Annotated in this window: 55 protein-coding genes (2 of these 55 cut by a window edge); 31 read left to right on the forward strand and 24 right to left on the reverse strand. The window is 47.4% G+C overall.

Features of this window, described 5'->3' with window-relative positions:
• The 7 genes from VLX91_14085 to VLX91_14115 form a co-directional block, all read left to right on the forward strand.
• Positions 1 to 955, forward strand: the 3' portion of a protein-coding gene (locus VLX91_14085) for a hypothetical protein (protein HUI31335.1). The gene continues 2,585 nt to the left of window position 1, outside the view; 955 of the gene's 3,540 nt are visible here — the last part of the coding sequence; the start codon falls outside the window, past its left edge; its stop codon occupies positions 953 to 955.
• 147 nt (positions 956 to 1,102) lie between these two features.
• Positions 1,103 to 1,390: a metalloregulator ArsR/SmtB family transcription factor gene (locus VLX91_14090; GenBank protein ID HUI31336.1), complete on the forward strand. Its 288-nt coding sequence runs from the start codon at positions 1,103 to 1,105 to the stop codon at positions 1,388 to 1,390.
• A gap of 14 nt (positions 1,391 to 1,404) precedes the next feature.
• Positions 1,405 to 1,779 carry a DoxX family protein gene (locus VLX91_14095; protein ID HUI31337.1) on the forward strand — a complete coding sequence of 125 codons (375 nt, stop codon included), beginning with the start codon at positions 1,405 to 1,407 and terminating at the stop codon, positions 1,777 to 1,779.
• The gene (locus tag VLX91_14100) at positions 1,766 to 2,392 is read left to right on the forward strand and encodes an MBL fold metallo-hydrolase (protein HUI31338.1); all 627 of its coding nucleotides are present in this window, start codon (positions 1,766 to 1,768) and stop codon (positions 2,390 to 2,392) included. Before VLX91_14095 ends, VLX91_14100 begins: the two co-directional genes overlap by 14 nt.
• A complete protein-coding gene (locus VLX91_14105; protein ID HUI31339.1) occupies positions 2,385 to 3,245 on the forward strand; it encodes a hypothetical protein in 861 nt (286 codons plus the stop codon). The genes VLX91_14100 and VLX91_14105 overlap by 8 nt, the downstream gene beginning before the upstream one ends.
• A gap of 406 nt (positions 3,246 to 3,651) precedes the next feature.
• Positions 3,652 to 4,788, forward strand: a complete 1,137-nt coding sequence (locus VLX91_14110) for a hypothetical protein (protein HUI31340.1) — start codon at positions 3,652 to 3,654, stop codon at positions 4,786 to 4,788.
• A gap of 352 nt (positions 4,789 to 5,140) precedes the next feature.
• Positions 5,141 to 7,246 (forward strand): TonB-dependent receptor, encoded by a 2,106-nt coding sequence (locus VLX91_14115; GenBank protein ID HUI31341.1) that lies wholly within the window; start codon positions 5,141 to 5,143, stop codon positions 7,244 to 7,246.
• Between the two features lie 39 nt (positions 7,247 to 7,285).
• Here the strand turns inward: VLX91_14115 and VLX91_14120 are convergent, their stop codons facing one another.
• Positions 7,286 to 7,876 (reverse strand): isochorismatase family cysteine hydrolase, encoded by a 591-nt coding sequence (locus VLX91_14120; GenBank protein ID HUI31342.1) that lies wholly within the window; start codon positions 7,874 to 7,876, stop codon positions 7,286 to 7,288.
• Positions 7,877 to 8,055: 179 nt separating this feature from the next.
• Here VLX91_14120 and VLX91_14125 point away from each other — a divergent pair, with 179 nt between their 5' ends.
• The 11 genes from VLX91_14125 to VLX91_14175 all read left to right on the forward strand — a co-directional run bounded on the left by VLX91_14125 (position 8,056) and on the right by VLX91_14175 (position 21,376).
• Positions 8,056 to 8,709 carry a fumarylacetoacetate hydrolase family protein gene (locus VLX91_14125; GenBank protein HUI31343.1) on the forward strand — a complete coding sequence of 218 codons (654 nt, stop codon included), beginning with the start codon at positions 8,056 to 8,058 and terminating at the stop codon, positions 8,707 to 8,709.
• 2 nt (positions 8,710 to 8,711) lie between these two features.
• A complete protein-coding gene (locus VLX91_14130) occupies positions 8,712 to 9,608 on the forward strand; it encodes a ParA family protein (GenBank protein ID HUI31344.1) in 897 nt (298 codons plus the stop codon).
• Positions 9,605 to 11,308, forward strand: a complete 1,704-nt coding sequence (locus tag VLX91_14135) for a M23 family metallopeptidase (protein HUI31345.1) — start codon at positions 9,605 to 9,607, stop codon at positions 11,306 to 11,308. Before VLX91_14130 ends, VLX91_14135 begins: the two co-directional genes overlap by 4 nt.
• The gene (locus VLX91_14140; GenBank protein HUI31346.1) at positions 11,308 to 12,489 is read left to right on the forward strand and encodes an ion channel; all 1,182 of its coding nucleotides are present in this window, start codon (positions 11,308 to 11,310) and stop codon (positions 12,487 to 12,489) included. Before VLX91_14135 ends, VLX91_14140 begins: the two co-directional genes overlap by 1 nt.
• Positions 12,486 to 13,001, forward strand: coding sequence for a cyclic nucleotide-binding domain-containing protein (locus VLX91_14145; GenBank protein HUI31347.1), 516 nt, complete (start codon positions 12,486 to 12,488; stop codon positions 12,999 to 13,001). Before VLX91_14140 ends, VLX91_14145 begins: the two co-directional genes overlap by 4 nt.
• A 65-nt stretch (positions 13,002 to 13,066) precedes the next feature.
• Positions 13,067 to 15,721: a valine--tRNA ligase gene (locus tag VLX91_14150; GenBank protein ID HUI31348.1), complete on the forward strand. Its 2,655-nt coding sequence runs from the start codon at positions 13,067 to 13,069 to the stop codon at positions 15,719 to 15,721.
• Between the two features lie 32 nt (positions 15,722 to 15,753).
• Entirely contained in the window at positions 15,754 to 16,245 is a 492-nt protein-coding gene (locus VLX91_14155; protein HUI31349.1) for a YajQ family cyclic di-GMP-binding protein, read from the forward strand.
• A gap of 134 nt (positions 16,246 to 16,379) precedes the next feature.
• Positions 16,380 to 16,934 (forward strand): dTDP-4-dehydrorhamnose 3,5-epimerase, encoded by a 555-nt coding sequence (rfbC, locus tag VLX91_14160; GenBank protein HUI31350.1) that lies wholly within the window; start codon positions 16,380 to 16,382, stop codon positions 16,932 to 16,934.
• Between the two features lie 3 nt (positions 16,935 to 16,937).
• Complete coding sequence (locus VLX91_14165) at positions 16,938 to 17,354, forward strand: secondary thiamine-phosphate synthase enzyme YjbQ (protein ID HUI31351.1); 417 nt, start codon at positions 16,938 to 16,940, stop codon at positions 17,352 to 17,354.
• Between the two features lie 180 nt (positions 17,355 to 17,534).
• Positions 17,535 to 19,400, forward strand: coding sequence for a transglutaminase domain-containing protein (locus VLX91_14170; GenBank protein ID HUI31352.1), 1,866 nt, complete (start codon positions 17,535 to 17,537; stop codon positions 19,398 to 19,400).
• Positions 19,401 to 19,402: 2 nt separating this feature from the next.
• Positions 19,403 to 21,376 carry a DUF3857 domain-containing protein gene (locus VLX91_14175; protein ID HUI31353.1) on the forward strand — a complete coding sequence of 658 codons (1,974 nt, stop codon included), beginning with the start codon at positions 19,403 to 19,405 and terminating at the stop codon, positions 21,374 to 21,376.
• 11 nt (positions 21,377 to 21,387) lie between these two features.
• On the opposite strand, the gene VLX91_14180 is transcribed toward VLX91_14175, so the two are convergent.
• The 5 genes from VLX91_14180 to VLX91_14200 form a co-directional block, all read right to left on the reverse strand.
• Positions 21,388 to 22,095, reverse strand: a complete 708-nt coding sequence (locus tag VLX91_14180; protein ID HUI31354.1) for a thioredoxin family protein — start codon at positions 22,093 to 22,095, stop codon at positions 21,388 to 21,390.
• Positions 22,096 to 22,155: 60 nt separating this feature from the next.
• Entirely contained in the window at positions 22,156 to 22,356 is a 201-nt protein-coding gene (locus tag VLX91_14185) for a DUF2892 domain-containing protein (GenBank protein HUI31355.1), read from the reverse strand.
• A 362-nt stretch (positions 22,357 to 22,718) separates the two neighbouring features.
• Complete coding sequence (locus VLX91_14190) at positions 22,719 to 23,288, reverse strand: sigma-70 family RNA polymerase sigma factor (GenBank protein ID HUI31356.1); 570 nt, start codon at positions 23,286 to 23,288, stop codon at positions 22,719 to 22,721.
• A 77-nt stretch (positions 23,289 to 23,365) separates the two neighbouring features.
• A complete protein-coding gene (gene folD / locus VLX91_14195) occupies positions 23,366 to 24,244 on the reverse strand; it encodes a bifunctional methylenetetrahydrofolate dehydrogenase/methenyltetrahydrofolate cyclohydrolase FolD (protein HUI31357.1) in 879 nt (292 codons plus the stop codon).
• The gene (locus VLX91_14200) at positions 24,241 to 25,113 is read right to left on the reverse strand and encodes a TIGR00282 family metallophosphoesterase (GenBank protein ID HUI31358.1); all 873 of its coding nucleotides are present in this window, start codon (positions 25,111 to 25,113) and stop codon (positions 24,241 to 24,243) included. The genes folD and VLX91_14200 overlap by 4 nt, the downstream gene beginning before the upstream one ends.
• A gap of 60 nt (positions 25,114 to 25,173) precedes the next feature.
• Here VLX91_14200 and VLX91_14205 point away from each other — a divergent pair, with 60 nt between their 5' ends.
• Both VLX91_14205 and VLX91_14210 read left to right on the forward strand, forming a co-directional pair.
• Positions 25,174 to 26,004 carry a methylated-DNA--[protein]-cysteine S-methyltransferase gene (locus VLX91_14205; protein HUI31359.1) on the forward strand — a complete coding sequence of 277 codons (831 nt, stop codon included), beginning with the start codon at positions 25,174 to 25,176 and terminating at the stop codon, positions 26,002 to 26,004.
• A 79-nt stretch (positions 26,005 to 26,083) separates the two neighbouring features.
• On the forward strand, positions 26,084 to 26,332 hold the full coding sequence (locus tag VLX91_14210; GenBank protein HUI31360.1) for a SemiSWEET transporter: 249 nt from the start codon (positions 26,084 to 26,086) through the stop codon (positions 26,330 to 26,332).
• 9 nt (positions 26,333 to 26,341) lie between these two features.
• Here VLX91_14210 and VLX91_14215 read toward each other — a convergent pair whose 3' ends face one another.
• Complete coding sequence (locus VLX91_14215) at positions 26,342 to 28,786, reverse strand: glycoside hydrolase family 3 N-terminal domain-containing protein (GenBank protein HUI31361.1); 2,445 nt, start codon at positions 28,784 to 28,786, stop codon at positions 26,342 to 26,344.
• 28 nt (positions 28,787 to 28,814) lie between these two features.
• Positions 28,815 to 28,976: a hypothetical protein gene (locus VLX91_14220; GenBank protein ID HUI31362.1), complete on the reverse strand. Its 162-nt coding sequence runs from the start codon at positions 28,974 to 28,976 to the stop codon at positions 28,815 to 28,817.
• A 125-nt stretch (positions 28,977 to 29,101) separates the two neighbouring features.
• Here VLX91_14220 and VLX91_14225 point away from each other — a divergent pair, with 125 nt between their 5' ends.
• Positions 29,102 to 31,102 (forward strand): mucoidy inhibitor MuiA family protein, encoded by a 2,001-nt coding sequence (locus VLX91_14225; protein HUI31363.1) that lies wholly within the window; start codon positions 29,102 to 29,104, stop codon positions 31,100 to 31,102.
• Positions 31,103 to 31,194: 92 nt separating this feature from the next.
• Here the strand turns inward: VLX91_14225 and VLX91_14230 are convergent, their stop codons facing one another.
• The 3 genes from VLX91_14230 to VLX91_14240 all read right to left on the reverse strand — a co-directional run bounded on the left by VLX91_14230 (position 31,195) and on the right by VLX91_14240 (position 33,722).
• Complete coding sequence (locus tag VLX91_14230) at positions 31,195 to 32,022, reverse strand: OmpA family protein (GenBank protein ID HUI31364.1); 828 nt, start codon at positions 32,020 to 32,022, stop codon at positions 31,195 to 31,197.
• A gap of 63 nt (positions 32,023 to 32,085) precedes the next feature.
• Positions 32,086 to 32,997 carry a cysteine synthase family protein gene (locus VLX91_14235; protein ID HUI31365.1) on the reverse strand — a complete coding sequence of 304 codons (912 nt, stop codon included), beginning with the start codon at positions 32,995 to 32,997 and terminating at the stop codon, positions 32,086 to 32,088.
• A 35-nt stretch (positions 32,998 to 33,032) separates the two neighbouring features.
• Complete coding sequence (locus VLX91_14240; protein HUI31366.1) at positions 33,033 to 33,722, reverse strand: aspartate/glutamate racemase family protein; 690 nt, start codon at positions 33,720 to 33,722, stop codon at positions 33,033 to 33,035.
• 499 nt (positions 33,723 to 34,221) lie between these two features.
• On the opposite strand from VLX91_14240, the gene VLX91_14245 reads away from it, so the two are divergent.
• The 5 genes from VLX91_14245 to VLX91_14265 all read left to right on the forward strand — a co-directional run bounded on the left by VLX91_14245 (position 34,222) and on the right by VLX91_14265 (position 40,903).
• The gene (locus VLX91_14245; protein HUI31367.1) at positions 34,222 to 34,893 is read left to right on the forward strand and encodes a TetR/AcrR family transcriptional regulator; all 672 of its coding nucleotides are present in this window, start codon (positions 34,222 to 34,224) and stop codon (positions 34,891 to 34,893) included.
• A gap of 19 nt (positions 34,894 to 34,912) precedes the next feature.
• The gene (locus tag VLX91_14250; GenBank protein HUI31368.1) at positions 34,913 to 36,262 is read left to right on the forward strand and encodes a TolC family protein; all 1,350 of its coding nucleotides are present in this window, start codon (positions 34,913 to 34,915) and stop codon (positions 36,260 to 36,262) included.
• Positions 36,263 to 36,294: 32 nt separating this feature from the next.
• Positions 36,295 to 37,350, forward strand: coding sequence for an efflux RND transporter periplasmic adaptor subunit (locus VLX91_14255; protein HUI31369.1), 1,056 nt, complete (start codon positions 36,295 to 36,297; stop codon positions 37,348 to 37,350).
• Positions 37,351 to 37,432: 82 nt separating this feature from the next.
• Positions 37,433 to 40,537, forward strand: coding sequence for an efflux RND transporter permease subunit (locus VLX91_14260; GenBank protein HUI31370.1), 3,105 nt, complete (start codon positions 37,433 to 37,435; stop codon positions 40,535 to 40,537).
• A 66-nt stretch (positions 40,538 to 40,603) separates the two neighbouring features.
• The gene (locus tag VLX91_14265; GenBank protein HUI31371.1) at positions 40,604 to 40,903 is read left to right on the forward strand and encodes a hypothetical protein; all 300 of its coding nucleotides are present in this window, start codon (positions 40,604 to 40,606) and stop codon (positions 40,901 to 40,903) included.
• Between the two features lie 4 nt (positions 40,904 to 40,907).
• Here the strand turns inward: VLX91_14265 and bstA are convergent, their stop codons facing one another.
• From bstA to mce, 5 genes are all read right to left on the reverse strand, one after another.
• Positions 40,908 to 41,432, reverse strand: coding sequence for a bacillithiol transferase BstA (gene bstA / locus VLX91_14270; GenBank protein HUI31372.1), 525 nt, complete (start codon positions 41,430 to 41,432; stop codon positions 40,908 to 40,910).
• A gap of 25 nt (positions 41,433 to 41,457) precedes the next feature.
• Positions 41,458 to 41,913: a copper chaperone PCu(A)C gene (locus tag VLX91_14275; GenBank protein ID HUI31373.1), complete on the reverse strand. Its 456-nt coding sequence runs from the start codon at positions 41,911 to 41,913 to the stop codon at positions 41,458 to 41,460.
• Between the two features lie 3 nt (positions 41,914 to 41,916).
• Positions 41,917 to 42,528, reverse strand: coding sequence for an SCO family protein (locus VLX91_14280; GenBank protein HUI31374.1), 612 nt, complete (start codon positions 42,526 to 42,528; stop codon positions 41,917 to 41,919).
• Positions 42,525 to 44,396 (reverse strand): excinuclease ABC subunit UvrC, encoded by a 1,872-nt coding sequence (uvrC, locus tag VLX91_14285; GenBank protein HUI31375.1) that lies wholly within the window; start codon positions 44,394 to 44,396, stop codon positions 42,525 to 42,527. Before uvrC ends, VLX91_14280 begins: the two co-directional genes overlap by 4 nt.
• 85 nt (positions 44,397 to 44,481) lie before the next feature.
• Positions 44,482 to 44,889: a methylmalonyl-CoA epimerase gene (mce, locus tag VLX91_14290; protein ID HUI31376.1), complete on the reverse strand. Its 408-nt coding sequence runs from the start codon at positions 44,887 to 44,889 to the stop codon at positions 44,482 to 44,484.
• A gap of 144 nt (positions 44,890 to 45,033) precedes the next feature.
• On the opposite strand from mce, the gene VLX91_14295 reads away from it, so the two are divergent.
• The 3 genes from VLX91_14295 to VLX91_14305 all read left to right on the forward strand — a co-directional run bounded on the left by VLX91_14295 (position 45,034) and on the right by VLX91_14305 (position 47,785).
• Positions 45,034 to 45,654 carry a TylF/MycF/NovP-related O-methyltransferase gene (locus tag VLX91_14295; GenBank protein HUI31377.1) on the forward strand — a complete coding sequence of 207 codons (621 nt, stop codon included), beginning with the start codon at positions 45,034 to 45,036 and terminating at the stop codon, positions 45,652 to 45,654.
• Between the two features lie 136 nt (positions 45,655 to 45,790).
• A complete protein-coding gene (locus tag VLX91_14300) occupies positions 45,791 to 46,516 on the forward strand; it encodes a hypothetical protein (protein ID HUI31378.1) in 726 nt (241 codons plus the stop codon).
• 159 nt (positions 46,517 to 46,675) lie between these two features.
• Positions 46,676 to 47,785, forward strand: coding sequence for a PP2C family protein-serine/threonine phosphatase (locus tag VLX91_14305; GenBank protein ID HUI31379.1), 1,110 nt, complete (start codon positions 46,676 to 46,678; stop codon positions 47,783 to 47,785).
• A 46-nt stretch (positions 47,786 to 47,831) separates the two neighbouring features.
• On the opposite strand, the gene VLX91_14310 is transcribed toward VLX91_14305, so the two are convergent.
• The 8 genes from VLX91_14310 to VLX91_14345 all read right to left on the reverse strand — a co-directional run bounded on the left by VLX91_14310 (position 47,832) and on the right by VLX91_14345 (position 56,295).
• On the reverse strand, positions 47,832 to 48,602 hold the full coding sequence (locus VLX91_14310; protein ID HUI31380.1) for a tetratricopeptide repeat protein: 771 nt from the start codon (positions 48,600 to 48,602) through the stop codon (positions 47,832 to 47,834).
• Positions 48,595 to 50,424: a BatD family protein gene (locus VLX91_14315; GenBank protein HUI31381.1), complete on the reverse strand. Its 1,830-nt coding sequence runs from the start codon at positions 50,422 to 50,424 to the stop codon at positions 48,595 to 48,597. The genes VLX91_14310 and VLX91_14315 overlap by 8 nt, the downstream gene beginning before the upstream one ends.
• Positions 50,425 to 50,494: 70 nt before the next feature.
• Entirely contained in the window at positions 50,495 to 51,187 is a 693-nt protein-coding gene (locus VLX91_14320) for a tetratricopeptide repeat protein (protein ID HUI31382.1), read from the reverse strand.
• 19 nt (positions 51,188 to 51,206) lie between these two features.
• On the reverse strand, positions 51,207 to 52,247 hold the full coding sequence (locus VLX91_14325; GenBank protein ID HUI31383.1) for a VWA domain-containing protein: 1,041 nt from the start codon (positions 52,245 to 52,247) through the stop codon (positions 51,207 to 51,209).
• An 84-nt stretch (positions 52,248 to 52,331) separates the two neighbouring features.
• On the reverse strand, positions 52,332 to 53,327 hold the full coding sequence (locus VLX91_14330; GenBank protein HUI31384.1) for a VWA domain-containing protein: 996 nt from the start codon (positions 53,325 to 53,327) through the stop codon (positions 52,332 to 52,334).
• Positions 53,317 to 54,384: a hypothetical protein gene (locus VLX91_14335; protein HUI31385.1), complete on the reverse strand. Its 1,068-nt coding sequence runs from the start codon at positions 54,382 to 54,384 to the stop codon at positions 53,317 to 53,319. Before VLX91_14335 ends, VLX91_14330 begins: the two co-directional genes overlap by 11 nt.
• A complete protein-coding gene (locus VLX91_14340; protein ID HUI31386.1) occupies positions 54,378 to 55,142 on the reverse strand; it encodes a DUF58 domain-containing protein in 765 nt (254 codons plus the stop codon). The genes VLX91_14335 and VLX91_14340 overlap by 7 nt, the downstream gene beginning before the upstream one ends.
• Positions 55,143 to 55,311: 169 nt before the next feature.
• Positions 55,312 to 56,295, reverse strand: coding sequence for an AAA family ATPase (locus VLX91_14345; GenBank protein ID HUI31387.1), 984 nt, complete (start codon positions 56,293 to 56,295; stop codon positions 55,312 to 55,314).
• A 412-nt stretch (positions 56,296 to 56,707) separates the two neighbouring features.
• Between VLX91_14345 and VLX91_14350 the strand changes: the two genes are divergently transcribed.
• Positions 56,708 to 57,319, forward strand: a complete 612-nt coding sequence (locus tag VLX91_14350; GenBank protein HUI31388.1) for a TetR/AcrR family transcriptional regulator — start codon at positions 56,708 to 56,710, stop codon at positions 57,317 to 57,319.
• Between the two features lie 13 nt (positions 57,320 to 57,332).
• Positions 57,333 to 57,671, forward strand: the 5' end (the start) of a protein-coding gene (locus tag VLX91_14355; GenBank protein ID HUI31389.1) for an HlyD family secretion protein. Its footprint extends 696 nt past the window's final position; the window shows 339 of its 1,035 coding nt (coding positions 1-339); its start codon is at positions 57,333 to 57,335; its stop codon lies beyond the right edge, outside the window.

The raw sequence follows: 57,671 nt of genomic DNA on the forward strand, positions 1-57,671 counted from the left end.
AAAACATAATGGTCAGGTCGACATTACCGATCCGACTGAGTTTCAGCAGGTAAATTTCAACGGGGACTATACTCTGCTCACGCGGCCGACAACCACCCTCTATCCAGTCGTGAATCTTCAGACAAATGTCAGACTGGGATTGACGCCGGAGAAATTTATCAAAGACGACGGCAGTTTGACCAGCACGGTTTTGCGCGCGCTATCATCAGTAACTCTATGGCAGGTTGCAGAAAATAATCAGACAACGAACGTCAGCGATATCTATCTTCTTCACCTTTCAAAATTTCTGAACGACAGTCTTACAATCAATGGCTCGCAGCTTTTCCAGCAGGACTTCTACGTTCTTCAGAACAATCGCGATTTCTCGTTGAGGCTGAGATTCTTGCAGAACAAATCCCTGAACCAATATTCGTTCTCCACCGAGCGGGGCTACAAACGCGAACAGAGTATGAGGCTCCGGACAAAGCTCACCGAAACCTTCTACGAGGAGCTCGACCTTTCGCTCAGCGACGACGATGTTGCAACGACCTACACGGAACGTGCTCACACAATAAGGTCAAGCGGCGTTGGGTCCGAGCTCTCTTATAAACCGGACGCTAATGTCGAATCATCTTTCAGAGTTCAATTTTCAAAGGGAGTCGATGCATTCCGGTCCGACCTAACAAACTCCATGAACACGGAAATCTTAAAAGTGGCCTATTCCATCCTTTCGAGAGGACGATTGACTTCCCAATTGGAACGGGACGAAGTTGTCATTGAGAATCAGCAGCCTAATGTTTATTTGCCGTTCGAGCTCACTCAGGGTTTCCTGCCCGGCCAGACTTACATCGTTCAGCTTGGATTTGATTACCGGATAAATTCCTTCATACAAGCAACGGCGAACTACAGCGGGAGGAGTCAAGCCGGGGGAGCACCGATACACACAATGACTGCCGAGGTCAGAGCTTTCTTCTAAAGATCTCCCGGCAATGTGAATCCTCCGTTTGCCCTAAAAGCAATTCTCCCACAATCCATCTTACTCAAGTTATTTAAGTAGTTTTAAAATTCTGGAACTATTTAACTTCCGCACTTGTTGCCATATGTGACAATCCCAGAAGACTAGATGAAAACGATTTTCGATAAACGAGCTGTTAAAGTCTTCAAGGCGCTTGGCGATCCGAACAGGTACAGCATACTGAGACTTCTTATTGAAAAAGGCGAGCTTTCTTGTGCAGACTTTGACGGCAAGTTCAAACTTTCAAAACCGGCAATGTCTCATCATTACAGGATCCTGGAGAATGCAGGATTGATCGAAGTGAGAAAGGAAGGTCTTCATTTCTTCATGAAGGCAAACTCGGCAGTACTCGATCAATTCGTGCCAGACTTCATCAAGACACATATTAAACGCTAAGAAAGGAGGTAATTATGGAAATTATTTATTTAATCGGCAGAATCTTGTTCGCGGCGGTTTTCGTAAGCGGCGGATACGGCCATTTGACTAAATCAAAACAGATGGGCGGGTACGCGAAAAGCATGGGTGTTCCTGCATCGGAATTCATGACAATACTGACCGGGATCATGATCCTTGTAGGCGGAGTACTGGTAGTTTTCGATTTCTATATCTTCTACGGTGCGCTCCTCATATTTCTTTTTCTGATTCCAACTTCATTCATGATGCACGCCTTCTGGAAACTGAGAGACCCCGGAATGAAGCAGGTGCAGCAAATAATGTTCATGAAGAATATGTCAATGGCCGGAGCTGCGCTGATGATAATGTGCTTCACTTATGGCGTACGCTAAAATTACGACAGTCAAACTTCCACTTCCTCCGAAGGAAATCTTGGCGGATGTATTTGCTTTTCCGCCAAATCCCGACAGCTTCGGAGGAATCTCGTATCTAATAAAAGGAGAAAGTCAAAACTTCATGGTGGATGTGCCGGAGCATATAGAGAATAACGTCTCCTTTATCTCAAAGCACGGTGTTCCTCAGTTTATTTTTCTTACCCACAGAGACGACGTTGCTGATGCTGAAATGTTTAGGAAAAAGTTTGGAGCAAGGCTGATCATTCATGAATCTGAAAAGTACGCAGTCGGAAAACCCGATATAACTTTTCGCAGCTTCTATGAGATCGGAGACGCGGTGATAATTCATACCCCGGGTCATTCGCCGGGTTCATCGAGTCTGTTCTATTCGAAAGAGAAAGTAATGTTTACCGGCGACCACGTCACGGCAGACCGCGGAAAGCCGGTGGCGGAAAATTTCTCATGGACATATGATTATGAGCTCCAAATCGAAAGCGCCCGAAGGCTTCTCGATTTCGATTTTGAATATATACTAGCAGGTCATGGCGGCCGATGGCTTATCTCGAACGCTAAAAACGAATTGAAAGGATTTTTGGAGAGAAATGGGTAAGATAGTTTTCACATCATACATTTCTCACGGCGCCCCGACCTCGCTCATCGAAAGAACGAAGATTCATGACATTTACGAAAACCTCGGCACGATGTTGAAGGAACATGGAGTCGATACGGTGATAATTTCGTCGCCGCACTATTTCTCAGGCGAAATATTTGAAGTGGAGTCGAGGGAACACATTCCCTGTATTCAGGATTACATGGGTTTTCCTGAAGAGTTGTACAAATTTTCTTATGATGCAAAAAATAACCTACGCCTGGTTTCGAAAATAATAGCGCAGTCGAAATCGGTAAGCCTGAACGTGAAGGAGTCTAAATTGTGGGGATTAGACCATGGCGCATGGCTTCCGTTGTATTTCATGTTTCCCGAACGCAACGCGAAGATCATTCCGGTGTCAATTACGAGCGCAAGTCCGGAAGATCACTTTAGGTTCGGCTCCGCAATAAAATCAGCTGCCGAAAAGACCGAAGGCACGATAGCAGTTATTGGCACGGGATCGCCGATGCATAGACTCGATCTGATTCGGTACGGATATCATGGAGAGGAACGGTTCGAACCCGGCGGCAAGTTTGGCGAAAAACTAATTGAAGTGGTCGCGAGCCGCGACTTCGACAAAATCCTGAATATTCAAAGGGAATATTCCTCTCTCTTTCACGCAGCCGCACCGGAAGGAAAATTGAATCCTTTGTACATCGCACTCGGAGCTTCCGAGAAAAATCAATTTGTCGGAAAAACTATCTTGCATGAATTCATGTATTATGGGGTTTCTCTTGTCGCGATGATCCTTAGCGCAGAAGAAGGAATGCAGAAGGCATTGGGAGAGATAGAATCGGAGGAAACGGCAGCTTAGCTGCTTTGCAAAGGCTTGAAACATTCTCGATGAGCTAGTGTTGAAACTTCCATAAAGTTGCACCAAGATAAGCTTCTCCCCATCAAGAAAATCACCTACCCCAAATTTATAAACACATAACCCGACGCAGACTTCCCACATCAAATTCAAAAGGATTGGTTCAGTTTCCCTGAAGCCCAACCTCATTCCGCGATAGAATCCGCGTTCTGATCTCGACCGAGATCGTGCCGAAAAACTTCGTGATGGTACGAGTGGAATTGGAAACAGCAGGGACAGTGTGATCGATCTTCACATTTCCGTCGAAAGTGCCGGCGTCGTGATTTGAATGGAGATTTTGATTTGAATTTCAGTTAACTTTAATTGTGACTGACCATTTCGTGTCAGGAAGAAAAGGACGAGCGTGGATATGCAAATCAAAGAAGTAAAAACCCGGCGTCAACTCAGGCAGTTTATAGCGTTTCAATATTCATTATATAACGGGAATGAATATTGGGTGCCTCCGCTTCGCAGCGATGAGATGAAATCGTTGAAGAAAGGCAAGAATCCTGCGTTTGATTTCTGCGATGTAAAATATTGGCTCGCAGTCAAAGACGCGAAAATAGTTGGACGAATTGCGGGCATAATCAATAAGAAGTACAATGAAAAATGGCAGGCAAAGGCGGCACGGTTCGGCTGGTTTGATTTTGTCGACGACAAGGAAGTATCATCATCCCTCCTGGATGCCATCGAGAACTGGGCTATAGAAAACGGAATGACCTCCGTCCATGGACCTTTAGGGTTTACCGATATGGACGGCGAAGGGGCACTCGTCGAAGGCTTCGATGAAGTAAGCACTCTTGGCGCGCTTTATAATTATCCTTACTACGCAGAGCACATCGAGAATGCTGGTTATAAAAAAGATGCGGACTGGGTCGAGTATCAAGTGACAATGCACTCGGAGATAAATGAGAAGATTAGAAGAATAGCAGAAATTGCATTGAAAAGGAATAACCTGAGAGTATTGAGAGTCAAAAAAGCAAAGGATATGCTTCCGTACGCCAAGGAAGTGTTTTGTGTGCTCAATGACGCATACAAAGATCTGTACGGTTTTGTGGAATTGTCGGATAAACAAATCGATATGTATGTCAGCCAGTACTTCGGCTATATCATCCCGGACTTTGTGCCCGTGGTTCTGGATTGTAAGGATAGGGTTGTAGCATTCGGAATTACCATGCCTTCTTTGTCGCGGGCACTCCAAAAAAACAAAGGTAGACTTTTCCCATTCGGGTTTGTTCCGATGTTGAAGGCGATGAGGCACAATAAACATGCCGACCTTTATCTCACTGCCGTACGCCCTGACATGCAGAACAGAGGAATAAATGCAATTCTGATGAATGAAGTGAACAAAGTTTTCGTGAGAAACGGGATTGAAAAAGTCGAGACGAACCGCGAGCTGGAAGGGAACTCCAAGGTACAGGCGCAATGGAAATTTTTTGACAGGCGCCTGCATAAGAGAAGAAGGTGTTACAAAAAGGAATTAGTTGCGCAACCGGTGAATATCTGACCATACGCGCGGATAAGGGACCAATTGTGTCTAATCCGTCGCGAAAAAACGCATCACGTGAACCAACAGTTGGTACTGGCTCAATTTCATTCTCGTGGTCATTCGGCGAAAGCCGGAAACCAGTCTTTAGCTCTGGATGCCAGCTTTCGCCGGCATGACAGTCGTTGTTTTGTTCGTGACTTTCAAACTGAGCCAGCACCCAACAGTTTGATAATTTCGATATCAGGCGATAAATTATTTGCGATCAATTTTGATCCTGTAGGCTGGTTAAAAATCTCAGGGAACTCAAACAAAATCTCTGTAAAGCAAAAATGCACGACTACTTGAAGTCTCATACACAGGGAGCAATAACATGAAGGCTATCGTTCTATCAACTATTATTTTTTTAATACCCATTCAGATTTTGAAATCACAAGTTTTGAAGACGGACACGACAAAATACGAATATCTTCATGAGGTGGTGGTCTCAGCCCCGAGGATAGACTTGCCTCTCAAAGCAACTCCGTTCTCGGTCAGTCTTGTTGATTCGGAGGAGTTAGGTGTTCTTCCACGCGCCGTCGCGATCGACGAGGCTTTGAAACTCGTGCCGGGTGTGAAAGTGGACAATCAGGCAAATGGAGAAAGAGTTCATCTTTCGATCAGAGGCCAGGGAATACTTACCGAGACCGGCATTCGTTCTATTAAATTTTTATTGGACGGGCTGCCGATCAATGACCCGACAGGCTTTGCGCCGGACCTCTTCGATGTCGATTTCGATAACGTAGCTAGGATCGAAGTCTTGCGGGGACCGGCGGCGTCCTTTTACGGCGGAGGCGCTGCGGGCGGAATAATAAATATCGGGACACAGAACGCTCCCAACTCACCCTTATTCGGAGAAGTCTCCACGACGGGAGGCTCGAATAATTTCTGGAAGGGATTCGGCCGGTTTGGTGGCGACGTCAACGAGGTGAACTACGACATGTCCTTTTCGAGAACGGGTGGCGACGGGTATAGAGTGCACACGCACTTCTGGGAAAATAATATCTACGCGAAAGCCACGTATACTCCAACCTCATCATTCCAGGTAACCCCGATCTTGGAATGGTCCGATACCTATCATGAAAACCCCGAAGGTCTCAGCCTTGCACAATACTTGCAAGACCCGAAACTACCGAACGACGATGCGGTTCCGTACAACGAGCATATGGAAATGAACCGGACGACCGAAGGGTTGACAGGGGTTTATCGATTCCTAGACAATCAGGAAATAAGATTCAACGGCTACGTCAAACACTCTCAGTACATCGAAGCGAATAACGCGGTGTTCGACCATCAGCTGCTCACGACTCCGGGCACATCGCTGCAGTATACTCTGACATCCAGTTTGCCTGGCGGATCGTCGAGGAATGAGTTCAGCATCGGAACCGATCTGCAGTGGCAAACCAACAATGAATACCTCGATCCAAACTATCACTCCATTGAAGGTGACACTGTGCTCGGCCGGCAGCGAATCTGGCAATGGGGAACGGGAGTCTTCCTGATCGACATGGTGGACCTTGGCAGCGATTGGAGTTTCATGGGCAGCGTGCGATATGATAAGATTCACAACGAGCTCACCGACCTGCTGAACCCCGATTCTACCAGCAATTCCGGCAAAGCTGATTTTGGCAACTTCACCGGACGACTCGGCGCGACCTATTCTTTGACTCGAGACCTGACTTTCTACGGCAGCTGGGGACAGGGCTTCATACCTCCATCCACCGAGGAGCTGGACAGAAACCCCAACGCTTACAGTGGGTTCAATTCAGACCTTGTCCCCGCAACGTCCAACTCATTTGAAATTGGGGCAAGGGGAATCGTCGCTCCGGTGCTTACATACGACGTCACCGGTTTCTACCTTCTCACCAAGAATGATTTCAACCGGTACAGAGTTCCCGGCCGGGGAAACGGGGAAGAGGGAACATTCTACAACAATGTCGGGGCGAGCAAAAGGTTTGGACTCGAGTTGTCCGCGACCTGTGAGCCGGCGAAAGCTCTCGTGATTCGGCTGGCATACACATACTCCCACTTCAAATACGATATCGCTTCTCCCATCCCGATCTTGATGGATGATACGACAATACACAAGTTCATCGAGAATGGAAACTGGCTGCCCAATTCTCCGCAGCACCAACTGATGGTCGACGTGAATTATGAAATCCTTCCGGAAGTTTCAATCGGCTTGACGTCGGAGACTCTCAGTAAGACATATATCGATGGAGCCAATATCGAATCCGAAGCCGCAGCGGGATATACGTTGTTAGGCGGCCGGATTGTTTACCGCTGGCGTGCCGAAGGTCTCACCGGCGATCTCATGGTCGACGCGCGCAATGTTACGGACAAGACATATGTTGCTTTCACCGAGCCCGACACAGGCGGCAATTCGTACCAGCCGGGTGCAGGAAGAGAATTTTTCGTCACCGTAAAGATTCTTCTCTGATTACGAGATCCCTTGCGCGGTGAACTGTTCTTGAGGTAATCAGGCCGGCAGTTTTTTCCAGAATGATACGAGCTCGGCTGTTGTAACAAGAGGCAGAATGCTCTTCATGTTTTCAAGAGAGCGAGAGTGCCCTTCCTGGCTGCGCGATGAAACTGCATCGGATATGACGATCGGGAAGAATCCCTTGGTGCTTGCTTCTCTAGCGCTCGACTCGATTCCGAATTCCGTCGATATTCCGGTAAACAAAATCGTCGAGAGGCCCGCATTCCTTATCATGAGCTCGAAATTCGTGCCGACAAAAATGCTTGCGGTGTTTTTGTTAAGCACGATGTCGTCGGTTTCAGGATTGAGAACCAGCGTGTATGCATCCGGTCCCGGCTTAAATCCCTGAGCACGTCTCCTCATCATGAAGCGGCTTCCGGGAGACTGGAACCTTTCGGGAAGAGGAGTGATCTTGGTAAGAAATACTGGAACAAGTTTTTCTCTGGCCGATGCCGCTAGCGTTTCGACTTTTCCCAGAAACTCTTCCCTGTTGAAAATACTCTCCACAAGCATCTTCTGAATATCCCAAAGAACCAGTGCCGTCCTTGCAGGCTGTAGAAATTCAGCTATCTCATTAATGTTGTCCATGATATCTGGTTGCCTCCATTTGATTAGATTCCTTCAAATAGACGTGCCTGCAAACCCGAGGTTCAATCACATAGTCTTTAGGACTTCGCCGAAGCGCAAAGAGATCAGAAATTGAAAGGGGGAGCGGACACAATTATTCCTCTTCTTGAATAAAACTCCACCTCCTTTTATATTCGTTCATGGAGACTGTTCACCTTTCGAGGACCGGTGAGGATATCTTGGTTCCGAAGATTTTTTGTCTCGGAAAAAATTATGCAAAACATGCCGCCGAGATGAAATCCGATGTACCCAAAATACCGATTGTTTTCATGAAACCATCGAGTGCAATCGTTCACGACGGAGCGAAAATAAAGATTCCGTTAATGACGAACGACCTTCACCACGAGACGGAGATTTTTTTTCTTATCGGCAGAGAAGGAAAAAATATTCGAAAGGAAAACGCCAGATCGTTTGTGTCGGGAATGGGTATCGGGCTTGACCTGACTCTTCGTGACGTTCAGACCAAACTGAGAAATGACGGAAGTCCCTGGCTTATCTCGAAAGGCTTCGATGGTTCCGCGCCGATTTCTAACGCGGCTCCCGTTGACGGCGTGGATTTCAATTCTCTGGAGTTAACGCTTTCGGTAAACGACAGGATCCGACAGCAAGGAAGTTACAGAAACACCATTTTCAAAATTGAAGAGGTAGTTGCTTTTATTTCGCAGTTGTTCACGCTTGAGCGAGGAGATTTGATTTTTACGGGGACCCCGGAGGGCGTGGCGCAGCTCGCAGCTGGCGATAAGCTCCATGCCGAACTAGTCGGCCACGTTTCACTTGACGTGGAGATAATATAACTGTGCGAGTCATCTCCATCGCGATCCCAAAGGGGGGGGAAGGAAAAACAACAACCGCAGTCAATCTCGCCGCGAGTCTTGCAGCGGCCGAGAAGAAGACTCTTCTGATTGATGCCGATACTCTCGGCGCGAGCGGAATTTCTCTCGGCTACACAGCCGACCAGGTCAAAAGCGGACTGTACGACGTTTTCAACTATACTCACTCCCTTAACCGAGTGATTTATAAAACGGAATTGACCTATCTCGATTTCATTCCTTCGAACATTTCGACTGTCCAGATGGAAGAGCGCCTCCTCCGCCTGAGTGAGAACAGGACAATAATGCGGATTGCACTGCGAGATGTGGAAAAAAAATACGATTACGTGATAATAGACTGCCCCCCGACTCTCCGGGGAATTACGACCAACGCTCTATGCGCGTCCAACTCAGTCATCGTTCCAATGCGCGCCAGTCATTTCTCGCTCGATGCAGTGATGAGACTGATGCGCTACATGAAGTGGATCCGGGAAGTCGCAAACCCAAAAATTTATGTCGAAGGAATTATTCTCACGATGTACGAGCCGAACACCAAGATTTCTGAAATTACGGGCAGGGAACTTCGTTCGCGTTATTCTAAGTTCCTTTTCAAGATTGTTATTCCAAAAAACTCAACCCTTGCGGAAGCCGCGTTCTACGGGAGGCCGGTGCTGTTGTACAACATAAACTCGAAAGGTGCTCAAGCCTATTTCGAGCTCGCAACCGAAATAATATCCCGTGAGCATGCCTTCAACGAGATGATGGGTGAAGCAGGCGTCTCCTCCGCGTCGGACTCATCGCAGGCCGATACCAACGGTTCATTGCCACAGGACTCTCCAGCAAAGGGAGATAGTGGAGCCTCATTTGAAGGTTCGGTGAAGTGAGAGTTCTGCTGAATTTTTCTCTTGCACTTTTATTTCCTCTGATTCTTTGTTTTGGTAGAGTAAATACCGGCAACTCGAAGTCGTCTTCCAACGACACTTATCTTTTCCCGACTGATGCTTCGCACAGAATAAATTCAGGCTTTGCAGACTACCGCTCTTCCCATTTTCACGGTGGGATGGACATCTCAACGAACGGGAAAATCGGCTACCAGGTTTTCGCCGCTAAATCGGGATATGTCTATCGAGTTTCCGTTTCACCGTTCGGTTATGGAAAGATGCTCATACTGAAACATGACGACTCGACATTCACTTTGTACGGACATCTCTCCGTATTTTCGGAAAAAATCGAGGAGATGGTTGGGGCGGCGCAGCGACAGGAGCATAAATACGGTGTGGAATTAAGGTTTAAGCCCGATGAAATCCGGGTCGATCGCGGTGAGGTTGTAGCATATACGGGGGCGACCGGCGTCGGCGGTCCGCACCTTCATTTTGAGGTTCGCGACAAAAATTTTGCGTTCATCGATCCACTGGTCTTCGGTTCGCTCGACGTTCCTGACTACAGAACTCCGAGAATCTTCAACATCGCCGTCCGCGGGTTCCTATCCGGCGAAGCCAAGGTATGCAGCATGAAAAAGTCCGGCGATTCATATTCTGCAAAACAGATTTTTCGTATGTCGGAGCCGTTCTATTTCGTGCTCCATGGTGCTGATTCATACGGGGGAAAATTCAAGCGACCGCCCAAATATATTCGGCTGAAGATAGACGGCAATGATTTTATCTCGTTGAACCTGACTCATTTCGATGCCGATGATTATCTGGACGTCGCGTCCCTTGTCGATCTCGGTCTATCGAGGAGACTAAAAACATATTATATCCTTTGCGTGAATCGTGCTATTCCCTTTTCGGTTTTTACACCGGACACCCCGCTGAGCGGGCTAATAGGTGAGAACTTCCCTAACGGGACTCATTCCTACGAAATTTCCATCGAAGATGAAGACGGAAACGGCGCCTCTGCTAGCGGGAAATTTGTTCTGAATCTTCCTCGATCTTCAAACAGCTCCTCGGATGCAACCGCAGGGCTGTCGATATCTCCATTTAAAGAAAAAGTCTTCAACCTATCTCCGTCGCTGACGCTGCGATTTCCCGAAAACAGTTTTGCAAAGGAGATCGATATTGACGCGAGACTTCTTTCTCAGAATAGTCTTGAAATAGAATCCGAAAATGAGATGCTCAGAAAGAAAGTGGAGCTGACCTGGAGGGTGAACGATCCGACATTGAGACTCTACAGACGTTTGAGGAGACGCTGGAGTTACATCGAATGCAGCAATGATGGAAGCTTCTTGAGGGCTAAGATCGGCTACAGAACGGGAGTGTTCGCTCTATTACACGACGAGATGCCTCCAATTGTCGGAAAAATTAGGTTTTCAAATAAGAATCCATTTTACAGGTCGGCCGCACCGAAGGACTTTAAAAGAGATTTTGTATATTTTAAGGTATCGGACCGATTATCCGGAGTAAATACGGACAACATTTTTCTGAAAGTGGGAGATGAAAAGCTCTTTTGCGAGTACGACTCTAAAAAACATTCCGCAGTTTGCCAGGTCGATGCGGATAAGTTGAGAGACGAGAGGAAAGTGGAAATCATCGTCAGCGATAATGCCGGGAACGAGAGAAGAGTTGTTTCGAGAATCAGATTTTAATGAAACGTTTTTGGAAAACTTCCCGGATGAATCTCTTCGGGAAAAGGAGCGGAATAAATTTAAACTTGATCCCGCTCGTGTGGGTACTCACAAGTCTGGTGGTGGGCGGATCAATCTTAGTGTACCTGGCGGAAGGTCAACACGGGAATATCCACTCTTTATGGGATGCAGTATGGTGGACAGTCGTTACCATGACAACCGTCGGTTATGGAGATGTTGTCCCCACGACGGTTCTCGGACGGGTCGTCGGGATGTTCGTCATGCTGTCCGGAATCTCCGTCATCTCTTTATTGACCGCGACCATTTCGTCGATCTTCGTAGCACAAAAAATAAGAGAGAGCCAGGGTTTGCAACAGATTAAGCTGAAGGGACATACAATAATTTGCGGCTGGAATCAGAAGCTCGACGGCCTCCTGGAGACTCTGAACAGATTTTCCTCGGAGCGTCCAGAGACGGCGGTTGCCAGACAGAAGGAGGGCGTGGTCCTAGTAAACGAAATGCCACCCGCCAGGATGGAAGACACGCTGTCGAGCTATGAGAATCTAAATCTGAAGTATGTCAGCGGCGACTACACAAAGGAACCGACACTTGCGCGCGCAAATTTGAAAGACGCGCTGTCTGTTATAATCTTACCAGATATGTCGCTGACATCTGAGCCTCGTGACGACAAAACGCTTCCTGCTGCACTCGCGATAAAATCTATGAAGCGTGATATAAAGGTCTACGCCCACGTAATCGACAAGGAAAATCTCTCGCACTTGAAAAGGGCAGATGTCGACGACGTCATTATCAGTGACGAACACGTCGGCTATCTGCTTGCATCGGATATTTCTTCGCCGGGAATCGCACAGGCAGTCCAGACGCTCTTGGATCCAGAGAAGGGTGTATCCTTCAAAAGAGTAAAGATGCCATCGGACTTCGTCGGAAAAAAATTCCAAGAGATTCATGAATACTTCAAAAGCCAGCGAAATAGCATCGTGATTGGATTTGTATCACAGGATGAATCCGTGAAGATAACGGACATTCTTTCTTCCGATTACACGGCAATAGATTCATTTATAGAACGAAAATTTAAAGCAGCGGGTCTCGATTTTCGGGAAAAGGGCGGACTCCGTCTGAATCTGAATCCACCTCTCGATTATATTGCTCAAGAAAAAGAAGATGTGATTATAATAGGATGAAACCCTCGGCCCTCGATATCGATCTCAGCCGCACGGCAATTTTCGCGGGAATCCCGGAAGAAAAAATTGCGAAGCTTGCGGCTCTCGTTAAGGTGCAAAATTTTCCGGCAGATCAACTGATCATGAAAGAAGGCGAAAGCGGAAGCTGCCTTTGTATCCTGTTGGGCGGCGAAGTTGAAGTTAGCAAATCGTTGGTCTTTCGTTCAGGCGCCGCGTCACTTGATCCTTTAGACAAATCACTGATGCGACTTACATCGAAGAATTTCCCTTTTTTCGGGGAGATGTCTCTCTTTGAGAAAAACAGTGCGCGCAACGCGACGGTGCGCACAATCTCACCGTGCAGGTTTGCCATTATCGAACTGGCAGATCTAGTGAGACTTTCAGAAACGGATTATGAGATTGGATATAGGATTTTCTTTAATATTGCATGGGCGTTGAGCGACAGGCTCAACAAAAGCAACAACGACTTATTGAAGGTAACGACAGCACTCGGTATCGCGTTAGAGAGATGACCGAGCTAGACTTTATCTACCGAGGGGATCAAAACAATCTCTGAAATTACCCAGAAAATTTTCTAATGGATCGAGAAATACCTAAAACATATTCGCCGTCCGAAATTGAAGACAGGTGGTACAAGAGTTGGCTCGATAAGAAATTATTCGAAGCGCATGTAAACAAACAGAAGAAGCCTTATACCGTCGTTATTCCTCCGCCAAACATTACCGGAATTTTGACGATGGGGCATGTCCTGAATAATTCCATCCAGGATGTTTTCGTCAGATGGAAGAGGATGAAAGGTTTCGAGGCGTGCTGGGTTCCGGGTACCGACCACGCCGGAATCGCCACACAGAACGTCGTGGAGAAAAGCCTGGCAAAAGAAGGAAAAGACAGACATTCGCTCGGCAGGGAAAAATTTATTGACCTTGTATGGAAATGGCGTGAGCAGTATGGCGGTAAAATAATCAAGCAGCTGAAAAAGCTTGGCGTCTCGTGCGATTGGTCTCGCGAGCGGTTTACGATGGATGATGGATTGTCGCAGGCAGTAGGGGAAGTCTTCGTAAGGCTGTACCAGAAGGGTTTAATTTACCGCGGGAAATATATTGTCAACTGGTGTCCGAAAGACCACACGGCGATAAGCGACGACGAAGTTGAGTATCAGGAGAAAAACGGCAAACTCTATTACATAAAGTATCCTTTTGAAGACGGTTCCGGTCATCTCACGGTGGCAACCACGAGACCCGAGACGATGCTCGGCGATGTTGCGGTCGCCGTGAATCCATCCGATGAACGTTTCAAGAATCTCATCGGGAAAAAACTGGTGCTTCCGCTGGTCGGAAGAAAAATGAAAATAATTGCCGATGATTATGTCGACAAGGAATTCGGAACCGGTGCGGTGAAAATTACTCCTGCTCACGATCCCAATGATTTCATGGTAGCCGGCCGACACGGTCTGGAAAAAATTGCGGTTCTCGATATTTCGGGAAAGGTAAACGAGAATGCGCCGGAGAAATACCGCGGTCTCGACAGGTTTAAGGCGCGGAAGCTCATCATCGAAGATTTAGAAGCTTTACAATTGGTAGATAAGATCACCGACTACAAATTGAGTGTCGGCGAATGCTATCGCTGCCACACGGTCATCGAGCCGTATCTTTCGGATCAGTGGTTCGTTAAGATGAAACCGCTTGCCGAGCCCGCGCTGAAAGCGGTGCGCGACGGGAAAATTCATTTCTATCCTGAACGTTGGGTAAAAACTTATGAGAACTGGCTGGAAAATATCCGTGACTGGTGCATCAGCCGGCAGCTGTGGTGGGGCCACAGGATTCCGGTGTGGTACTGCAGCAAATGCGGCGAGCAGGTCGTGAGCACGAATGCACCTGCATCTCCATGTTCCAGGTGCGGCGGGGAGTCTTATCATCAGGACGAAGACGTCCTGGACACGTGGTTTTCTTCCTGGCTGTGGCCGTTTTCTTTGTTTGGCTGGCCTGAAGAAACACCCGACTTAAAATATTTCTACCCGACAGATACGCTTGTCACCGCGCCCGACATAATTTTCTTCTGGGTTGCAAGGATGATCATAGCGGGAATCGAGTTTCGTGGAGACGTGCCGTTCAGGGATGTTTACTTCACGAGCGTCATCCGCGATATGCAGGGAAGAAAAATGTCCAAGTCGCTCGGCAATTCTCCTGATCCGCTCGATGTCATCAGAGATTACGGTGCCGACGCGCTGAGGTTCACGATACTTTACCTTGCCCCGCTAGGGCAGGATGTCTTGTTTGAAGGCAGCAAATGCGAGATGGGCAGAAATTTTGCGAACAAGATCTGGAACGCCGGTCGGTTCTTAATGATGAATCAGGATAAGATTGAAGTGTCGGCGGCGCCGGACAATTCGATTTTCGATTTCGCCGATAAGTGGATCGTAAGCAGGCTGCATCGGACGATACGGGATTTGAACATATCCCTGGATCATTTCCGCATCAACGACGCAGCGAAAATCATTTATGATTTCGTCTGGCATGATTACTGCGATTGGTACGTCGAGATGGTCAAGGAGAGACTCAATCAAGTATCTAATGAGATGACCCGCGCGATAATTCTTGCGAATGCAATCTCGATTTTTGAATCTGCCATCAAGTTGCTTCATCCCTTCATGCCCTTTATTACCGAGGAGCTTTACGGACTCATTAAAGAAGGACATGGCAGCGAAAGCATCACCGTTGCTGAATTCCCTGAGGCAGAAATTCGGTTTGTCAATGAGAAAATTGAAGCGGAAATGGAGCTGATCCAGGAAGTTATTAGTTCAATCAGGGCAATGAGGAAGGAGGCGAGTGTCCCGCCGAATGTTCTTGTCGATATCGTCGTGAAACCGAAAGATGAGAATATACTTAAGACATTGTCCTCGAACGAATCGCATATCAGATGTCTTGCAAAGGCCGAGTCGTTCAGCATCGGATTTGACCTGCGCAAGCCCGAGACATCGAAAAGTGCGGTCATTCGAGGAACTGAAATTTTCATTTCATTGGAGGGTTTGGTAAATGTCGATGCCGAGCGGAGCAGGCTTGAGAAAGAAATTGACCGGGTGAAAGGAGTAATTGCCGGAATCGAGGCAAAATTGAGCAACGAGCAGTTCATAAAGCGCGCTCCCGCTCAGGTTATTGAAAAAGAGAAATTGAAAATCGAATCGATGAAAGTAACGCTTGCCAAGCTGGAGGAGAATGTATCTGCAATCCGGTAACATATTACCGCTAAGGACGGGAGGGAGGTTCCATGCCATCATTTGATATAGTGAACCGAGTAGATCTGCAGGAAGTCGATAATGCGATCAACAACACGAAGAAAGAAATCGCGACACGGTATGATTTCCGCGGCTCGCCCGCCGAAGTGAATCTCGACAAGAAAGAGAAGGTGATCCACGTTGTCGCGGAACATGAGATGAGAATGGACGCGGTGATGGATATGCTCATGACGCACATGATAAGGCGTAAAGTCGATACAAAAGCGCTCAAGCCCAAGGCGATCGAACCGACTTCCCAGGGACATGTCAAGCGCGAAATAAACATTCAAGAAGGTATTGAAACGGAAATTGCGAAGAAAATTGTAAGGTTGATAAAAGATCAGAAGCTGAAGGTTCAGGCGGCTATTCAAGACGAGCAGGTGCGCGTCACCGGGAAAAAAATAGACGATCTGCAGGAAGTAATAAAAATGCTTAGAGGGCAGAACCTGGGAATACCGCTCCAATTCATAAACATGAAAGACTGAGCGCTGATCCCAACTTCCATTTTCGAATTCGAAAGCAAGAATTCTTACTTTATCCGCGGATACGACGATAAGGTGGTACACCTCCATGCGAGTCAAGTCAACATTTAACTTTCAGAATTGAGAATTATAACAAAATGTCTTCATTTAATTTTGTCCTTGTCAAAGAAATTCCGGGTCTAATTTTGATCGAGCCCTTAACTCACAGCGATGAGCGAGGGTTCTTTATGGAGACCTACCGGGCCGACGAGTTTGAGAAGGTGGGAATCAAAAAGGAGTTCATCCAGGATAATCACTCGTTGTCAATTAAAAATGTAATCCGCGGGCTGCATTTTCAGATAAAGCCTCACGCACAGTCGAAACTCGTGAGGTGTATCCGCGGAGAGATATATGATGTCGCTGTCGATCTCAGGAAAAGATCGAAGACATTCGGTAAATGGCTCGGGGTGAAACTCTCGGCTTCGAACAAAAGAATGCTTTATATACCGGCCGGCTTTGCGCACGGATTTTCGACGATCTCCGACGAAGCGGAAGTCATCTATAAAGTCGATGAATTATACTCGAGAGAAGACGAGCGCGGAATAGTTTTCAACGACACTCATCTGGGCATCGATTGGAAAGTGGATAATCCGATCGTATCGAGCAAAGATCGGGCGCTCCCGAAGTTCGATAAGGAAGAAGAGTATTTTTGATTTATGATTTTTCAGAGCGAAATCAAAGTACCTACTAGAATTCACGGCGAGATGCATGACCTTACGGAAGATATCCGACGGATCGTTTCGGAATCGAAAATCACAACGGGGATGGTCAATGTCTCCGTCGTCGGAAGTACTGCCGCAATAAGTACGATAGAATTTGAGCCAGGTCTAGAACACGATTTGCCGAAACTTCTTGACCGACTGATTCCTCCTAGCAGACAGTACGGACACGAACAGGCCTGGCACGACGGCAACGGGCATTCACACCTGCAGGCGGCGCTCCTCGGACCGAGCTTGACTCTCCCGATTAGTGACGGCAATCTCGTGGCGGGAACATGGCAGCAGGTTTTCCTAATCGAGCTGGATATCAAGCCTCGAGAGAGGACAATTCTCGCGACGGTTTGCGGAGAATGAATACAGAGAACTCGTCCTGTTCTCACAACGCATAATAATAGCCGACAAGGTTTTCAAAATCCGCATTTGAAACAAGCGATCTCGCTGTGATGAATGCGGGAAGACTCGGCAGGCATGTTGCATCTTACATTCCGCTAATGTAAATTTTCACGATTTGACAAAATCATGGAGGCTGTGGAGATGCAGAATAATCCAACAGGTGTCAGTCGGGCAATTCCCAGGAACAAAGTCCTTCCCTTAATCTTGATTTCATTTCTAATCGCAGGTTGCGGCAGTCCTTTTCTCAAGATGGAAGAGATATCCAAACTGCAGTTCAGCGGGAAAAAAGAGACTTCCATCATATACTTCCGACGGATTCTCCGGTTTTCGGAAAACGGAGAGCTCCATGTAATTTCACACAAGCTGATACGGGCAGGAGAGAATATTAATTCGGTACCGGATATACTCGAAACAATTGACGCACCGATATACAAGTTGGAGAATTTTGACGGCAGAATAATTAAGCCGGACGGAACCACGATCAACCTCGGTAGCCGAGATCTAGTGACGTGGAATACGAGCAACAAGTATATTTTGACGGGGAGTACGGTGAGCGTATTTCGGATCACGGATCCCGTTGAAAGCGGAGATGTGATCGAGGAAGTAGACGAGCATGTGAACGAATTCCCCGCTCTCGGAATCGATTTCCCGCTGGATGAGGTGGGCAAGGCGGAAAATGTAAAGTGTTCAATAGAAGTCCCCAATAACCTCGTGTTTCTTTACAGCATCGCGAACGACACGATCAAACCAAAGATCAGCGAGACTCGTGGAGGAAGGGATTACACGTTCGAGTGGGACAGATATGTTCCCAATGAAAATGTTCCTCCATTATCGCAAAAGAATAATGCTCCTGAAATAATCGGCACCGTTTATGATAGTTCATCAATGAAGGACGGTTTATCGTGGAAAGCGTTTGGAGATTGGTACCTGAGCCTGATTTCGGACAGAATAAAGTATGACCAGAAGGTCCTGGAGACAGCTCAAGAGATCACGAAAGGTCTGACCGATGACAGACTGAAGATGGATGCGATATTCAACTACTGCCAGAAAAATGTTCGTTACGAGCAAGTCTACATGAACAAGGGAGAAGAGTTCATCCCCCACAATTGCTCGGATATCCTCGAACGTAAATTCGGCGACTGCAAGGACTACTCGTGTCTCATCTATGCGCTGGCAAAAAGTGTCGGGATTGACCCGAACCTGGTGCTTTGTTTTCGCGGAAGAGGATATCAATTTTATCCGGATATGCCTGTGAGCCAATTCAATCACGTGATTGTACATTTTAACGATAATGGCATTGATCGCTGGTATGATGGTACGGATGCGGAGGGTATTCCGGGAATCGTGTCGAGGGACCTGATAAACCAAAGCGCCCTGGTTCTTGAAAAAGGGAATTCGAGGATATTGAAGATCAATGAATCCGACGAGAGTTTAGTCTCCATCAATGGGGATCTTTCAAATATTGAGGACGGATTCAAAGGCAAACTATCCGTACAGCTAAGAGATCAGTATGCGGTTGATTTTTTCTTTGCGCATTCGCAACTCAACGAGGCCAGAATGCACGAAGTGGTGATCGACTGGCTAAGGGAGACACTGAATAATTCCGCAAACATCAAAGAGGTTGCCTGGAAAACCGAGCCTGATGTCTTCGATATCGATGTAACCCTTGAGATACCGAATTCAGTGACGAAGATAGGCACGTCAACTTATACAAGTCTGCACAGCATCCTCCCGCAACTTTTTCCGAGTGAGTTGGCGGGCATTGATACGACTGCAATTTTTTATTTCCCATACTACGATAGGGTCGGAATTCAACTCGACTTAAAAGCTACGGGCGGACCATGTGTCGATGCGGACTCGTCGAAGGGTTGCCATCAGGCCGTACACTATCAATATGAAATAAATCCCGGCCCGCTCCAAAAAGTTGATCGGTCAAAATTCATGGAGGATTTCCACCGAATATCCGATGCATTCAATAAAACGATAAGACTTAAAGCAGGGAGCTAACCTTGAAAAAGACGTGTGTTTTGTTCCTAGTGGCTTTTTGTTTCGACTCAGCTGCCGCGCAGGATTTTGTTCGCGATTTACCTAAGCCGGAGTTCGCAAACGGCATTACTGCCCCTACCATGGATGCAGTGATTATTTTGAAGGAACACAGCATCACGGTCAAATACCAAGACCTTTTTTATGGAGGAACGTCGGTCAATGTCCCGACCACGGACTTCCAGAAGGTGATGATCGTGAAACTGCTGGATGAAGTCGGGGTGAAACGATACGCAAACGTGGAGTTTACTTATCTGGAGAGATTGGAGCCGGAGTATCACAACGCATATTACGCTAGAGCCAGGGTGATGAAACCCGACGGCACGGTCCAAGTAATGCCGGAGGAGGACGTACAGAACATCGTGGAACTGGCCACTGCCAACAATGTTCCGTTGATAAGAAAAGTAATTTTCAAGATACCAAATGTTTCCGCGGGAGATGTTATCCAATATGAATACGGCTATTCAGATATCGCTCTCCATTCTTACGGCGGACTGTATTTCTACAATGACCAAGATTTTGCATTATTTTCGAATCTTTACATAACTCTACCTTACAAGGACAAAACAAAGGTATTCAGTTTCCCGCCAGACAAGGTCGGCGATCCTGCGATTCAGCAACTCAGCGTATTCTACGGTTCCGGAAAGACATATTTTTGGACCATTAAGAATCTTAATGGAATACCGGAAGAACCGTACGCCTATTCTTTCGAGGCTACATCTCTCCTTACTACCTTTGTCCCCGAAAGCGATGTCCAGGATTCCCTGCACGTTTGGGATCATCTCGCAAAGAAATTTTACGACGAATACATAGACAAGGGCAAAATCAGCGATGACGAAATGGAATCACTTAGCCTTCCGAGTGATCGTTCAAATTCGGCCGTGCAGTCTAATATCGTCGATAGTCTCTATGCTCGTCTCCGCAAGTATTTTTTGTTGGAACCCTTCAACTCGCTGTATCCGCGCAGCGGTGACATTGATGACTTATTCAAATCAAGAAAGGGAGATGCTTCCGACCTTTCCTACATAATGTACAAGATTTTGAAGAGATGGGGCATCAATGGGAAATTAGTTTGGGTGCGCGACAACATAGATGGTCCCTATGAGGAGAGTGTGCCGTCACTCCTTTGGTTTGACAGATTAGCTGTCCTCGTGTCCTTGAGCAATGAAGAAAAAGTTTATGATTTCAATCGAAGTGTGTCGTCGGATTATGAGACGCCATGGTCTATCGAAGGTATTAAAGCGGTTGTCTTAGACGGTGACACCTGTTATCAGCAAACACTTACGGATCAGTCATCCGAGAAATCGAATATCTCATTCGAAAAACACAATATCAGCATTCTGAAAGGGGAGGTCACACTCGACTCCTTAACAATGGACTTCAATGGAAGGCCGGCAGGTGAATTAAGAAAGAAGTATTACGAGGATGAACGAGGCGAAGCAGGAAGCAAAATACGGAGTCAATTATCCGAGAGTTACTTTTCGAAAGTCGATTCGGTCTCGGTAAACGATTTCCTTAACGAGAGAGATTTTAAAGAGACAGTCGTCGGAGTTCCGAAGAACAATATTCAAAAGATAGATTCATTTATGGTTATCAAGCTGGGCAATGTTATACTTAGCAGCTTCAGAGAAAAACTTTTTACCACTAAACGACGCAACCACATCTATTTTGCCGTTCCACTTCAGCTTAAGCTGGAATGGAACGTCAACTTTCCGCAAGGTTATCGCTTGAACGACCACTTAACCGGAGGAATCCTGGAAGGGGTGGCAAGCCTAACAGCTACGACTGAGGTTCACACAACTTCCAACGGGGTAGACATCTCTCTCACTGTAGACCTACCCGACACCCTTATGAGTGTGGACAAATACCAGCAGCTAATGTCTTTCATAGATATGATATTAAAAAAAGCTGACCGAGAGATAGTCCTCAGGAAATCCTGATTGAAACGCTTTCAGATCAGCGGGACAAAATTTGTTTTTCCTTCAAGAGGCGATCGGCTTGGAATGCCACCTTGTTTCTCGGTCACTGCTCTCACCACCTCATCGGCGTAGACCTCTTCGGGTACCGCTCCTTTGAAGTGGTGAGTCCCGTTTACCACGACGCGCGGTACGCCCTGGACGTCGTATTTCATCGACAGCTCCGGAGACTCCTCCGCCTCAATCATGTCAGATTTTATCATGTCGCTGACGTAAGCAAAGCGGTGCCCCGTAATAACAGCACTTGGACAGTATGGGCAAGTTGGGGTCACGAACACCTGAATGTGCACAGGCTCATTGATCGTTTTCAGTTTCGCGATCGTGTCGTCGCTCAATTCATGATTACCGGTCGAAACCATCTCCATGTCTTCAAGTATGGATGCAAACTCATACCCTGAAGGGATACCGTGGTACCTAATCCCGTAATCTTTGTCCGGAGCTGCAGTGACTGTTGCGGGAGAATTCTTGATGCCGTACTGTTCCACTTTGTCTTTGTCGGTGACGAAGCTGTAAACTTCGAGTGTAATCTTACCGGAAAGGGCTGCAAGTTCCTCGAGTATTTGCTTCGTCTCCTTGCAGTATTCATATTGAAGCGACTGAGTAAAGTTTACGATCTTCACCGGATTCACGAGATCCGCAAATCGTTTCCTGATTTCTTCTTGGGATTGTTGATTTAAAAACATCTCACTCCTCAATGAAAGTTTCTATCGATGAGATGATTTCCGGATTAATAAGACTCTAGCTCATACCGTTTTTTGTGCGGGCTTTCTCGTCGAAATTCTGAGAATGCCGTAGATCGGACAGAAATTGATGAAGACCGTGACGATCGGAATTATTCCAATCAACCCCCACAAAGTTTCCGGTCCCCAGAAAATCAGGCTAAGCAGAAACAACCCGATGATTATTCTGATCCATTTGTCGGGTGTTCCAATATTCTTTGTCATCTTCTTCTCCTTTGTTGTCATAGGTATGATGCAGGAAGGGAGAGGAAGTTTCTGGAATTTCTGTTTACAGGACAGGCATCGCTAAGAGCGCCGGGGTCTCTTCGAGCGTGATTTCTTCGGAAGGGTAATCTTTATCGGTTGCTCCAATTCGAGGCGTGCCAAAACCTTTTCGCAACAAGACCCCTCATAATGGACATCATAGCTTCTGTAGAGCAAAATCGTCTTCTTGAGAGAATCATAATAAGCGGCACAATCCGGACATTTCTCAAGATGCTCACGGAGTTTTCTGCAGGTTGGAGACTCAAGGTCGCGGTCTACCTTCTCGCACATCTCGAGCAAATATTTTTTGTGATCTGTCAACTTCATTTCGTCAAATACGGATTGAGTTCATTTCTCAAAAACAATCGCGCCCGGTGGAGCCGCGATTTTATTGCCGGGACCGATAATTTCAACGTGTTTCCAACTTCTTCAGTCGAGAGTCCATCAACGTCTCTCATCACAAATACGATGCGGTATTCGAGCGGAAGTTTCTGAATTGCTTTGTCTAAAATTTCCTTCAGTTCGTTGTTGAGGACAGCGTCATGCGGAGTCTCTCCCCAGTGAGGCACTTCTAGTTCGCCGGTTTCCCGAAGCAGTTCCGAATCTTCAAATGAGATCAAAGGCTCGTGAGATTTCTTTCTGTGCATCATGAGACAATTGTTCGTCACGATGCGATACAGCCACGTCGAGAACTTTGACTTTCCTGAGAACGACTTCAATCCGCGATAAGCATTTATGAATGTTTCCTGCATTGCCTCTTCTGCCTTTTCCTTATCGCGACAGATCTTGAAAGCAAAACTATAGATGGTCTTCTCGTACTTTCTGATGAGCTTACCAAAGGCAATCTTGTCGCCGGCCCTGGCGGAGTTGATCAAGTCCTTGTCTTCGTTCATGAAATAAGTTCCAGGATCCAAACACCGAGGTTCAAACGAATCTCAAACTTCAAGTTCCAACTTCAGAGGTCTAAAAATCAAATCGCTTCTTGTCGGCTTGCCGCCAAGAGCGTATTCTTCATGAGCATCGTGATCGTCATGGCTCCGACGCCTCCCGGAACGGGAGTTATCCAACCCGCAACATCCTTGACGTTGTCGAAATCCACATCGCCGCACATTCCTGTTTCGGTGCGGTTTATTCCGACATCGAACACAGCGGCCCCAGGCTTGATGAAATCTCTCGTTATGAAATTCGCTTTCCCGACAACCGCAACGAGTATATCCGCTTTCCTGCAGACTTCCTGAAGTTTTTCGGTTTTTGAATGTGCCATGGTAACGGTCGCGTTTTTGGAAAGGAGGAGCATCGCCGCCGGTTTGCCGCCTAAATTTGAACGGCCGACCACAACGGCGTTCTTCCCCGAAACATCGATTCGATACTTTTCAAGCAATATCATTATTCCATAAGGCGTGCAAGGAAGCAAGAGTTTTTTATCCATTATTTCTTTCCATGACTTCGCTTCACAATATCTGCCGATGTTGTACGGATGCAGAGCATCCACATCCTTCGAAGGCTCAACCGCTTCGATGACCTTATATTCATTGATCTGCTTCGGGAGCGGCATTTGTACCAGTATGCCGTGGATCTTGTCATCGTGGTTGAACTCATTGATCTTCGCAAGCACTTTTTCCTGAGTGGTGTCATCAGGCATTTTTTCCGTCACCGAATAATATCCAAGCGATTCGCACGCTTTGGCCTTGTTCTTCACGTAAACCTGTGACGCAGGATTGTCGCCGACAAGTATGAAAGCCAGCCCCGGGGTTATGCCGCAATCTTCCTTGAACTTATTCGCCTGAGCTTTTACTTCTTCTCTGATTTCCTGCGATACGGTTTTGCCGTCGATTATTTTTGCGTTCATGATTTTTCGTTGAATGGCGGATAAAAGATTCTCTCTATACTTACTCCTTTGCCGGTCGATTTGTCGATGGAGAAGACGACGGCGGCGAGTCTGGCATCGGCGTCTGCGGCTTCATATTTTGCCGGCGTGACGTAAAGAAATCTTTTCATCGCACTTTCTCTCTTCATCCCTATGATCGAATCGTAAGGCCCGGTCATTCCGACGTCGGTGATGTATGCGGTGCCGCCCGGCAGGATCCTCTCGTCCGCGGTCTGTATATGCGAATGAGTTCCGACAACCGCACTGACTTTTCCGTCAAGGTACCATCCCATAGCGATTTTTTCTGCGGTGGCTTCCGCATGCATATCGACGATCACAAAGTTTGTTTCGGCTTTGATCTTCTCAATGACCCAGTCCGCCGTACGGAACGGGTCGTCGATCGGGTACATGAAAACTCTTCCCTGCAAATTGATTACGCCGATTTTCCCTTTTTCTCCGAGATTATATATCGTGTAACCGGACCCATACGAACCTTTCGGAAAATTCATAGGACGCAACAGGTTTTTTTCCTGCATCATGTATTCGTGGATCTGAAATTTGTCCCAGATGTGGTTTCCGCTGGTAATTACGTGAATCCCGGCACCGAAAAATTTCTGAGCGATCTTATCCGTTATTCCTTTTCCGTCAGCCGCGTTCTCGCCGTTTGCGATGACGAAATCTATTTTGTGTTTATCGATGAAACTTCTGATGAAATTCGTGACCATCCCGATCCCGGGATTGCCGACGATGTCTCCTATGAAAAGAACGTTAAGTGTATCCAGAGCTTTTCCTTTTTCAAAAAATATAACTTTAAACGGCGAAAGATAGAAGAGACGGATGAAATTCAGCAAGAATCGGGTTTTTCAGTCGGCAGTTGCGGGTTAACTTCATCTCAAAGCACGGAGGAAAAGATGACCGACTACGAGCGAATAGCGAAAGCAATTTCATACATAAACGAACACTTCCGGGAACAGCCGGACCTTGATCATCTTGCCGATGTGGTACATTTGAGCAAGTATCATTTCCATCGGCTATTTAAAAAATGGGCGGGAGTGAGTCCGAAGAAATTCCTGGAGTACATCAGTGTCGAGCATGCAAAGAGTCTGCTGAGACAAAGTGCTTCTCTTGCCGAGACGAGTTATCAATTGGGCCTCTCGGGCACAGGGCGCCTCCATGACCTGTTCATTAACATCGAAAGGATGACTCCCGGTGAATTTAAGAACAAAGGGGAAAATCTTGTCATTAACTATGAGTTTTACGACGCTCCTTTCGGAAAAATTATTATGGCTTCGACGCCCACAGGACTTTGTCACATCGGGTTTGCAAATAATGAACAACGATCAGTGAGAATGTTACGCGAGAAGTACACAAATGCTTCCCTGATCCGCGGGAGAGTTCCGTTCCATCAAAACGCATTGAAAATTTTTCAAGACGACTGGAAAAGCATCTCTAAGATCAAGCTTCACCTGAAAGCGACTCCATTTCAACTGAAGGTGTGGGAGGCATTGCTGAAAATTCCGTTCGGCGAGATAAGAACATATTCCCAAGTTGCGGACGAGATCGGCCGCCCAACGGCATCGAGAGCAGTCGGTGCAGCAATCGGAAGTAATCCGGTTGCGTATCTAATTCCTTGTCACCGGGTAATCAAATCGACCGGAGTAATCGGCGACTATCATTGGGGAAACGCACGCAAAGCGGCAATCGTCGGCTGGGAAGCTGCGAAAACCTACGGGGAGAACTAGCTGAACAGGTTTCCGGTTTCTCAGAGAGATCTGCGGTTGAAAACCGGCAGTTCTTTTCTTATTCTTATTAGAAAAACAATTGACTGAAATCATCGGATTCCTTGCAGCGATTTTGACGACCATTGCGTTCGTTCCGCAGTTTCTAAAAGTCTGGAGAACACGGTCGACACGAGATATCAGCTTGAGGATGTACCTTATGTTGTGTACAGGTGTTTTCTTATGGCTCCTCTATGGTATACAACTGGGTTCTCTTCCGATTATTCTCGCGAACAGCGTGACACTTGTGCTCACGCTTGCTATACTATCCTTGAAAGTCAGGCACCGTTAGCGACACGGATCATTTCAAAAGCACGATCTTCCTGGATTGCGAGTGACCGCCGGCGGTCATCTTCAGGAAATAGACGCCGGTCGGAAATTTGGCCGCATTGAACACCAGCGAATGAGCCCCGGCATTCTGACGAGCATCAACGAGAGTTGCCGCTTCTCTACCCAGCACATCGTAGACTTTCAAGGTGACACGGCCGCCTGCTGAAAGCCGATAGCCGATCGTGGTCGACGGATTGAACGGATTGGGATAATTCTGATCGAGCTGGTCTGTCGTCGGAATCGAGTACTTGCCTTCACTGATTGCTGAAACGACGCTTGACCAATTGTAAACGTCGAACGAATTGAACGGCTGGAGTGTACCACCATCCGCCGATTCGAGCGTTCCGGAATTGTACGATATTGCGGCTGTGTCATTTTGTGAATAATATGTTTTGTCCAATGCTACGATGATCGTCGTGCTGTCGCCGTTCTTTAAAGACAACGAAATCGCCGCATCGATGACTTTCCCGTTCCGCACGAGACCAAACGCCGATTGGTCCGACGAGGGATCCTTCATTCGTTTGTTGAACGTCAACTCAAGGGAGTTCCCTCCGCTTGTGACGATGGCAGACTGTGCGACGGGAGGCGAACCGACCGGAGAATCCGCATATGACGTGATTCCAAATCCGTAGGGGTACAAAGGATTGTAAACACTGTCACCGTAGTTGATCGGGATCTGTGCCATATTCTTCGGCCAGGTATGCGACAAAACACCTTTCGGTTGAAATTCGCCGAAGAGCATGTCCGAAACTCCTTCTCCTTCGGTTCCTGGAAGCCACGCGGCGAATATCACATCCGAATAATGCAAAATCTTCTCGAGTATCATAGGCCTTCCGGAAACAAGTACCACAATGACAGGCGCACCGTAACTTTTCATCCTCTTTACCAAGTCGACATCGCTTTGTGGAATGCCGAGATCCGATTCATACCCCAAATATTCAGCATAAGGAGTCTCACCGATTACCACGACGGAATAATCGGCAATGGTGTCTGCGAAAATTCCCGTCGGCGAATATTCTACCTCGGCGTCCGGAGCAGCGTCTCTCATTCCCTGCAGGATCGTCGTGCCGATCGTTGATGCGCCGCTGAGTCCCTGCCATGTGATCGTCCAGCCGCCGCATTGATTCCCGAGATCGTCTGCATTCGAACCGGCTACAAGAATTCTCGTGTTTGCTCTCCGCAGCGGGAGAATTCCATCTTTCTTTTTCAAGAGCACAATCGATTCTCTTACGCACCGGCGCGCAATAGAACGATGGGCAGCACTTCCCACTAAAGGCATGAGAGACCTGTCTGTGAAAGGCCTTTCGAATAGACCGAGCCTGAATTTGATCGTCAAAATTCTTCGGACGGCGTCGTTAACCCGCGGCGTATCTATTTTCCCTTCGCTTAGAAGATTCCTCATCGCAGTGCGGAAAGAGTCATACTGGAAAGGAATCATGACCATGTCTATTCCAGCATTGATCGACTCATTAACGCATTCCTGGTAATTGCTCGCCAGCTGGTCGATAGCTGCCCAATCCGAAACGACAAACCCGCTGAATCCCAATTCATTTTTCAGAACGTCCGTGATCCAGTACCTGCTCCCGCTCATTTTCTGTCCGTTGATGCTGCTGAACGAGACCATTATGCTTCCAACTCCGGAGTCAATTGCAGAAACATACCCGGGCAAAAATAATTTTCTTATGGTTGCGGTGTCGCCTTGAGTATTTCCCTGGTCTATCCCGCCGGTTGTTCCACCATCTCCAAGGTAATGTTTCGTGCACGCGAGGATACTCGTAGGTTCTGACAAAGAGTCTCCCTGGAAACCGCGAACGGCTGATGACCCGAGAAGCTGTGCAAGTTCGGGAGTTTCTCCAAATCCCTCATAAGTGCGTCCCCATCTTTCGTCGCGGGGAACAGCGATGCAGGGACCGAACGTCCAATCGATGCCCGTCGCGGCGACTTCTTCCGCTGTGGCGCGCTCCTCTTCCTTGACCAATTCCGGGTCGCGCGTGCATCCCATGCCGATATTGTGGGGAAAAATAGTTGCCCCGTAAACGTTGTTGTCACCATGCACGGCGTCGATTCCGTAGATAATGGGAATCTTCAACCGACCTCTCAGCGCATAAGTTTGCAGGGTATCATACACGTTTGCCCAGTTCAACAGTCGATTTCCCGAAGCCGGATCGGAGCCGCCACCGCTCAGGACGGAGCCGATACAGTACGAATTAAGACTCGAAGGATTGTATTGAGCTATACTAAGATCGATCTGCATCATCTGGCCGATCTTCTCATCCATTGTCATCCTTCCCATCAGGTCCTCGACCCTTTGCATTACCGGCAGATTCGCATCCTGGTACGGCAGAGTCTGAGCGGCAAATTTTGTCGCAGAAGACAAAAGAAAATAGATAACAACCAGAGTTGTTGCTCTATTCATCATACAATTTTTCTGAACGTCTAATTATTTATTTTATAAGCCCGCTGAGCGTTGAGCCGATGTAGTATGGCCAGATTAATATCGCTAAAACTCCGTTCCAAAATGCAAGCTTCAAAAAACCAAGCGTGAACAGCCAACCGATAATCCAGATAATCCCGAAACCCGAATTGTTGATCTTAATTTTTTCCACGATTTATCCTCCGTTAATTGAATGCAACTGTGAACGCTACTAAGTTACCCTTCCGATTTGTGAAGTGCAACGGCACCTCTTATATTGAGGTTAACAAACCAACAAAAAATTCAGGAGAGGCTACAATGAACGCTAAGAAAGTTCTGTCGTTTGGAATTGTTATCCTGATTGCATCCTTCATCTTTTCCAGTGCATCCCGTGCCAGCCAGGATGTTAAATCAAAAGTTTCTGCGGTAACGGTTTACGCAGACCGGGCACTGATCATCAGAACTGCAGAGGTGAATCTTTCGCCGGGTATGAATACGGTGGAATTCGCGGGATTGCCGGTCATATTAGCTGACCAATCACTTCGCGTTTCAGGTGAATCCGAGTCCAACGTGAAGGTACTTGACGTTCAGATTAAAATGGTTTTCAAAGACACAATTTCAAATGAACATGTGCGTGAGTTATATGATCAGCTATCGTCATTACAGAATGAGGAACAGATCCTGGAGAAGAGAATGGATGTTTTGGATGCGGAAATGTCCTTCTTAGACTCGCTTCGCATCTATTATGCCAGGAGTGCACAAGTCGGGGCGGTAAAATCTTCGTATGAAGATTGGGCAAAGATGGTGAGCTTTCTTGAAAAAAATATGGACGCCATAAATGAAAAAATTATCAACACAGGTGCAAGGCTCCGAGAAGTCAAAGATCAGATCTTGACCATACAAACTGAAGCTCAACAAATGCAAAACTTTCCAAAAAAAACGGAGAAACGCGTCGTTGTGACGCTATCATCGAACAAATCCGACAGCGCTAACCTGCAGGTTTCCTATGTAATTGGTGCTGCAAGCTGGGCGCCGTTATATGACTTACACGCCACCTCCGGCGACAAAGTCATGGAGCTAACTTATTCCGGCGTCGTCCGACAAGCAACTGGTGAGGATTGGAAAAATGTCATGGTCACGTTATCAACTGCTCAGCCGGTGGCTAATGGAGCACCTCCAGTTTTAGTACCATGGCAAGCCGGCCAACATCAGATGATTTCCCAGATCCCGACTATCAATTTGCAGAAGGACGTTGGAGAAAATAATCAACAGTCTATGGCGTCTTTGTCTCTCGGGATAGTTCAGGAACCCGGGCCGGGAAACACCATAAGAGGTCGAATCATCGATAGAGTAACCGACGAAGCGTTGCCGGGAGCAAATGTTGTTGTTGTGGGCACAAATTACGGAGCAGCGACCAATCTTGATGGATATTATTCGATTGCTAATGTTCCTAACGGTAACTATCAATTGAGGGTTTTGTTGGTCGGCTACCAAGCTATGACATCAGCGACATTCGGAGTCAATTCGTCGTCAACAAGGAGAGGCGATTTCTTGCTGGGACCCCTTTCAATTCAAGGGAAAGAAGTGGTCGTAACCGCTGAGAGACAATCACAGAGGACGAATATATTCCAGCAACTAGCATCAAACGGTACTGTGTCCTCACCTTCATCCAATGCCGTCACTTATTATGCCGCCGAGGTTCACGAGCGTACCGCGTCCTCTACATTTGTCATTCCCGCCCCGACAGACATTCCGAGCGATAATAATCCACACAAGGTGACTATCGCTATCGCGGACCTCCCTGTTGACCTTTCTTACATGTGTGTTCCACTTGCATCTCCCGGGGCTTATCTAACTGGAAGGACAAAAGACTCAACTGACTATCCCTTTATTTCTGGCCCCGCAAATGTCTTCCTCGACAACTCGTTTGTTGCAACCACTTCGATAGGCACCGTCTTTCCTGGAGAAGAATTTCAAACTTATCTCGGAACTGATGAGGCGATAAAAGTAGGTAGAAAATTACTGAAAGAGTTCACAGAATCAACGGGACTACTTTCAAAGAAGACTAAGACAACTTACGATTATTTAATCACTGTCGAGAACGATAAGAAGGTGCCGGTGGATATCGACGTGAAGGACCAGATTCCCGTGTCCAGCGACGAAAAAATTGTGGTTGAATTGTTAGCTCCGGCACCAACCGAAGCGAAACCGGACGAACAGGGAATTATCGACTGGCATTTGAAACTGAGCCCGCAAGAGAAGAAAGAACTTCACTTGAAATTCAGCATCGAATATCCCGGCGATGCAATTGTGAGGTAATTCTATCCCAATGAAACCTTGCGACGGCAGCAATGGTTTTGAAGCTTCGACCTCTGCCCCGAAGAAATCTATTCGGGACAGAGCTGAATTCTCTACTGCTGTACCAGCTCCACTCTTCGATTCTTTGCCTTTCCCTCATCGGTTGCATTCGAAGCCACCGGGCAATATGGCCCTACTCCAGAAGATTTCAGCCGCGACCCATCTATTCCACGACCGATGAGCGCCTTCACCACGGCATCCGCACGGTTTGCGGACAGCTTCAGGTTCGATTCCAGTGTTCCCACGTTATCCGTATGTCCAACCACATACAGCGCAAGGCTGGGGTTCTGTTTAAGAAGTTTCGTAATTTCGTCGAGCGCCGGACCGGACTCCGGCTTAACATCAAATTTACCGGTATCAAAATAAATCCCGTACACCGCGGCTTTACCCGTGGAGGCTATGCTTTCGCTGAGTGCCGCAGCGTCCGCAGTCACTTCCTGTTCCATCTCCTTTGATTCAACAATGATCAGCTGGTAGTTTATGCCATCATTAAAAGCCTGGACCGACACGTATGTCACAGTGCCGTCCTTCTCAATCTTAGCATTGAGTACCCTTTCATCGTGATACAATATCTTTCCGCCTAATTTCTTCACTGCATTTTCATAATTCCGCTCGATTTGAACCATGCTGACCTGCCTGGCTCCCGTTTTGATATGGTAACTTAGATTGGTGAGCTTCCCTTCCCAGCGACCGGCATCGCCTTCAATGTAATCGGATTGGTAGCTGTCAAAGTCTTTCTGAGAGTAGTCCGACATATAGAACCCCGGCATTCTTGAGAGAAGCGGGTGATCCTGACCGCCTTCGACATCCTTCTCCTCTTGCGCCCAGGTGAATGAAACAGTCACTAAGACTATGAAAAGTGCCGACAAAACATTACGCATAATAAGTCCTCCTATGTTTGATATAATCTTCAATTCGTTGTGTCCATCCTGTATGCCAGCTTATCATCTGTACAAATCTCCGTTGAGATATTTTAATCCTGAATCGCAGATGATCGTAACGATCCTTTTCCCTGGCCCGATGATTCTTCCTCTTTGAATTGCAGCCCAAACATTCGCTCCGGATGTTCTTCCTCCAAATATTCCTTCGGTACGCGCGAGTTTTCTCGCGGTGTCGTAGGCATCTTCATCCGACACGGCCATTATCTCGTCAGCCAGGTCCATCCTGCATATAGATGGCACGAATCCGGCTCCGATACCTTCGAGCTTATGAGTCCCCGACGTGTCGCCTCCGGAAAGAGAGCGAACATTCAACGGCTCGATCGGGATGCATCGAATATTCGGCACCTCATTTTTGAACACCTCCGAGTTTCCGGAAAAACACCCGCCGGTGCCGACTCCCATTATGAATTCATCAATGTCATTTCCAAGAACATCTAAGATCTCTCGTGCCATGTTATGATAGGCGTTGCGGTTGTCGACATTGTTGAACTGGTCGGTCCAAAAAGTGTTGGAGTTTCTGCTTAACTCTCTCGCTCTCTCGACGAGAGAGTCAATAAGTTTTGCCGTTATCAAGCCGTTTTCACTCGGAATTATCTCCAGTTCGGCTCCGAATGCCCGCATCGTCTGAAGTTTTTCTTCCGCGAAGGCGTCCGACGAGACGAAGTATGCTTTGTAGCCCTTGTTCGCACAGACCATTGCCAAAGAACTTCCTGTACTTCCGCCGGTATATTCAACGACTGTTCCCCCGGATTTGAGATCACCTCTTCGTTCAGCTCCTTCGATCATCGAGAGCGCCATCCTGTCTTTCATACTTCCGGTGGGATTTGCTCCCTCATACTTCACATATACATCGGCACAATTCAGTCCGGGGAGTCGCTCCAATTTTATTAACGGCGTCTTTCCTATTGCTCTCATTTCTTATCTCTCAATATTCGGACGGCTTGAGCGCATCATGCCAACGCAAACTCGACGGCGGCCATCGCATGAATCTCTGTCGTATCGAACACAGGAATCCTGCAATCGGACTGTTTGATGAGAAGCGGAATCTCCGTGCAGCCAAGTATGATTCCTCCTGCGCCCTTCTGCACAAGCTCGTCAATTATCTCAAGGTACTTTTTCTTCGTCTCGTCCTTCAATACAGCTTTCCCCAACTCTGCCATTATGGTTCTGTGAATGTATTCGCGTTCATTTTCTTCCGGAACGAGCGCCGTGATGCCGAACTTAGCAAGCCTATCTTTATAGAACGGATGCTCCATGGTGAGCTTCGTGCCCAGAAGCCCGACGGTTTGTATATTCTGCTTCGCCACCGCTTTTGCCGTCACTTCAGCTATATGAAGGAGCGGGATTCGAATATTTTTTTGTATCAGGTCTGCGGCAACATGAGAAGTGTTCGCGCAAAGGAGGAGGCACTCTGCGCCGGCATTTTCCAGCAACTTGGCGACTGATATCAGAAATTTTGGAAAATCTCCCATCTCAGAAGGATTGCTCGGCGGTTTGAACTCACCCTGGTTCACAGAATAGAGAAGTAACTTCGCAGAATTAAGTCCGCCCAGCCGCTCATTGATTTGCTGATTTATGATCTTGTAGTATTCGACCGTCGAGACCCAGCTCGTGCCGCCAATTAATCCTAATGTTTTCACTTTATCCTCACGTCAGATTTGAATATCGAATTGCCTGATCACTTTCCGTTCAGGAATTTACGTCGAGTCCTTCAGCAACAACATCAAGTTATTCCACGGACTCATGAGATACAACTTTGCCAATTCCATGACGTCTCACCTTGAAACTCACACCTGAGGCTGATAGTTTGATGCAACGGTTTTGGTAACATAAATGTCGTGATACCGTAGAATTCACTGTCGTTTTTAACTCAGAGCTGTCGACGCTGGTATAATCTGAAAATTCGATTGAGTTTGAAGTCAGGTAATTGAAACTCATAAAATTCTTCCGACTCGTTTTGTGTGTATGCCAGCCTCCCTTCGCATAAAAGCTGAAGATTGAAATCAGTGGAACACTAAACGATATTTCCAAAAATCTATTTACTGTGCCTTGTATCAACAGACTGAATCACACTTGACAATAATGGCTCTAAATATTACATTATGACTTGCAAGTCATTTTTTGACTCAGGAGTCTGTTTTGCAGAATAATCATCAAAAGATTTCCAAAAAGGATCGTAACGTCCCCTCGCGAAAAGAGCGCGAGAAGCAAACGCGTCAGCACGAGATCTTGAGTTCCGCCAAAAAACTCTTTCTCGAAAAAGGGTACCACCGCACGACGCTCGAGGAAATAGCACAACATGCGGAATTCGGCAAAGGAACTATTTATAATTACTTCAGCAGCAAAGAAGAGCTTTTTTTTGGCATACTCAATTCTCTGGCCGAGGAAGCTCATAAGATCGCCGAATCATCGATCAACATTTCGGGAAATGTTCACGACAAATTCACTTCCTATGCAATGGGACTTATCTCTTATGCAGAAGTAAACTCCGACATCTTTCAGTTGATCATTCAAGAAATGCACAATCTGAATTCCTCCGAAAATGATGCAAAACTAAGAGGCCTCAGAAAGCGTTACACAAACGTCATACGCCTCCTCGCAGAACTGATCACAGATGAGATTAAAAAGAAAAACGTCAGAAAATTGGATCCGCTTAAATTAGCAAAGCTCTTTGACAGCATGGTCCAATTCTTCTGCGTCAACCATTTCGGGCCGCATAAGATCGATAAGGTGGATAACATCGACGATGAAGTCGCTCTGATGGTTTCCGTTTTTTTCAATGGAATTTCAGAACCGAAGGCGAAAGGGTAGTTTGATGGAAATAAAGAACATGAGACGAATAATATTCGGGGCACTGGCTCAAGTATGGATTGCAATAGGTCTTTGCTCCATCGCTTATGCACAAGCACAGGAAAAATTTGTTCTCACGCTCGACAAGGCCATCTCCATCGCGCTCGAACAAAACAGGGATATTTTGATCGCCGATCAGGATCGTGAAAGGGCCGGCGCCCAGATAGCCGAGGCGAGATCGGGTGCGTTTCCTCAGGTTTCTCTTTCAGCACAGTACATCCGAAACATAAAAATACCGGTATTGTTCCTGCCACCTGGACCGCTCTTTGGAAATACTACTGAGCTAGCGTTCCCTGTCGGATCAAACAATTCTTATCAAGGAGGCTTGACGCTGACTCAGGCGATCTACAGTCATCAGATAAACGTAGCGCTTGATATCGCAAACACTTACAAGGACCTTTCCGATGCCGGTTACGAATCTACAAGACAGAGTGTGATCCTCCAGGTGAAGAAAGCATTCTATGGCGTCCTGCTGATGCAGAAGCTGGTCGATGCAAATCGCCAGGGACTCGACATGGTGAAGGCAAATTATGAAAACATCCAGTCGCTTTACAAACATGGTCAGGCCGCAGAGTTCGATTTGCTCAGAGCGGAAGTGCAGGTCGCGAACACCGAGCCGACCGTCATCTCGGTCGAGAACAATCTTGTCCTGGCCGCCAACGGTTTGAAGAGCCTTCTTTCGATCCCGCTCGACAGCGATGTGGTGATCAAAGGAGACTTTATGTTCACTGAAGTCCCGGAAACGGAACTCGATCAAGGCGCGCGCGATGCCATGACGCTGAATCCGTCGCTGCAGCAGCTCGCTTTTCAGGAGACAATGCTCGACCAGAATATCAGCGTGGAGCAATCCGGCTATTTTCCTTCGGTTTTTGCCTTCGGATCGTACCAATGGGAGACCCAGGATAATACTTTTCAATTCAACAATTATCTCTGGGCGAAAATAATGAACGTCGGGGTAACGCTGTCATGGAACATCTTCGACGGCATGAGGACCCCTGCACGCGTCGAACAAGCGAAAGTAGATTTGAGAAAAGTGCAGTTCACCAGGTTGAAAGCCGAGGAAGGCATCACCATCCAAATCCAGTCTGCGCGATTGAAAATGAACGAGGCGAAACAGCGCATCCAGGGACAGGAGAAGAATATCGAACAGGCAAAGAAGGCCGTGAGCATCGCCGAGACAAGATTTAAAAACGGGGTCGGAACGCAGCTGGAATTGCTCGACACGCAGGTTGCGATGACATTGGCACAAACAAACTATGCGCAAGCGATTTACGATTACCTGGTCGCCAAAGCAGAATGGGAATTTGCCATCGGACAAGGATCGAAATGAGAAACATCGGAAGGATATACAGGAGGTTTAACTTGACAAGAAGAGTTTATTCCGTAAGAATATTTTTTTTAAGCATGGCGCTTGCCGGATTAATCTTGAATGGCTGCGGGAAACCGCAGGGTGAACAGAGGTCGCAAAGCAACAGCTTCACTTCCACGACGCCCGTTGAAGTGGCAACCGTTCAGCGACAGACTCTGTCGGTGACGAAGCAATTTTCGGGGACTTTGGAAGGCGAAGAGCAAGCCAACATCGTCGCTAAGATTTCCGAAAGGATCATTGCCATAAACGTTCACGTCAGCGACGCAGTGAGCTCCGGGCAGGTTCTTGTCGAGCTTGATAAGAGCGGAGCAACTTCTCAGTTCTATCAGGCGCAGGCCGGTTTCAACAACGCGCAGAAGACCTACGACCGCATGAAAGCGCTCTACCAGGAGGGAGCGATTTCTCAGCAGTCTCTCGATGGTGCAGAGACTGCATACGAAGTTGCCAAGGCAAACTTCGACGCTGCGAAGAGTGCCGTCGAACTAACTACTCCGATACCCGGCGTCGTCACTGCGGTCAACGTGAATGTCGGCGATCTGACAGCGCCGGGCAGCGTGTTGATCACTGTTGCAAAGATCGGGCGAATGAAAGTCGACTTTGACGTAAACGAGGTTGACCTTGGAAATTTACCTGTCGGCCATAGAGTTGAGGTTTATTCGGAGGCGCGTCCTGGTGTAAAGATCAGCGGGGAGATCATACAGCTGTCGAAATCTGCGGACGTTCGCTCGCGCACTTTCCAGATGAAGGCGCTTTTCATTAATACTTCGGATAATTGGTTCAGGCCTGGAATGTTTTGCAGGGTAAATGTTCCGATCAGCTCCAACTCGAGAAGCATAGTTGTCCCCGTCACTGCAATCGTAAGCGACGGCATTACGAACCGGGTTTTCCTCGTGCGGGATGGACGTTCTTTTCAGCAAAATGTCCAGCTCGGTGTTACCGATGGAAAGAACACCGAAATTCTGGCAGGGCTCTCTGAGGGTGATGTGGTCGTTACGACCGGCGCCACAAATGCCCGCGACAGCGGTTACGTAAGCATAGCAAACAAGTAAGGTTGATCGCAATCGGGACAGGAAAATTACGATTCCCATTTTGATCCTGGAGATTTCTGCGGTTAAAAACAAATAGGTAATTATGAAACTTGCCGATACATCTATAGAACGACCCGTATTTGCCACGATGATGATACTCGCCCTCATCGTGCTTGGATTGTTTTCATTCATCAAACTGAACATAGACCAGTTCCCCGACATCGATTTCCCTTATGTGACAGTGACGAGCGTTCTTCCCGGAGCGGGCCCGGAGCAGATGGAATCGGATGTAACAAAGAAAATAGAAGACGCCGTCAACACAATAGGCGGCATTGACCACATCACCTCTATCTCGCGCGAAGGCGTCTCCTTTGTCATCGTACAATTCAAGCTAGAAGTCGAAGGGAAACAGGCGGCACAGGATGTTCGGGAAAAAATTGCGGCGATCCGCGCAGACCTGCCGACCGATCTCGAAGACCCGGTCATTCAGCGCATCGATCCAGCAAGCACACCGATGTTCACTCTGACGGTCTCGGGAGCCAGGTCACAAAAAGAAATTACGACTTTCACGAAGAACATCATCAAAAAGCGTCTTGAGAATGTTCCGGGAGTAGGACGCGTTGACCTTGTCGGAGGAGCCGAAAGAGAAATTCAAACCGAGGCCGATGCGTCGAAGCTTCGTGCCTATAATCTGTCGATCCAGGATGTCATCCAGGCAGTCGCCTCGTCCAACATGGAAGTACCTGCCGGTAATTTGACACAGGGACCGCGCCAGCTTCTTCTCAGAACAATGGGCAAGTACACAAGTGTCGACGACTTCAACAAGGTCATCGTTTCCACACCAAATGGAAAAGCCGTGCACCTGTCGGATGTGGCTGAGGTCATTGACGGCGTAAAAGAGCAAACCAGCTTGACGCGGGTGAATGGAAAGATAGCAGTTGGTTTAAGCATCATAAGACAATCCGGAAGCAACACCGTCCGCGTGGCGGAAGCCATACAGAAGCAACTTGCCAGCCTGCAAAAGGAGATCCCGCCCGACATACAAATCACCGTGGCGCGCGACAACAGTACGTTCATCGTCGAGGAAGTAAACGATGTGTTGTTCGATATTCTTTACGGTGGCCTGCTTGCGGTTATTGTCGTGTACCTCTTCCTGGCAAATTTCCGTTCGACAATCATAAGCGCCATCGCACTTCCGACCTCCATCATCGCGAGTTTCATCATCATGTATGCGCTCAACTTTACGCTGAACATGGTTTCGCTGCTCGCCCTCTCGCTTGCGGTGGGGCTTCTCATAGACGACGCAATAGTCGTCATCGAGAATATATTCCGCCACATGCAGCACGGTGAAACTCCTATTGAGGCTGCAAAAGCCGCGACGTCCGAAATCGGACTCGCAGTCATGGCCACGACATTCACGATCGTGGCAGTGTTCATCCCGATCGCGTTCACACCGGGACTGGTCGGACGTTTCTTCTATCAATTTGGAATCACCGTTTCCGTTGCGGTCCTGGTCTCGCTGTTCGTTGCGTTCACGCTGACACCGATGCTTTCTTCACGATGGCTCAGCGAAGCGGATGAGAGACTGACAAAAGAAGGTTCGATAATTCGAAAAGGCCTCTTCTACTTCAACCACTTTTTCCAGATTCTCAGTGAAAAATACAGGAAGGCAATTAGATGGTGCCTCAGCCATCGTAAGACGGTGGTGTGCGGTTCATTGGCGGTTTTCATTTTGAGTTTCTTTGTCATGGGTTTCCTCGGCACGTCATTCTTTCCGGAAACTGATGAGAGTGAATTCAACATCACTATTCACTCAGCTCCCGGCAGTTCTCTCCAGCAGACAAGCGACATATGTGAAAAGGTTGAAGGCGTTCTGCGGCAGCAGCCCGAAGTAATAAACATGCTTACGACGATCGGTGCCGGCAACGACCCGGTAACCAGCGGAAACATTCTCGTGAAGCTGGTCAAGAAGAATCAACGCAGGCGAGGAATTGCCAGGATAATGAATGATCTTAGGAGCGAACTGAGCACAATCCCAGGCGCAAACCTATCACTCGGTGCTCAAAGTGGTCCCGGCGGAAACCAGAAGCCCGTCATCATGAGCGTCCGCGGAGATGATATGACAACATTGAATGCCGTGGCTAACCGCGTAGAGAACATCGTCAGGTCGACCCACGGAGCTGTCGACATAGAAAACAGCCTAGAGACAACCAAGCCTGAAATTCGAATCCGCATCGACCGCGAAAAGGCATCCGACCTCGGCGTTAATGTGGCACAAATCGCAACGACGGCACGGGCACTCGTCGATGGATACGTGGCGACGAAGTATCAGGAGGGTGATGAGCAATTCGATGTACGTGTTCAGCTTCGAAAGGAAGACCGGACTTCCTTTGAAAATGTCAACAACCTGACAGTAAAGAGCAACAAGAATATGGGAAATGGAGAGAACTTGCTCGTTCCCGTGAGTTATGTTGCAGACATACGGCAAAGTTCCGGTCCATCACAAATCAACCGATTCGACCGCCAGCGCGAAATTCGTATCGACGCAAATATGTCAGGTCGTTTGCTTGGAGAAGTTCTTGGAGACATTCAGAAACGAACCAGCCGTCTCGACATGCCTCCCGGATATAACGTCGGAGTCGTCGGGCAGGGACAAATGCAAGCTGAATCTTTCGCGAACATCTTCCTTGTGCTCGCTCTTTCAATCGTGTTCGTCTACATCGTTCTTGCAGCGCAGTTTGAAAGCTTCATTTATCCCTTCGCGATCATGCTCGCACTTCCGATGTCACTCATCGGCGCAACTCTTGGACTTCTCGTCTTCGGAAGCTCGGTATCGATGATGTCGCTTATCGGTGTCATCATGCTGATGGGACTGGTAACAAAGAATGGAATCCTGCTTGTCGATTACACCAACGTTCTGCGCGATCGCGGACAGGAAAGAACCGAGGCACTGGTCAACGCAGGCGCGACAAGGCTTCGGCCGATTCTCATGACAACATTTGCCATGATCTTCGGAATGGTACCTGTAGCGTTTGCCGTTAGTGAAGGAAGCGAGTTCCGGGCGCCGATGGGACAGGCAGTCATCGGCGGATTAATCACATCGACGTTGCTGACGCTGTTCGTTGTACCAGTTGTTTATTCAATCCTCGACGACGTTGGAAAGAAGAAATTGTTTGGATTCGTGGGCAGGTTTCGCAAAAAGAATTAATGAAAACAAAATTAAGTCTGTGCCTTTGCACTCACGGCGATCATATCTCTTAGCAACGGAGGTACCATGAAAATTGCATTTTTAGTCTGCAATGAAGTTGTTTCACCACGAGTAATGAAATTGCTCGAAACCGCGGGAATCGATTACTACACGCGCTGGGAACATGTAAAAGGGAAGGGTCATGGCACAGATCCGCACCTCGATACACGCAGTTATCCCGGGACAAACGCAGTGTTCATGATTGCTTTTGAAGAGGAAGCCTCGCTCGAAAAGCTCGTTCACGAAATCAATGGAGCAAACAAAGAAATACCACGACCGGACGATCACATAAGATTGTTCCAGGTGCCGTTGGAAAGAATCGTATAGCTGCCTACCACCCCATTCTTTTCTTCAGAGAAGTTATATGTGCCACATGGTGTTTGCCGTGCCATGCGTACATCTGAAGTGTCTTGTCAAGAATGCTCACTCCGCTTTCAGGATGGACAAATTTTCGATTGAAGTCTTCCGGTTTCATGGAGCGGAGAAGCAGTACCCATCTTTGATGCAGGCTCTCTAAAAGGTTAAGAGACATCTCAATATCAGCCGTCCTTGCGTCCGGCAGTTCGGCCCATAATTGCTGTTCGTACGGTTTTATCATAGGCTCGTTTTCAGTCAATGCAAGCCTGAACCTGATATACGCGTTCATGTGGCTGTCCGGAACATGATGAACCACCTGCCTAACAGTCCATCCTCCCGGACGATACGGTGTATCGAGCTGCATCTTTGTAAGTCCGCTCACCGCCGCTCGAAGAGCCGCCGGGACCGCGGCGATATCGTCGACAAGCTGACGTCGTTTCACTTCGGTTAATTCCTGCTCTGGTATGAACTTGCCTATCGGATAACTTAGGTCTTCCATTTAACCTTCCTTTTTGATTTGATATCTATTCTTTTACTACTGCATCGACTTCCACAGTTCCGTTTTGTTTGAAAAAAAGTTTAAATCTCAATTTCATTCCGATTTTCAGATTTTCCTTTACGCTCATAAGCATAATGTGGTATCCACCGGGTTCAAACTCGATGCTGGAGTCTGCCGGCACGACGACAAATTCTACCCGCCTCATTCCTACCAACCCGTTTTCCCTGTATGACTCATGAAGTTGTGCCATCTCCGCGAAGTCTGCTTTGACGTCGTACAACGTATCCGGAATATCCGATGAGTTTGAAATTCTGAAATATCCCGCACTTGTCATTCCTTTGGCGACCGGCCGGACGTAGGCGTCTTCAACTTTGACAGCGGAGGCGGGATGCTGAAAGCCGGAGGCCGCGAGCCACAGCAACCCGAAAATCAACAAGGGAATTGTTCTTCGTGTTCTCTGTATCCTGCTTCGTGTATCCATTTTCTACTCCAGTGATTTTATGTCCTTTACAATTTGTCCGAAGTCAAGCTGACTTCCGCCGTATGTTCCGCGTACTCTTCCCTCCTGATCAATTAATACGCACTTGTCCGTGTGCGTGATGTAGTAAACGAGTCCCACACCTCCTGTATATGATGAGTCACCGGGGAAATACCTGATGTCCATCGAGTATAAAACCGAATCCGTGTTTGCTTTGGGCCCGCTCAAGAAATCCCAGTCCTTGGGATTTATTCCGCGAATTTTCGCGTATTCTTTTAGAACTTGCGGTGTATCTCTATTTGGATCAAATGTCAACGTAACAAACCGAACGTTCCTTAGTCCGGCTGCCGAGAGTGTATCCTGAAGATGCTGCATGTTGTTTGTGGTTAACGGACAGATGTCGGGGCAGTGTGTGTAGATAAAGGACATAACTACAATTCTTCCACTGTACTTCGACGGGAAAGAAACATGTACGCTGTCTTGATTCAGAAACGAGCAGCTCATTCCGCTGAGATCATAAATTACTGGAAGTCTGCTGCAGCCGAAAAAGAAGCAGCCAACGAGAAGCAAGATGGAAAAGGACAAACGGTAAAATGAAGAAAAAAGATTTCGCTTCACTTCTTGACATCTTCTCCTTTCAACCTGAAATATGATTGTATGCTCTCTGCTGCTTTCATGCCGACAACTTTTGCAATATCTTCGAGGGAGGCGTCCTGAACTCCTTTCACGGAGCCGAATTGACGCAGCAATTTCGTCGCTCTCGTCTCTCCGATTCCTTCGATACCGGTAAGTTGAGTCGAGATAACCCTCTTTTCACGCAGCGACCTGTGAAAAGTTATGGCGAACCTGTGCGCTTCATCGCGGATATGCTGAAGGAGTTTCAGTGCAGAAGATGTCCGTGGAAGCAAGATGGATTCGCTCTCGCCGGGGACGAACACCTCTTCAAGTCGCTTTGCGAGGCCGATTATCGGCTGATTCTCAAGACCGATCTGCCGCAAGATTTCAACCGCCGATGAGAGTTGTCCTTTTCCTCCGTCGACGACGACGAGATCGGGAGACTGTCCGCCTTCGTTCATGACGCGCGTGTATCTTCTTTCAATTACCTCTTCCATACTCGCAAAATCGTCGGGACCGACTACGGTTCTGATCTTAAATTTTCTGTAATCACTCTTTCGCGGTTTCCCATCGACGAATACTACCATGGATGCCACCGGGTCGCTTCCTTGTATATTCGAGTTGTCGAAACATTCGATCCGTCTCGGCGGTGCCGGAAGATGCAGGTCTCTCTGCAGAGCCTGAAGGGTGTGCGGGACAGTCTCCTTCCCTTTTTCTTTCTGGATTTTCAATTCGTCAAGCATGAACTTCGCATTTGCACGACACATCTTGATGAGTTTCAAATCCTCGCCGTCCGCCGGAACCACAATCTTTACGTCACTGCCGCGCTTCGATCTGGCGATGTCTTCGATGAACTCCACTTCGACCGGCTCGGCTGAGAGGTAAATCTCAGGCGGGATATAATCGGCGTTGACATAATATCTCTCGATCAAAGTCTGTATCATTTCCGATTCGGAGCGCTCGGCAACATTTGAAAGATAGAAGTGCTGTTTTCCGATAAGCTTTCCATCACGCACTTTGAAGATCACACCGCATCCATCGTCCCCTTCACTCACCGCAGCAATAATGTCTCGCTCGATCAGCTCAAGCGAAACGATTTTCTGCTTTTCCGAATAGACTTTTATTGCGTCGATTTTCTTCTTTGCCAGCCCGGCTTTCTCAAATTCAAGTCTTTCGGAATGTATCGACATCTCATCGGTGAGCTGGCGGACGAGGTCACGCGTCTTCCCTCGAAGGAGTTTCTCCACCTGAGAAATCATCCCGTTGTATTCTTGCAGCGACACCAGTCCCTCGCAAGGACCGCCGCACTTGCCTATATGATAGTCGAGGCATATTTTCCACTTTTTGTTCGAGATGTTCTCGACGGTGAGAGGAAGCCTGCAGCTTCTGATCTGAAAAATGTCGCGGACGGATTTCAGCGCATAGCGCATCGTCTTAACGTCGGTGTATGGTCCGTAATAACGTGATCCATCCTGCTTGATTTTTCTGGTGACGTAAACTCTCGGGAACGGTTCGTTCGTCACGATGATGTACGGATAGCTCTTGTCATCTCTGAGGTCGATGTTGTAGCGAGGCTTGATCTTTTTTATGAGTGTATTCTCAAGTATCAGAGCCTCCATTTCTGTGTCTGTCACGATCACTTCGAGGTCGGCAATTTTCGAAACCATCACCTTCGTCTTCGGGTCGTGATCATGGCCCTTCTGGAAATAAGAACGAACGCGGTTCCTCAGGATCTTCGCTTTCCCGACGTATATGATTTTACCTTCGGCGTTCTTGAACTGGTACACGCCTGGAAACCTCGGCAGATTGTTGAGCTTTTCCTTCAACTGGAATCCGACATCCTGGATTTCTATATCATTATAAATGGCCATTAGCTGCTAACGATCGAGCACCGGGGAAAACATTTTTTAATTCTTTCCGCGCAACTCTTAAACATTACCTTTCCTGTCCGTCGACCTATTTCTTCTTCTCGCTCAATTCCACGAGGACTCCGCCTGTCGTCCTCGGATGTATAAACGCAATCAGATGTCCATCCGCTCCCAAACGAGGCTGTTCGTCGATGAGTTGAAATCCTGCCGCCTTCAGACGAGAGAGCTCCGACCTGATATCCTTGACCTCAAAGCAGATGTGGTGAATTCCCTCCCCGCGCTTTTGTATAAATTTGGAGATCGTGGATGATGGATCGGTAGGACCGGCGAGCTCGATCTTTGATTCGCCTATCGGAATCATTCCCACGCGCACTTTTTGGTCGGGTACCTCCTCGATCAATTGAACTTCGTTCCCCACAAGGGTTTCGAACGCTTTTTTTGCCACTTCCAAATTTTCAACGGCAATGGCAATGTGGCTGATTTTAAGAAAACTCATGATTACCTCCAGAAAAGTTTTTTCATTGAATATGCCGGAGCGTTCCGAACCGGCTCGCGACAGTGTAAGAAAGATATTTTTTCGTGAAAAAGTTCCGATATAAAAAGTAATATTCGGAGGCCTCGCTATCAAGAAGGATCAAATATGCCGGTGAACGTTTTTGACTGGTTTCTCGTACCCTACCTGTCGCAGGACCAAAAGGCCGGACTCGTCGCCTCCGGCGATCCCGTACGATACGGGACAATTTTCCTGTCATTGGAAAAAATAAATACTGATAATATCCCCGGCTCCATTGCCGAGTGCGGAGTCTACAAAGGAGTCCTGAGTAAATTCCTCCACAAGGTATTTCCCGAGCGACAACTTTTTCTTTTCGACACTTTCCGGGGATTCGACACTCGCGATCCCAGCGCAGCGTCAGATGACAGATTTAAAGATACGTCTGTTGAGAGCGTTTTGGATTACATTGGGGACACCACCAATATCGTGGTTCGAAAAGGCTATTTCCCTGAAACTGCAACCGGATTGGAAAACGAAAAATTTTCATTCGTGATGGTTGACTTCGACAAATATGAGCCGACCCTTGCTGCATTAGATTTCTTTTATCCGCGCACCCACAAAGGCGGGTTCATCTTTGTTCACGATTACAATAGTCCGGAATCGGATTGGGGATGTTCAAAAGCTCTCAATCTGTTCTTGTCGGATAAGCCCGAAAAGCCTGTATCGATCCCCGACTCCTGGGGAACCGCCCTCTTCAGAAAAATCTGACGCCAATCTTATCTCCTTTTGCTTAGGCAGACGGTAGTAACAGTATCCACAGTTTCAAAATTTCTCGGTACCACTTTGCATAAGTGGAATCTTCACCTGTCATGGGCTTGTTGAAAAGAGAAAGAGGACAACAACAATGACCACCATAACCGAAATTGCTCCGGATGTTTTTCGTGTCTCGACGTTTCTGTCCGACGGAAACATACAGATGAATCAATTTCTTGTCAGAGACGAAGAACCGCTTCTATGGCACACGGGACAAAAATATTTATTCGCGGAAGTGCGGGAAGGCATAAGCAAGCTGATCGACCCGACGAAGCTTCGTTGGATCGGGTTCAGCCATTTCGAGCCTGACGAATGCGGCTCGCTGAACAATTGGTTTGAAATCGCTCCTTCGTCCAATGCATTCTGCAGTCTTGTCGGCGCAAATGTGAACATGAGAGACTTTGCATCTCACCCTGTGCGCGGCATGACACACAACGAAGCGCTGCCAACGGGAAAATACAAATTCCGTTTTCAATCTACTCCGCACCTCCCTCATGGCTGGGATGCCGGACTGCTGTTTGAAGAAACAAACAGGACGTTGTTTTGTTCCGACCTGTTCCACCAGTTCGGAAATCCTGCTGCTCTAACCGGATCCGACATTGTAGGAGAGGCAAAGAAGCATCTCCTCAATATTGAATCGGGACCATTCGCGAATTATATCCCTTATACGGTAAATACCGAACGACAATTAAATTCTCTTGCCGATCTAGAACCGGCGACACTCGCCATCATGCATGGGTCAAGTTTTGCGGGGAATTGCGAAGAGAGTCTGCACCAGTATTCAATGACGATTAAGGAAATACTGGGAAGAAAATAATTTTTAGAATCCGGGGGCGCTCAAATAAAGAGGTTTTCGGTATGCTGAATGTATTGGATAAACTCCGCTAAAAGAAGTAACTTTCATCGGATCACGATGGAGTGCTGAAACAACTCGCCTTATAAATCGTTGTCTTTCATAAACACAAACCATGACAAAATGACCGACAAAAACAAACGGACCGATAGGGATCACGTTCTCAGGAAGACGATCGTAAGCGATTTCACGGAAGGCAACATACTTGAATCCTTGCGCCGCGATTTCAAAGAACTCTACAGTTTCTATATCGACGGCGAGACTCAGGAGAGGCTCAAATCCGAAACGCGGTTCAAACGGTTTGTCCATGCATCGTGGTACCTGTTAAAAAATCTGATCCTCAAACTCACTCCCGCGAGAAGATTCCTCCTTCTGTTAAGTATCGCCTTCTTTTTGTTCAATGACGCGAGTATTTCAGATAAAAATTTTCACATCTCTATTCACAATAATATCATCAGTTACTTTCTTCTCCTTTTGGTCTTGATGCTTGAATTGAAAGACAAGCTTCTTGCCCACGATGAACTACGAATCGGCCGGACCGTCCAGAAGGCGCTGCTTCCCGAGGAGAACCCTACTCTCTCAGGATGGTCGATCTGGCTTTTCACGAGACCTGCTAACGATGTCGGCGGTGATCTCGTGGATTACGTAAATCTTGACGGCAATCGTCTCGGACTTGCACTCGGCGACGTAGCAGGAAAAGGACTGGGTGCCGCTCTCCTTATGTCAAAGCTTCAATCGACGCTGCGCGCGATTGCGCCAGACTATGAATCTCTGTCCGAACTCGGAGAAAGAATAAATACAATATTCTGCCGCGACAGCCTGCCGAACAAGTTTGCAACGCTGGTTTACATCGAGCTCGCAGAAAATTCCGGTAGCGTGCGCCTGCTGAATGCCGGCCACTTGCCGCCGCTCGTGCTGCGCGGGAGCAACCTGGAAGAACTCTCTCGCGGTGCACCCGCTCTCGGATTGCTCAAGACCTCAAAATTCGAAGAGCAGAAAATCGAAATGAACCCGGGCGATTTGCTGGTTGCTTACTCGGACGGTGTCACGGAAGCCCGCAATGAGAGGGATGAGTTCTTCGGAGATCAGCGATTGAGATCGATAATCGGTAAGTCTGCCGGAATTTCCCCTGACAGAGTCGGCGAGAGAATCCTGGAAAACGTGGAACGCTTTGTTGGAGAGGCGCCGCGCAGTGACGATCTATCGATGGTGATAATAAAAAGGTGGAGCTGAAAACAAAAACTGAAATTGCCTCCTCTAGCCTTACGCGGTCCTTAAGCTAGATCATCCCTATCTCGTTTTGTTGGATCCATCCTTCTTTGCCGTCCTGCAGTCTTATTTTGACCCAGCTTTCAACTCGATCCAATTCTCTCACTTTCAATCCTTCATGGATCACGAATGCGTCATTGCTCGTGGAATCCGGCGCCAGCTTCACCACGGTGGTCGGTTCAAGCACGACGGCATTCTTAACCGTGAGCGCTCTGTTCGCCGAGACAATCCAGAGTGCCGCAGTAATTATCAGAAACAACGCCGATATCAAACCGGAATAGACGGAATATTTCTGGAGGTTCAAACCCCTCGCAAAAAAATACAGACCGATGGAAACCAGAAGAAGGAGGTAAAAAAGATAAACCGCAAAAGTCCAGCCTGATTCCGGGAACAAGGCAAGAATACTTTCCCACCATTGAAACAAAAAGAACTTCGGCAATGTGTCGATCTTATCCACCGTTTTAGTATTTGCAATTGCAAGATTATGCAGTACATCGTCATCGCCGGGTGAAATCTCCAGGGCTTTCTCGTAAAACAAAATCGCGTAGCCTATTTTTCCCTCACGGTAATAAGAGTTGCCGAGGTTGTAATATAACGAAGTACCGACATAGCCCATGTTGATGACATTCTGATATGCTTCGACCGCTTGTTCATATTGCTTGTTCTGGTAGAACTGATTTCCCTGCTTCATCAAATCGTCCGCCTCCGAGGCAAAAACGAAATCAGAAATCAGGAAAAGAAGAAATGCGGTCGCCGAAAGAAATTTTATTTTATCAAACATGTTTCCTCACGGACATAAATTTTTCTATCCCGATTATGACCCGGGTCAATTCATTGTACATGTCGTTCATCGCGGCTTTGCCATCGCCTCCGGGAGCGAACCTGGCGAACTCACATTTTTCTATGCAGTCTTTCAGATTGACAATTAGCTGGGCGTCGATGTTTCTTCTCTGAAGCTCGCCGACCGCCCTCTCCAGCGAGATTTCAGATTTGGGAATATGGAGCTTGTCTTCGAGATAGCCGAAAAGAGCTTGCGAGATCTCGGCGTAGAATCCGGCTTGATTGTTGGATTCCATCAATACACTCGCAGTCTTGAAACGCTTGCGCGCAATCTTCTCCGCGCGGCGATAACGAACAAGCTGGACATTTCCCGAAAGTCTATCTTGCTTCCTCTTCCAGGTTACCAGTCCGCCAAGTACAAAAAGAGGTACAACCGTGGCAGTCCAAAAGCCGAATCCGAATAATTGAATTTCGCTCGCCTTTCTCAAATCATCGTCGGAAGTTTTAATATATCTGATGTCCTGACCTAAAAGTTTTATTTCCTCCTTTGTATATCCGGCTATTTCTGTGCTATTCGTACCGGATCCTTCCTCTACATTGATCGAGTAAGCCGGAGTTGAAAGAGTGACATAAGATCTTTTTGCCGGACTGAAATAAGAAAACTGAATCGGGGAGATCTTCTTCAAACCGGCAACCCGCGGAACTATCAGGTATTCAAAACTTTTCGAGCCGGAGACCGTTCCCGTTCTGTCAATTTGCTCGGACGTTTTGGGCTCATATTTATCAAATCCTGGAGGCAGCTCGACTTCGGGCATGTTTAAGAGCTGAATGTTTCCCTGTCCGCTTAAATTGATTTTCAGAGTGAGCGGTTCGTTCGTTTTCACATCTGTCGGATTGATCTGAGAAGAAAGCGAATAGTCGCCAACCGCTCCGTTAAATGACCTGGGGATGTTCTCCGATGGGAGAGCGATCACGTGCAGCTTCACCGTGTTGGACCTCGCGGTGTAATTAACCGTCTGGACGCTATTGAAAAAGGGGTCATTGAAAAACTGGTCGAAGATGTCTCCGCCGCCTCTTTGTTTCGATTGAACCTGAACCGGGACATCCAAAACAAGCGGCGTGACAGAAAGTTCGCCGAGCTGATTTGGAAACAGGGCAACTTTCTTCAGGAGACCGACTCTATACTGTTTCCCGTCGTACATTTGCGTTGCGAACGAAATCGTGTTTGGTACATTTATCTCTTCGACCCAGAATCCTTCGTAAGAGGGAAGTTTCGACACCTGCAACTGCGAGGCGATGCTTAATCGCGTAAACAACTTATATGTCACCGTCACTTGCTCACCCATGTAGACCTTTTGTTTATCTACGGTAGCGAGAATGAAAAGGTTGTCTCCAATATCTCTTGTCGCATTGTTTCCCGTTGAGCTTGCAGACTGCTTGGCTTGTCCCCTTATGACGGTAACTTCAAGCAGCTGGGTAGTGAAGGTCTTTCCACCGTAGTTTATCTCAGCGGGTCCGATCGTGAATTTGCCCGTGTTTCTTGCCCGCAGGTAGTATGAATATGTTGCGGAAGCCGAGACGGCGCCGTTTATGATCGACATGCTCGTCGATTGGTTCGGGCCGGAGAGAACCATGAAGCCGTTGAAGTCCGGAGGGTTGAAACTCTTAATTCCATTTACGTCCTTCCCGGAAAACGTAAACGATACCTGGAACTGGTTGTCCACACCGACGGTCGAGTTGTCGACCGATGCGGTAAAGGTCTGAGCTGATACCACAGACGATACAAAAGACAACGCCGCTAATATTTTTACTATTGACTTCATAATGCGTCAGGAGCTCAGAAGCAGGAGGCGAGAAAGCAAAACCGCTCGCTTCCGGCGTCCTGTTTTTCATTCACCAGTCTTTGTCCGTCTTGACCGGCTGTCCTTTCATTTTCCTTAGCTGTTTCTGGAGATTTTTCTCGTCATTGTTTAATGCATTGAAAATCGACTCTGCCTGATCTTTCGAGATCTTTGGCGGTGGCTGCTGCGCCTGCTGATTTTGTTGTTGATTTTTCCTGTCGTTCTTGTTCTGTTGATCCTGATTGTTCTTGTTCTGTTCTTTGTTCTGATCGTTTTTATTCTGATCCTGGTTATTCTTGTTGTTTTTGTTCTGTTGGTTTTGATTTTTCAGTAAATCGAGTGCATAGGAAAGATTGTATTTAGTAGGTTCATCGTTCGGATTCAGCTTTAGTGATTCAATGTAGGCACCGACGCTCTCCTTGATCTTTTGATCTTTCAGGAGCGCATTGCCCATATTGTGGTAGACTCTTGCCTTTAAATCGTTCGTGCCCGCTTTTGACAGCGCAGCGCCGTATGATTTCATCGCCTCGTCGTATTTTCCTTCCTTGTAGTATGAATCACCGAGGTCGAAGTTCGCCTGAAAATTCTCCGGAGATTTTTCCAAACCCTTTTTAAACTCAACTTCGGAATCGATGTATTTGCCGCCATGATACAGATCGACTCCCTTGTTCACTGAAGACCGCGTGCTCTGGGCAAACAAGTCTCCGTAAATAAGCATGATTGCCAGAACCAGAAAATATTTCATCGATTCATTCACTTTTTCATTACTCCAGCCCCAGTTTCTTACTCAAGACACCAAAAATACGAGATTTTCTTTCCACCATGAAAAACTCCATCAGTAATAAAATAAGCGCCGGCGATAAAAAATAATAAAACCTGTCCTCGTAGTCAGTAATTTTTTTCTCTCCGAACTCCGTCTTTTTTATCTTCGACAAATTTTGATAGATGAGATCGAGCTCATCTCTGTCATTGGCGCCCCTCAAATATTGTCCGCCGGTGCCGTCGGCAATATCTTTCAATGCAGCCTCGTCCAACTTCGTCAGAACTATATTTCCATTGATGTCCGCCTTGAAACCGGTTTGCTGGCCTTGACCGTTGTAAACCGGAATCGGGACGCCGTTAGGAGATCCAAGTCCTATCGTATAAATAGTAATATTTTCTCTCTTTGCCTCGTCGATGGCATCCTGAAGATTCCCTTCATGATCTTCGCCGTCCGTAAAGATGACAGCAACTCTTTCGGTTTTAGACGAATGGTCAAACGATTTAGTTGCCAAATTTATTGCGGCAGCGATTGCCGTTCCCTGATCGGGCACCGTGTTGACGTCGGCAGCGGAAAGAAACAAATTTGCCGCGGAATAGTCGGAGGTCAGCGGAAACTGAATGAACGGCTCCCCCGCAAAAACGATCAGACCGATCCTGTCACCTTCAAGCTTTTGTATGAGATTCGAAATCTCCAGCTTCGCTTTTTCCAATCTGCTCGGCTTGATGTCCTGCGCCTGCATGCTCAGCGAAACGTCGAGGAGAATATAAATGTCGATACCGGTCTCTTTAACATTTTCGATCTTGGTTCCGACTTGCGGGTCGGCAGCAGCGAGGATCAAGAACGCAATTGCGAGAATGATCAAGCCGAACCGGGTGATTTCTTTGACTTTGCTGAAGACCGGAAGAAGGATCGGCTGCAGTTTTTTGTCCGCGAATTTGTCCAGCAGCCTGTATTTGTTCCGCGTCAAGTACCAAAAGGCAAAAATAATAAGCGGCAGCGAGTATAGTCCGTATAAATATTCTGGGTTTGCGAATCGAAACATAGACTCAAGTCAAAAATAAAAAGCCAAACGTCGAAATGAAAAGGGCCCGCAAATGGTGTCGCTTTAGATTTTGAGTTTGACGTATCATGGAATTGTTTTCAGAACCGTATTCGACAGACCGAGTTCAAGCAAAAGTAAAATCAGTCCGGCATTCAGCCAGCCCGAAAAAAGTTCGGCGGCATTTCGGTAAGACGTGACTTCTATTCTCGACTTTTCAAGCTGGTCGATCTTTTCATAAATTTCCTCCAGTGCTCTGTTGTTCGATGCGACGAAAGCCTGCCCGCCGGTAATGTCCGCAATATTTTTCAAAAGATTCTCGTCAATCGGGAACGCGATCATTTGGTAGCGAACTCCATAGGGGGTCTGGATCGGATAGGGAGCCTCGGCACCGGTCCCGATGCAGACGGTGTAAACACGAATTCCATAAGTCTTCGCAATTTCGGCCGCGGTCAGCGGGTCTATTTCACCCGCATTGTTTGCGCCGTCCGTCAAGAGTATGATCACTTTGCTTTTTGCTTTACCGTCTTTCAACCTCCCCACAGCATCGGCCAATCCATTCCCGATTGCCGTGCCGTCCTGGATCATTCCCGGTTCAATTTTCTGAAGGAGATTTTCGAGTACCCGATGGTCGATCGTTATAGGACACTGGGTAAACGCGTCGCGAGAAAAGACGACCAAGCCGATCCTGTCGTTAGGCCGACCGTCGATAAATTTTTCAGCAACGGCTTTAGCGGCTTCGACACGGTTGGGTTTGAAATCCTCCGAGATCATGCTTCCCGAGATGTCAAGCGCAATGACGATATCGATTCCCTCGGTCATTACGTTCCGGCCTGATGAAAAACTTTGCGGCCTTGCAAGCGCAATAATCAAGAGCGCTACCGCCACCGACCTCAGGACTATCGGTGCGTGACGAAATTTTTCCTTCCACGAAGACGGAACTCGATTAAACACCCTCAATGAGGAATAAGTCACCGAGGGCTGTTTCGCGCTGCCGACTTTCCAATACCAAAGTATCATCGCGGGAATGATGGCGAGGAGAAGAAGAAGCCACGGATACGCAAACGTCACATCACCCAGCATCGGTCAAACGGATCCCTTCGGTTTCTTGCTTTGGGTCGACCGGACTATCTTGTCCGGCCTGCGCCACCGGAATGGTCTTGTTCACAATTTCATTTGCCTGCTTCATCATTTCTTCGTTTATAGAATTGAGCGGGGTGAACTTCGCAAATTTTACCAGATCCGCGTTGGAAAGGAAATCATAGGTCGTACTGAGTATGGGTCCCGTCTCCCGATTCCGGCCAAGTACTTCAATTGTCTCGGAAGTCGGAAGCTCCATCGCAGGCATGTTGAATCTCTCCTCAAAATATCTCCTTATGATCTCCGTGATTTCGGAATGATATTCCATGATCTTGCCCTTCTGCCAGAGCTGCCGTTTTTCTAACTCACGCAATGCATTCAGAGCAACGACATGGGACGGAAGCCTTTCGATTTCCTTCTCAAGCGGTGATTTCGTCTTCCGCATTCGATGCACGAGATATGAATACAGAAAGATTCCGACAAAGAACAGGGCAGCGAGAACCCAGAACAAGACCAGTTTCCAATTGAGGAGAATTTTTATCGGGGGGTTAACATCCTTTATCTCACCCTGAGGATTGACTTTCAGAGTCTGAATCGTGAAGCTGACGGGATTTGTGTAGGCAAAATGTGTCGTTGAATCACTGGAGGTTTGATACGGCACAGCAATCGATGGAATGAGCACTCCGGTTGAATCGTACCCGGAGAGAACGTATTTGAAAGCCACGTTTACTATTCCATTTTCTTCCTCTTCGTCCGGTTTTTCTTTTTCTATCAGCGTGACACTTTTCAAACTGTCGGGGACAAATGACGGCGGATAGATTTTGAAATCTTTGCCGCAACTAACGACAATCGTGTAATTGATGTAATCGCCGACAAGGTATTGTGTCTTGTCGGTCGAAGCTTTCGCAGTTATCTCCTGAGAAAGGGACGTACTTGCGCCGAATAGCGGCATGAAACAAGAAGCAAGAAGCAAGCGGAAAAGAACTTCCGATTTAACCTGGACCCGGGTGCCGTACATTTCGTTTCTGAATTTTGACCTCCGGCCTCTGCTTCCTACCATCTTCTCTCTCTCATTTTAAAAAATTGGACGAGAGGCTTTATGTAATTTTGTCCCGTTTCGATTTCGATGCTGTCGAGACGGCTCGATAGAAATAATGATTGCAGATTTTCTCTGTCCCTTTCTCTCATTTTCCTGAATAAAAATCTGGTTCGCCTGTCTCCGGTATCGACCCATCTTTCATTACCGGTCTCCGCGTCGGTGAATTTCACCAGTCCCATATCCGGAATCTCGTCTTCTCTCCTGTCGATCAAGACCATTCCGATGAGGTCGTGCTTCTTTCCTACGATCCTCAAAATCTTTTCGTAATCGGAATCCATGAAATCCGAAAGGAGAAACACGATACTTCGTCTCTTTATCGCGTTGTTCATGTACTCCAACGCAGCTTTGAGATTCGTCGATTTTCCTTCCGGTTCGAATGACAAGACTTCCCGGATAATCCTGAGGACGTGCTTATCGCCCTTCCTCGGAGGAACGAACTTTTCGATCTTGTCGGTGAATAAAATCAGTCCAACCTTGTCGTTATTCTTCAGTGCGGAGAATGCCAGGATCGCGCTGATCTCTGCCGCTATTTGCTGTTTCGTTTTGTCCACCGAGCCGAAGATCAGCGACCCGCTCAAGTCCACCATAAGAATAACAGTGAGCTCGCGCTCCTCTTCGAATATTTTTACAAATGGGCGGCCAAATCTTGCAGTGACATTCCAGTCAATGTTCCTGATATCGTCGCCGAACTGGTATTCCCTTACCTCCGAAAATTCCATTCCTCTCCCCTTGAAAACCGAATGGTATTCACCGGAGAAAACTTGATTGACCAGGCCCTTGGTTCGGATTTCTATTTGCCTGACTTGCTTTAAAAGCTCTTTGGTAAGCACTGAAGTTAATTCCAAATTCTAAATTTTGAATTCTCAAATTCAAAATTTAGAATCATCTTTACGGAACTTCCACTTTGTTCAAAATTTCTCTGATTACATCTTCAGCGGTCAACTCTTCCGCTTCGGCTTCGTAACTCACGGCGATGCGGTGGCGAAGAACATCGAAGCAAATCGCGCGCACGTCTTCAGGGATAACGTACCCTCTTCTTCTTATGAATGCCATCGCTTTCGCACCCAATGCCAAATTGATCGACGCTCTCGGCGATGCGCCGTAACTGACGAGGTCGGCCAGCTTGTCCAGGTGAAAATCTTTGGGGAAGCGCGTTGCCTGGACTATATCAAGAATGTACTTTTCCACCTTTTCGTCGATATAGACTTCGCGGACAAGTTCTCTCGCCTTGAGAATATCCTTCGGTGTGACAACCTGCTGCACCGCGCCGTTGACCATATTGACATTCTGCCGCATGATCTTCAGTTCTTCGTCTCGGGTGGGATAAGTTATTTTTACTTTCAACATGAATCTATCGACCTGAGCCTCCGGCAGCGGATATGTTCCTTCCTGCTCGATAGGATTCTGGGTCGCCAACACGAGAAAGGGTTCATCGAGCTTAAACGTTTGCTCCCCGATGGTAACCTGCCTCTCCTGCATCGCCTCCAGAAGTGCGCTTTGCACTTTTGCGGGGGCCCGATTTATTTCATCAGCGAGAATGAAGTTGGAGAAAATCGGTCCCTTGCGAATCAGAAAATTCCCGTCCTTCTGATTATAAATCTGAGTGCCGATGAGATCTGCGGGGAGTAAATCCGGTGTGAATTGTATTCGCTGAAACTTCGCCTTCGTCGCCGCTGAAAGAGTCTTTATCGCCAGGGTCTTAGCCAGCCCGGGAACGCCTTCCAACAAAACGTGACCGTTGCTCAAAAGGCCGATGACCAATCTTTCCGCCATCGCTTTTTGTCCGACTATGATTTTGCCGATTTCGTTCATCAACAAATCTACGAAAGCGCTTTCTAGTTTGATTTTCTCGTTAAGAGCAGTAATGTCCAATTTAAAGCCTCATTAGTGGTTATTGATTCAGATTCAAAAGCGGGGTCGAAAGTTTAATTCAATGTATTGCTCGGTCAATCGAAAACGTTCGAATCTACTCTCTTTGTGTCATCTCATACTACCAACAAGATATAAAACCTGAATGAATTTGTCATGGACAATTTCCATCCCGTGATCCTGCTGTGATTTTACTAACGTTGTCCAGTCCACGTTTATGGAACAAATATGATTTTCCCCCGGTGAAACCGCAATTAAATAAAAATGAAAAAAAATTCATTAGACCCGTGTGCAATTCCCACGGAGCGGTTAATGGATTCAATGAGACGAGGCGGGAACTTGACTCTTGGCCGCTGATGTTATATCTTTCGACTAGATTACTTAAACAGTCGAACAGTTTTAAGGACGAATAAAAATGCCAGAACAGCTATCGAGCGAAAAACAAGCGGTTATACTCGACGCAGCCAGAAAAAGGTTCGCATATTACGGATTTTCAAAGGTTACGATGGATGAGATCGCCGCCGATGTCGGCATGGGAAAAGCATCGCTTTACTACTACTTCCCCACAAAAGAGAAACTTTTCGAAGAAGTTGTCAAACAGGAGAAGAACCAGTTTTTCAACGACATCAATCTGATGATCGAGAAGAAAGTCTCCTCGAGCGATATGCTTCGCCGCTATGCCGCAAGGCGAATTGAGCATTTCCGGAACCTGGCTAACCTGCGCGCCCTGATCACGCAGCAGAATGGAGAAATGAGGGCGTGCTCGATTGAACTCTTCAAGGAGTTTCAAATGCAGGAGGTCAAGGTTCTACAGGAAATTCTCCAGCTCGGAAAGAAGAACGGTGAATTGGGAACCCCGAACCCTCAGCAATCTGCCGAAGCGATCATGCAAATGCTCTACGGGCCGCGAAGCTGGTACCTTCATAAGCTTCAACGCGACCCAGACGACGAGACTTATCGTCTCATCGAGCAGGCGACGAAAGAAATAGTCGAAATCATTCTTAACGGAATCAGAAAAAGAAAATAAAAGGTCTACATATATGGAAGCAGAAGAAAAAAATTACAAAGGCGTCAACCAACCTCGCCAAGGGGGAATCCCCTCGGGACAACCTCCTCAAAATTACAGAGCACCGGAGAATGGCGGAGACGAAGACATCGAGGATGTTCCTCTGTTCAAAAGAAAGAAAGTCATAATTCCGATCCTCGTGGTCCTGACGATAGTTGCTGTCGCCGGGTTGTATTTGTACATGAATATGCAGGACTATGTTTCTACCGACGATGCATATGTCGATGCAAACAATGTCGCGATCAGCTCGAAGATGCTCGGCAGGATTACATATCTTGGAACGGACGAGGGAGATACAGTACAAGCAGGCCAG

The sequence above is a fragment of the Candidatus Acidiferrales bacterium genome (assembly GCA_035515795.1).
Taxonomy (GTDB): Bacteria; Bacteroidota; Ignavibacteria; order Kryptoniales; family JAKASW01; genus JAKASW01.

Coding starts and splice junctions, on each gene's coding strand:
- VLX91_14120 (HUI31342.1), bottom strand. CDS start 7,876: ATGGACAACATTAATGAGATAGCTGAATTTCTACAGCCTGCAAGGACG.
- VLX91_14340 (HUI31386.1), bottom strand. CDS start 55,142: ATGGAATTTTCGGAGGTAAGGGAATACCAGTTCGGCGACGATATCAGG.
- VLX91_14335 (HUI31385.1), bottom strand. CDS start 54,384: ATGGTAGGAAGCAGAGGCCGGAGGTCAAAATTCAGAAACGAAATGTAC.
- VLX91_14165 (HUI31351.1), top strand. CDS start 16,938: ATGATTTTTCAGAGCGAAATCAAAGTACCTACTAGAATTCACGGCGAG.
- VLX91_14235 (HUI31365.1), bottom strand. CDS start 32,997: ATGAGAGCAATAGGAAAGACGCCGTTAATAAAATTGGAGCGACTCCCC.
- folD (HUI31357.1), bottom strand. CDS start 24,244: ATGAACGCAAAAATAATCGACGGCAAAACCGTATCGCAGGAAATCAGA.
- VLX91_14170 (HUI31352.1), top strand. CDS start 17,535: ATGCAGAATAATCCAACAGGTGTCAGTCGGGCAATTCCCAGGAACAAA.
- VLX91_14350 (HUI31388.1), top strand. CDS start 56,708: ATGCCAGAACAGCTATCGAGCGAAAAACAAGCGGTTATACTCGACGCA.
- VLX91_14260 (HUI31370.1), top strand. CDS start 37,433: ATGAAACTTGCCGATACATCTATAGAACGACCCGTATTTGCCACGATG.
- rfbC (HUI31350.1), top strand. CDS start 16,380: ATGTCTTCATTTAATTTTGTCCTTGTCAAAGAAATTCCGGGTCTAATT.
- VLX91_14125 (HUI31343.1), top strand. CDS start 8,056: ATGGAGACTGTTCACCTTTCGAGGACCGGTGAGGATATCTTGGTTCCG.
- uvrC (HUI31375.1), bottom strand. CDS start 44,396: ATGGCCATTTATAATGATATAGAAATCCAGGATGTCGGATTCCAGTTG.
- VLX91_14140 (HUI31346.1), top strand. CDS start 11,308: ATGAAACGTTTTTGGAAAACTTCCCGGATGAATCTCTTCGGGAAAAGG.
- VLX91_14110 (HUI31340.1), top strand. CDS start 3,652: ATGCAAATCAAAGAAGTAAAAACCCGGCGTCAACTCAGGCAGTTTATA.
- VLX91_14275 (HUI31373.1), bottom strand. CDS start 41,913: ATGGATACACGAAGCAGGATACAGAGAACACGAAGAACAATTCCCTTG.
- VLX91_14180 (HUI31354.1), bottom strand. CDS start 22,095: ATGTTTTTAAATCAACAATCCCAAGAAGAAATCAGGAAACGATTTGCG.
- VLX91_14300 (HUI31378.1), top strand. CDS start 45,791: ATGACCACCATAACCGAAATTGCTCCGGATGTTTTTCGTGTCTCGACG.
- VLX91_14225 (HUI31363.1), top strand. CDS start 29,102: ATGAACGCTAAGAAAGTTCTGTCGTTTGGAATTGTTATCCTGATTGCA.
- VLX91_14115 (HUI31341.1), top strand. CDS start 5,141: ATGAAGGCTATCGTTCTATCAACTATTATTTTTTTAATACCCATTCAG.
- VLX91_14185 (HUI31355.1), bottom strand. CDS start 22,356: ATGACAAAGAATATTGGAACACCCGACAAATGGATCAGAATAATCATC.
- mce (HUI31376.1), bottom strand. CDS start 44,889: ATGAGTTTTCTTAAAATCAGCCACATTGCCATTGCCGTTGAAAATTTG.
- VLX91_14100 (HUI31338.1), top strand. CDS start 1,766: ATGGCGTACGCTAAAATTACGACAGTCAAACTTCCACTTCCTCCGAAG.
- VLX91_14150 (HUI31348.1), top strand. CDS start 13,067: ATGGATCGAGAAATACCTAAAACATATTCGCCGTCCGAAATTGAAGAC.
- VLX91_14145 (HUI31347.1), top strand. CDS start 12,486: ATGAAACCCTCGGCCCTCGATATCGATCTCAGCCGCACGGCAATTTTC.
- VLX91_14310 (HUI31380.1), bottom strand. CDS start 48,602: ATGTTTGATAAAATAAAATTTCTTTCGGCGACCGCATTTCTTCTTTTC.
- VLX91_14315 (HUI31381.1), bottom strand. CDS start 50,424: ATGAAGTCAATAGTAAAAATATTAGCGGCGTTGTCTTTTGTATCGTCT.
- VLX91_14230 (HUI31364.1), bottom strand. CDS start 32,022: ATGCGTAATGTTTTGTCGGCACTTTTCATAGTCTTAGTGACTGTTTCA.
- VLX91_14105 (HUI31339.1), top strand. CDS start 2,385: ATGGGTAAGATAGTTTTCACATCATACATTTCTCACGGCGCCCCGACC.
- VLX91_14250 (HUI31368.1), top strand. CDS start 34,913: ATGAGACGAATAATATTCGGGGCACTGGCTCAAGTATGGATTGCAATA.
- VLX91_14205 (HUI31359.1), top strand. CDS start 25,174: ATGACCGACTACGAGCGAATAGCGAAAGCAATTTCATACATAAACGAA.
- VLX91_14320 (HUI31382.1), bottom strand. CDS start 51,187: ATGAAATATTTTCTGGTTCTGGCAATCATGCTTATTTACGGAGACTTG.
- VLX91_14330 (HUI31384.1), bottom strand. CDS start 53,327: ATGCTGGGTGATGTGACGTTTGCGTATCCGTGGCTTCTTCTTCTCCTC.
- VLX91_14215 (HUI31361.1), bottom strand. CDS start 28,786: ATGAATAGAGCAACAACTCTGGTTGTTATCTATTTTCTTTTGTCTTCT.
- VLX91_14295 (HUI31377.1), top strand. CDS start 45,034: ATGCCGGTGAACGTTTTTGACTGGTTTCTCGTACCCTACCTGTCGCAG.
- VLX91_14305 (HUI31379.1), top strand. CDS start 46,676: ATGACCGACAAAAACAAACGGACCGATAGGGATCACGTTCTCAGGAAG.
- bstA (HUI31372.1), bottom strand. CDS start 41,432: ATGGAAGACCTAAGTTATCCGATAGGCAAGTTCATACCAGAGCAGGAA.
- VLX91_14090 (HUI31336.1), top strand. CDS start 1,103: ATGAAAACGATTTTCGATAAACGAGCTGTTAAAGTCTTCAAGGCGCTT.
- VLX91_14265 (HUI31371.1), top strand. CDS start 40,604: ATGAAAATTGCATTTTTAGTCTGCAATGAAGTTGTTTCACCACGAGTA.
- VLX91_14095 (HUI31337.1), top strand. CDS start 1,405: ATGGAAATTATTTATTTAATCGGCAGAATCTTGTTCGCGGCGGTTTTC.
- VLX91_14155 (HUI31349.1), top strand. CDS start 15,754: ATGCCATCATTTGATATAGTGAACCGAGTAGATCTGCAGGAAGTCGAT.
- VLX91_14190 (HUI31356.1), bottom strand. CDS start 23,288: ATGAACGAAGACAAGGACTTGATCAACTCCGCCAGGGCCGGCGACAAG.
- VLX91_14325 (HUI31383.1), bottom strand. CDS start 52,247: ATGTTTCGATTCGCAAACCCAGAATATTTATACGGACTATACTCGCTG.